We start from the raw sequence: 57,671 nt of genomic DNA on the forward strand, positions 1-57,671 counted from the left end.
ACTTTTTGTCCATCAGGCAATGTACCAGATACATTAATTGTAACTTCTCTACCAGAACCAGGATTCATGTTATATTTACCAACTCCAGAACCTTTACTTAAACCAGGTGCACTAGCAGATACATTGTTATCTGAAATACCTGCGAAAGAAATAGTCATTGGGTTTGTTACACCACGATAAACAACATTCATCTTGTCAGCAGAAATAGTTGCTGAATTTGGTTTTGGCACAACAGCATAAGTCGACTTAACCGGAATAGAAATGATAGAGTCTCCTTCCTTAAATTGGAATTCACCTTCAATTTCACGCTCACCAACAGCTCCAGCAGGGAACTTTAATAATGTTTGACCTGCTTGCATAGCTGTATCAGCTAATGTTTGACCATTAATAATTACTTTGTCAGCTTTTAAGGTTTTATCGTTCTTACCAAGGATAATACGTCCAGTAAAATCTTCACCTGAAAAGAATGCTGTTTTATCTGGTACAACAATTGCATCAAAATTCGTTAAAGATGCTTCCACTTTTAACTTACCAGCTAACATGGATGATAAAACTTCAGATTCCGTAGTTTTAACATCAGCTTGTAATTGAGTCATTTTGGTTAACGATGCCACCAAAGGGAAACCTTTATAATGGTAATCCAACCAATCAATTTTGTTATTATCTCTGTTCGTTACTGGATCGGTAGCAAATTTCTTTTTAACGTCATCAGCAATACTAGCCATATCCGGATTAGTAGCCAATACAGCCACTACACCGTCTCTAAATTTAGCTATTTCGTCAATGAACTTTTGACCTTCAGGCTTTAATTTTTCACCTATGAAAAAATATTCATCCAAGAAATCACCTTTATCCATGATTTCATAATCTTTAGGATCTTCAACAGTAGCAGTCATTTTACCTTTCAAATCCACAATGTAAGAATTGAAATCATTTGCTAATGTTGATATTTGATCCGCTTGCATTTTCAAAGGTTGGTATTTAGCTGGTTGTTCAGATACCTTTTCAGCTAAACCTTGCATAAATGCTTCATTTCTTTGAGTTGCGGCTTCATTTGATTCGCTCAACTTTTCGTTCATCAAACCAAATGCAGAAAGCACCTCTTTAGACATATTAAGTGCTAGCATTGCGATAAACACCAAATACATCAAGTTAATCATTTTCTGTCTTGCAGATAATTTTCCTCCTGCCATTTCTAATTAGTTTTTAAGTTATAGTTATTGTTTAAATAAATATTTAGTTTATAAAAACTAATTAGCTTTTGTGCATTGCAGAAAGCATACCACCATAAACACCATTTAAAGATGATAGATTAGATGCCAATGATTGCATTTGTTCTTTTAGTTTGGTAGCATTTTCAACAGCTTCTTCATTGATGGCTGCTTGACGATTAACGCTTTCTAATTGTACTTTGTAAAGGCTGTTTAAAGATTCCATTTGAGCTGCTGCCAATGATAATTCTTCACCATATTTTTTAGTAGCTGCAATAGAATCTACTGTAGGAGCAATTCCTTTTGCTGCACCTTCAAAGTTTTTGATGCTATTTCCTAATGAACTCATTAGTTCACCATCAATTTTCGCTTCTTTTAATAAATCGTCTAATTTTTTAGACAACATACCTTCAGCGTCTTTTGGTTGCTCTTTCTTTTTTGAAGTACTAGCTCCACCTGCTAATTCAGGGTAAACTAGAGACCAATCTAAATCATCATCAACAGGTTCAAAAGCTGAAAGCGCAAATATAATTGCTTCAGTTACAAGACCTATTGTTAACATAACATTACCTGTTAATGGTCCTATTTCAAAGTGAATGATTTTAAAAAGTGCTCCAACGATAACGATTGATGCTCCTAATCCATAGGCCATTGCCATGAATTTCTTGAATGCTCTTGATTGTCCTGCCATAATTTCTGGTTTTTTAGTTAAGTATAAATACTTAGGTAGTTTAATAAAATTTAGTTATAGTTATTTTAGTTTTTTGCGTTTAAGGTTACATCTGTACCCATATAATCCTGTACAGTTCTAAACCCGATGTAACTTCTAGCTGAATCAGCATATTCGTAATCTCTTGAACTTACTTGCATATAATATGCCACATCTTTCCAAGAACCTCCACGAACAACTTTACGTTCGTTGTTTACATCATTTACACTAGGGTTTACAGATGAAACAAACTCGTAAGAAGATGGATCATAGGATGCATGAACCCACTCTGAAACGTTACCTGCCATATTATATAAGTTATAATCGTTTGGCTCATAAGATTTCGCTTCGACAGTATATAATGCCTGATCCGCAGCATAGTCACCTCTCAAAGGCTTAAAGTTTGCCATAAAACAACCTCTATCATTCTTGGTGTAAGGACCACCCCAAGGATAGGTAGCTGCTTGAAGACCACCTCTCGCCGCATATTCCCATTCAGCTTCTGATGGCAAACGGTATTTAGGCACATTATGCTGTTTCTTCTCTTTTCTATATGCATTGTGGTGTAACCATCTCCATTCACAAAATGCTTTGGCTTGTTTCCAAGACACACCTACTACTGGATACTCATCGTAAGCAGCATGCCAGAAATAGTCATTGTGCATTGGCTCGTTATATGAATAAGCAAAATCACGAATCCAAGCAGTAGTGTCTGGATAGACTTCTACTTCTTCAGTAATGATGAATTCAGAACGCTTTTTGCCTTTGTTTTTGGCTTTAGCAGCCTTTTCAATATCCATATATCTATATTGGAACTTGAACTTGGTTACATCCCAAGTACGTTGCCCGTTATAAGACTCTTCCGCTGGTAGGTACATGGTGTCCATAACTTCTGCATAGTACTCATCGATATAATTAGCCGTATCAAACTCAATATCAATGTCTTTGTTTAATTTTCTGCCTTCGTATCCTGTAGGTCCTAATCCAGCATAATTGTCATACATATACTTTTCGTATACAGACATATTATCTGGGTCTTGATCAACAAAAGCATAATCACCAATAGTTCCTGCATCAGCTTGTGTCATTCCAACTTCATCAGCTAAAATAGCTAGACGAGTTCTAATAGTTGAGTCACGAACCCACTCTACAAACTGCTTGTATTCACTGTTAGTAATTTCGGTAGCATCCATATAAAATGAACGAACCGTAACGGTCTTTGCAGGTGCATCATGAATTCCAGCCAGATCATCGTCTGCCTTACCCATAATAAATGCCCCACCAGGTACTAATTCCATACCATATGGCTTCTCGGGATGCCATTTTTTTCCTTTAACTCCTACTAACTGACCCCTGTCACCAGAGCCACAACTTGTCAGTATAGCTAAAACTGCGGTTAATAAAAATAATTTCTTCATATCCATAGAAAACTCGAGGTTAATAATTGCCTTAAAAAATTTAAGAGCGTAAACATATTTATATATTTTGTAAAAAACAACTTTTTATCAAAAAAATTTACGTTTCATCGTAAAAAAAGTGCATTTTACCGATAAAAACATCGACGAACGGTAATGCATTTACACACAATTCTTTTGAAACGCTTTATACCAACGCTCTGGAACCTTATTGTTACAGGCGTCGAGATAATCTTGATGCATGCAAGGTAATAACGTATGCCTTTTTAATTTATTATTTACTTCTTCTAAAAAAGGTATTTCAATCCACCAACGCTCTGTCTTTTTACTTTTATAGAATACCAATTCTTGTAAATCTGCTAAAGTAATGAATTTTTGATAGTTATCATCATTTAAAAAATCATCATCTTTTACTCTAAAATTCACACCTTCAATAAAATACCACAAAGCTTGTGAAATCAATCCAGCAGTAATTTCATCATCTTGAGAAGGTTTATATTCAAAAAGGCCGAATGAAGAAACCTTATTGCTGATACCCGCATAACGGGCAATAGCACAAATCTCCTTTCCATCCAATCCATTGGGAGACGACTTTTGTTTTAAACTGACCTCTGAAGCCTTAATGGCATTCATATCTACAGTCACTATATTAGCATCTCTCATGACCGGTTCAACAATGGTAATGTTCTTGGAAACTTCACCTAATCGGTAGGACTCAAAATAGAGTTTATCCATGAGGTCAATTTCCTCTTGCGAATTATAATAGGTTTGATAGCCTATGGAAGCGTAGTTAAATAAATTGTATGGCTGATCCAATATAATCTTACCTACAAAACTGTTGTTTTTTATTGGTTTGTTGGAATCTCCTAAATCAAACCTGGAATCAACATTAACAATATTGACCATAGGCTGAATGGAATCATAAGCCCTATATATAGGATAGGTTAAATCTTGACTTCCACCCAATATAATAGGTATAATATTTTTTTGGACCAATAGTGACACTGCAGTCTTTAAAGCAAAATAGGTGTCTTCTACTGTTTCACCTTTATTTATATCACCCAAATCAACTATTCGGGTGTGCCAGTTCCCAGGGTAAAGTTCATAAAGTGCTTTGCGAATTTCATTAAGACTAAACTCCTCACCTAAATAATTGACATCATTTCTGTTTTCTAGAACACCTATGATTGCAATTTGCGCATCATCAAGATCTGGGAAGCCATTTTGTTTGGAGTGAATTGTAATTTTTTTTCCGAGTGATTGCGACGACAACAATTCGTTATGTGCCACAACCGAATCTGAAACTGGAGATAAAAAATTAAAATTCATGTGCCGCTATTTCTTTTTAGTAGTTTTTTTCTTTTTGGGTGCGTTCTTATCCAAGATGTCTTGAGCTTCCTCTAAAGTCATTTCGGAAACATCGACTGTCTTTGCCAATTCGACTTTAGTTTTGCCTTTAATAATATGGTGCCTTCCCCATCTTGCTTTTTCAACACGAATTCCGGCATCTTCCCAATTGTGGATTAATTTATCCTTTTCTTTTTGAATTTTATCCTCAATCAATGTTATGATATCGTTATCAGATAAATTATCCCAATCGTATTGCTTGTTCACATTAATGAACATGTTATTCCACTTAATGAATGGACCAAAACGCCCTTTACCTTTTTGGACAGGCAATCCTTGATACATATATATAGGAGCATCAGCTTTTTGCTTTTCTTTAATCAAAACGACAGCATCATCCAACTCAACACTTAATGGATCGACACCTTGAGGCAGTGACACAAATGATTTCCCAAATTTCACATAAGGACCAAAACGGCCATTATTGACCTCAACCTCTTGACCTTCATAAGTCCCAAGTGCTTTTGGCAACTTAAACAAATCCATAGCCTCTTCATAGGTTATAGTGTTCAATTGTTGGTCTGGTGACAAACTAGCAAACATGGGTTTTTCTTCTTCATCGGCTGTTCCAATTTGGACCATGGGACCAAACTTACCTAATCGAACACTGACTTGGCGACCCGTTTTTGGATCTGTTCCCAAAATGCGTTCCCCAGATTCTCTATCCGCATTTTCTTGAACATCTTCAACTTGAGGATGAAAGTCTTTGTAAAAATCTTTCATCATTTTAGACCAATCTACTTTACCATCAGCAATATCATCAAAATCTTCTTCGACCTTGGCGGTAAAATTGTAATCTAATATTTGCTCAAAATGGTTAACCAGGAAATCGGTTACAATCATACCAATATCGGTTGGTACCAATTTACCTTTATCGGATCCAACTTTTTCAGACAATTGCTTCTCCTGAACCTGACCATTTTCAAGCGTTATTTGCGAATAATTTCTTTCTACACCATCAACCGAACCCTTCTCGACATAATTTCTATTTTGAATAGTTGAGATTGTTGGCGCATAAGTAGATGGTCTACCAATACCCAATTCCTCCAATTTTTTAACCAATGAAGCTTCCGTATATCTTGCTGGTGGCCTTGTGTAACGCTCTGTTGCTGTAATATAATTGTTCAATAAGGTTTCATTAACTCGCATGGCAGGCAACATTCCATCTTGTTCAATATCCTCATCATCTGTTCCTTCCAAATAAACTTTTAAAAAGCCATCAAAAGTGATAACCTCGCCATTTGCAGCAAACAACTCATCGTGCTTACTTGCAGAAATCTTGACATTGGTACGCTCTAATTTAGCATCGGTCATTTGTGATGCAATAGCGCGCTTCCATATTAAATCGTATAATCGGGCTTGATCTCTTTCTACACTTACAGATTGTCTTGAGAAATCCGTAGGTCTGATGGCCTCATGCGCTTCTTGAGCACCTTTAGCCTTACCTTTGTAGTTTCTAGGCTCACTATATTCATTACCATAAGATGATTCTATAGCAGCTTTTGCGCCATTGCGGGCTTCGTCAGATAAATTCACACTATCTGTTCTCATGTAAGTAATCAAACCAGCCTCGTAAAGACGTTGCGCCATTGTCATGGTTTTACTCACTGAAAAATACAACTTACGAGAAGCCTCTTGTTGTAATGTTGACGTAGTAAACGGTGCAGCTGGTGATTTTTTAGCTGGTTTTTTATCTAATTCCGCAACTTTGAAATCTGCAGAAATATTCGCCTTTAGAAAATCTTCAGCTTCTTTTTTAGTATTAAAGTTCTTTGGAAGTTTCGCTTTGAATGTCTGCCCTTCCTCATTTGAAAATTCAGCATCAATTCTAAAGGAGGCTTGTGGCTCAAAATCCTGAATTTCGCGTTCGCGCTCTACAATTAATCTTACGGAAACAGATTGTACACGCCCAGCAGATAGTCCGCCTTTAACTTTTCTCCAAAGCACCGGAGACAACTCGTACCCTACTATTCTATCTAAAACACGTCTTGCCTGTTGCGCATCGACCAAATCATAATCTATTCCTCTAGGATTTTGAATGGCTTTTTGGATGGCCGTTTTCGTAATCTCATGAAAAACAATACGTTTGGTTTTCGCTTTGTCCAAATTTAAAGATTCGGCCAAATGCCATGCAATAGCTTCTCCCTCACGATCCTCATCACTTGCTAACCAAACTATCTCAGCTTTTTTGGCAAGCTCTTTTAATTTTTTTACTACTGCTTTTTTATCTTTAGAAACCTCATACTTCGGTTTGAAATCACCATCAACATCTACACCTAATTCTTTAGAAGGCAAATCGGCAATGTGACCAAAACTGGATTCCACTTTAAAGTCTTTCCCTAAAAATTTCTCGATTGTCTTTGCTTTTGCTGGCGACTCAACAATTACTAAATTCTTTGCCATTTATCATTTTTTAAGGCTACAAATGTATATGAAAAAAAGTTTATGTACCTAATTTTCAATTTTCATAACCTAAAAATTAACACCGGTTACATATAAAAAACCTACATTTTAAATGCATAAAATGTAGGTTTCAAAATATTTTATTTGTTATTATTCAACAATATGATTCACGGGTTTGTCATCATTATTAAACCCGATGACGTTTTTATAAACCAGGTATGTTGGGTGATATACAAACGCAGCTGTAAAGAACACGCCTACTCCGCAAAGTAAGAGACCTACTATTTCGGCCAATAAAGAAGAAACTATAATTAATCCGAATACCAATAACCACTTTTTATTTCCTAATGCAAAACTACCTTTTATGATATCGCTAACAGAGAGTTCGGGATTGAAGGCAAAAAACATGGTAAAAAACGACATAGGAACCATGACATATATAATAGGTATAAAACACAATAATGCGGCTATGATAGAAATAACTAACGACGCCAACATCAAAACAAACAACTTGCTCAAATGATTTCCTTTAACAAAGTAGAAAAAATCCGCAGTTGTAACCTGCTCATCATGGTCGAGCATTTTCATAATTCTATAAAACCCGGATTGAAGTGAGAGAGTAACAACACTCAAAACCAACATGCCAACGAAAATCAAAACAATAAACAACAAAGAAAAACCGGCAAAAACCGCATTAAAGGCTTCCATGGAATCGGGATTTGCACCATCTGCTTGTACTTGAGCAACCATAGCCATAATAAACGGCACATAAATTAAAATTATAAATGGCAGCATAATCAGAACAGAAAATAATTGCAGCAAAAAACCTTGCACCCAAGTTTTTTTAAAAAGCTCAATAGAATTGCTGAAAATTTCACCAAAATCGAGAGAAGGAGCGGTTTTGACGCGCTCTAAAATTGAAGTAATTGTGTTCATACTATTTGAAGTTTGTTAGTGTTTCATACCAAAGTAAGGATTATTTAGGAGCATTCATAAAATAATTTTTATTGTCTGACACTTTGTCACTGTTTTGAAAATAATCGTAACTTTGCAACCGCCCATAATTTCTGGGCATAGAAATTGACAATCCAATATACCATTATTATGGATTTCAGTAAATTTTGAAAATGACTATGGAGAAGGTTATAGACGAATCAAAACAAGGAAAAAGTCTGCATCTGGAAGCTAAAAAAGAAAACAGCAGAAAGCTATTTATCGAAAGCTATGGCTGTCAAATGAATTTTAGTGATAGTGAAATAGTAGCTTCTATTCTTTCAAATGAAGGGTTTAATACAACTCAGAATCTTGAAGATGCCGATTTGGTATTGGTAAATACCTGTTCTATTAGAGATAAGGCTGAACAAACTGTGCGTAAACGTTTGGAAAAATACAATGCCGTAAAAAAGATTAACCCAAAAATGAAAGTTGGTGTTTTAGGTTGTATGGCTGAACGTTTAAAAAGCAAATTTTTAGAAGAAGAAAAAATTGTTGATTTGGTGGTTGGACCAGATGCCTATAAGGATTTACCCAATTTACTCTCTGAAGTTGAGGATGGCCGTGAAGCTATAAATGTCATTCTATCCAAAGAAGAAACCTATGGAGATATTTCACCTGTGAGATTAGATTCCAATGGTGTCACAGCATTTGTTTCCATTACCAGAGGATGTGATAACATGTGCACCTTTTGTGTAGTACCATTCACCAGAGGTCGAGAACGCAGTAGAGACCCTCAAAGCATTATTGAGGAAGTCAATGATTTATGGAATAAAGGTTACAAGGAAATCACCTTATTAGGACAAAATGTAGATAGTTATTTATGGTATGGTGGTGGACTAAAAAAAGATTTTGATAAAGCCAGCGACCTACAAAAAGCAACTGCTGTTAATTTTGCCAAGCTATTGGATATGTGTGCTACAGCACAACCCAAAATGCGTATCCGTTTTTCTACATCCAATCCACAAGATATGACTATGGATGTCATAGAAATTATGGCAAAACATAATAATATCTGTAAATACATTCATTTACCTGTACAAAGCGGTAGTAATCGTATTTTAAAGGAAATGAATCGTCAACATACGCGTGAAGAATATTTCAAACTCATTGACAACATAAAAAACTTAATTCCTGATATTGCTTTCAGTCAGGATATGATTGCTGGTTTCCCAACTGAAACCGAAGCCGATCATCAGGACACTTTGAGTCTTATGGAATACGTAAAATATGATTTTGGATTTATGTTTGCCTATTCCGAAAGACCAGGTACGTTGGCCGAACGCAAGATGGAAGATGATGTTCCAGAAGCCACAAAAAAACGGCGATTACAGGAAATCATAGAGTTGCAGAGACAACATGGACATTACAGAACCCAACAACATGTTGGTAAGATTGAAGAAGTCCTAATTGAAAAAGAATCCAAACGTTCTGACGCTCATTGGTCTGGCAGAAATACCTATAACACGGTAGTGATTTTCCCAAAAGAACATTATCAAGTGGGGGATTTTGTAAACGTCCAAATAACCGATTGTACAACAGCCACACTTTTAGGTGAAGCCGTTGGTTATTCCGAAAACAATTAATTATGGAATCCGTTCAAGCTATAAAACAACGTTTTGGCATTATTGGTAACGACCCAAGTTTAAATCGTGCCATTGAAAAGGCTATACAGGTAGCTCCAACCGATATTTCAGTTTTGGTTACTGGTGAATCTGGTGTAGGTAAAGAAAGTATTCCAAAAATTATCCATCAGCTTTCGCATAGAAAGCATGGTAAATATATTGCGGTAAACTGTGGAGCGATTCCTGAAGGCACCATTGACAGTGAATTGTTCGGTCACGAAAAAGGTTCTTTTACTGGAGCCACGCAAACGCGTTCTGGCTATTTTGAGGTAGCTGATGGCGGAACCATTTTCCTGGATGAAGTTGGTGAATTGCCATTAACAACACAGGTGCGTTTATTGCGTGTTCTTGAGAACGGTGAATTTATAAAAGTTGGTTCCAGTAAGGTTCAAAAAACCAATGTGCGCATTGTGGCTGCAACCAACGTCAATATGTTTGAGGCCATAAAAAAGGAAAAGTTCCGTGAAGATTTATATTATCGTTTAAGTACCGTTGAAATTCACTTACCACCATTACGCGACCGTAAAGAGGACATTCATTTACTTTTTAGAAAATTTGCTAGTGATTTCGCTCTCAAATACAAAATGCCAACCATTAAATTAACGGATGACGCAGTCCATCTATTATTAAAACATCGTTGGAGTGGCAATATTCGTCAATTACGAAATGTAGCCGAGCAAATTTCTGTTTTGGAACAAAATAGAAACATTAATGCTGCTACGCTTCAGGAATATTTACCAAGTGGCTCAAGCAACCTACCTGCTGTCATTAGTACGACCAAGTCAGAAAGTGATTTCAGTAGTGAACGAGAAATTTTGTACAAGGTACTTTTCGATATGAAAAGTGACTTAAATGACTTGAAAAAGCTCACGATGGAACTCATGAAAAGTGGTAATGTTTCCGAAGTACAAAAACAAAATGAGGGACTGATTCAAAAAATTTATGGTGACGACGAAGAAGATGTTACTGTAGAAGACCTTGAGGTTCTTTCTATTCCAGAAAAGTCTTCTTCTGAACCTACTTATCAAGAAGCTGAAGAGATTACAGACAAATACCATTTTGCAGAAGAAATAGAAGAAGAGGAAACCCTATCGTTACATGATAAAGAGTTAGAACTCATTAAAAAATCTTTGGAACGCCACAATGGCAAGCGCAAATTGGCTGCACAAGAATTGGGCATTAGTGAACGCACACTATATAGGAAGATTAAACAATTTGATTTATAACAAATTATCGGTATCTTAACAGATTATTAATCATTCTGTTATGAACCGCTCATCACTAATCATCACCCTCATCTTATTATGTTATTCCTGCAGTAATAATTCTGATGACAGTCAACCACTTACTATCAATGAAAATGAAGCATTAGAAGTTACCAATATCGTTGAAGTCACCACCGACGAAAATAACTTTTTAGGCGTTGGCGATGTTTTGACCTATACCATTTCGGTCAAAAATACAGGCGAGGTAGATTTAACCAATCTTAACTTATCCTACACATTAACTGATAATAATGGTAATGCTTTAACATTAAACGCACCAATAGCCTTTGTTAGTTCTGACGCCGGAAGCAGTAATGGCAATCTATTAGTCAATGAAACCGCTACTTACACTGCCAGCTACACCATAACCCAAACCGATGTTGATGCTGGTGGCCTTTCCAATAGCATATCTGCTGAAGCTACCACGCCAAATGGCAACCAAGTTACCGATGTTAGTGACGATGGCATTGATACCGATGGTAATTTAACCGATGATGCCACAACAACCAATTTAACAGAACCAACCGTGGATTCAACCATAATTTCTCAATTTCATGCACTCAATTCAGATGGTGATCCTTACATAAAATTCTACTTTGATCACTATGGTCAATTATATAAGATCTATTACACGGATACCCGAACGCAACCACACAACATTTACATATACGATTTTGAATTTGATTCTGAACAAAGACTTATTAATTACACTAAAAATGATGAAAATGGCGTGCCTATTTGGTCTAGTGATGTTTCTTATGATTCAGAAAACAGAATCACGAATATTGGTACTAGAGAAATAGAATTCGTTAACGAAGGCAATGGTTATTATATCGATTTAAGCAACTATACCATAGACACATGGACTGATGGCGATATTGAATATACAGAAGGTTATTATTACAAGTATTCTTTAAGTAACACCAACCCCATGTTAAGTGTTTGTGATTATTCATTTGGCAGTGAATATAATACAGTTACTGAAGAAATTTATGAATATGGTGGTTGTGGTGATCTGTTTTGGAATGGTTATAATGGCAATGTCACCAGTGATTGTTCTGATACTGACTGTGTGGCATTTAGTCATGATTCAATTACTAACCCGCTGTACTCTACAACTAATCTAATAAATTTATATCCACTAGTAAGTCCTTTTGGAGGCAACTATAATCTGTTTTTCTTTCTATTTTCCCAGAATAACCTAACCTTAATAAATTATTCTGACCCGAGCATGATAGCTTTTGACTACACGCTTAATGAAAATAATTTACCCGAGTCTTCTACTCGTCAATATATTGATGAACTTGGACCTGGTGCAGTCACTGCTTTTGGCAATTATTATTATCAAGGCGATGAGATTCCCGATTGATATTTTTTGAAAACTTTATGACTTACTTGCGTTTAAAGATTTATTTTTGAAGCCTGACAATCTTATTCATGAAGACATTCTTAAAATATATATTCATTCCTATAATGAGTTTGACACTTTTTGGCTGTGGACACTATTCTTTTACAGGTGCTTCCATATCGTCAGATGTTAAAACTTTTCAGGTAAACTATTTTCAAAATAGTTCGTTATTGGTAGAACCTGGTTTAGATCGGGATTTCACGTTAGCTCTACAGGATTTATTACTCAATCAAACGAATCTAGATTTGGTAAAATCCAACGGTGATTTAGTTTATGAAGGTGAAATCACCGAATATAGAATTGCGCCAACAACGGCAACTGCCAATAATACAGCTGCTCAAAACCGATTAACGATGTCGGTAAGAGTTCGGTTTTTCAACAAAAAGAATGAAGAAGATGATTTTGAACAAAGCTTTTCATTTTTCTATGATTACACCGGAAGTAGTTTATTGACGGGAGCCACTAAAGACGCTGCACATGAAGAGCTTTTTACACGTATAACCCAAGATATTTTTAATGCCTCTTTAGCGAAATGGTAATATGAATCGAACTGAATTTTCACATATTATTCAAAACCCACAAGTTGTTTCCAGTGATCATACAGCATCACTTGAGGGCATTATTGACAAATATCCTTATTTCCAGTCGGCTCGAGCAATCTATTTGAAAGCATTAAAAAATGCCGAGAGTTTTGACTATAATGATGCGCTAAAAACAGCTGCAGCCTATACAACGGACAGAAGCATCTTATTTGATTATATAACCTCCGATAAATTCGTACAAAACGAAATTTCCGAATACATCAAAAAACACACCGACCATATTAAGGACCTGGATGTTTCGGTAGAAGATGTTACAGTGGACAAGAGTGCCGTTATTGATGCAGCTTTGAAACAACAAATTAAGGACACCGAAAAAATTTTGGATCCCGAATTATTTCAACCAAAGGTTAAAAAATCTAAAATTGTCAATTTTCAATTGGATGAAAGTGAACCCATTGAAGAGAATTTTGAGACTTCTAACATTAGTGAAGATTCGCCTGAAGATATCCTAAAAATTGGTAAACCTCTACAATTCGACATTAATGAAAGACATTCCTTTAATGAATGGCTTAAACTAACGCGATTTAAACCTATTGATCGTTCTGAAGAACATGTTAAAATTGACATTCCCAATACAGAAGAAGATACCATCCAAGTTGATGAGCGCAGCAAAAAGTTTGATCTCATTGATAGTTTTTTAAGTAAAAACCCAAAGCTTAAACCAGAAAAAACACAAACCAAAAATGTCAATTTAGCAGAGGAGCAAATGATACAACCCGAAGCTTTGATGACAGAAACATTGGCGCGTATTTATGTTGAGCAAAAGAACTATAAAAAGGCTATTCAATCTTATAAAATTTTAAGTTTGAAATATCCAGAAAAAAGTGGTTTCTTTGCAGACCAAATTAAAGCAATAAAACAATTACAAGAACAAAATAATAAAGAACAATGAGTACGTTTACAATATTTTTAGCCTTAATAGTTGTTGTAGCATTTTTATTAGTTGTAGTAATCATGGTACAAAATCCTAAAGGTGGTGGTTTGTCGTCATCCTTTGGTGGTGGTGGCACACAGCAACTAGGTGGTGTTAAAAAAACAACAGACTTTTTAGACAAAAGTACCTGGACATTAGCAACCTTAATGTTGGTATTGATTTTACTATCAAATGTTGCTATTAACAGAGGATCTGGTACTGCTGAATCAAAAGCTATTGACAATATCAATACTACTGAGCAACCAGTTGTTCCTGCAACAACGCCAGCTCAAACTGAAAATACTGGAGCAGTTAACGATTCTGCACAATAATTTTTATATTGAAAACATTAAAAAGCCGACAGTTCTGTTGGCTTTTTTTATACCCAAGATTTATCTAATGAAAATTTGTCAGTCTCTTTCCATTGGCACATTTTTAGCTTATCATCTACTCGTAAAAACAAGTTTAATTAATCAAAATAATATATAAAATGGCATTAAACATTAAACCATTAGCAGATCGCGTTTTAATAGAGCCTGCTGCTGCTGAAACTAAAACAGCATCTGGAATTATCATTCCTGACAACGCCAAAGAAAAACCGCAACAAGGTAAAGTCATGGCGGTTGGAAAAGGAACCAAGGACGAACCAATGACAGTGAAAGTTGGTGACAATGTGCTTTATGGAAAATATGCTGGAACCGAGTTAAAGCTAGAAGGCAAAGACTATTTAATTATGCGAGAGAGTGACATTCTTGCAATTGTTTAATCATCATTTAAAAAACTAAAAAAATGGCAAAAAACATAAAATTTGATATTGACGCACGTGACGGATTAAAACGTGGTGTAGATGCATTAGCCGATGCAGTAAAAGTAACTTTAGGCCCAAAAGGTAGAAATGTTATTATCAGTAAAAGTTTTGGCGCCCCTCAAGTAACCAAAGACGGTGTTACTGTAGCCAAAGAAATTGAATTAGAAAATGAGCTTGAAAATATGGGCGCTCAAATGGTAAAAGAAGTTGCTTCAAAAACGAATGATTTAGCAGGAGACGGAACAACAACGGCAACCGTTTTAGCCCAAGCAATCGTAAAAGAAGGTTTACGTAACGTTGCCGCTGGTGCCAATCCAATGGACTTAAAACGCGGGATTGACAAAGCGGTTGAGGCCATTACCAAAGACCTTGAAAAGCAATCAAAACAAGTTGGCAATTCATCTGAAAAAATAAAGCAAGTGGCTTCAATTTCAGCTAACAATGACGACACTATTGGTGATTTAATCGCTAAAGCCTTTAGTAAAGTTGGAAAAGAAGGTGTCATTACTGTTGAAGAAGCCAAAGGAACAGATACGTATGTAGATGTTGTAGAGGGTATGCAGTTTGACAGAGGATATTTATCTCCTTATTTTGTGACTGACGCTGATAAAATGATTGCTGATTTAGAAAATCCGTATATTTTATTATTTGATAAAAAGATTTCCAACTTACAGGAAATACTTCCTATCCTAGAACCAGTAGCTCAATCTGGCCGTCCATTATTAATCATTGCTGAAGATGTAGAAGGTCAAGCATTAGCGACTTTAGTTGTAAATAAACTACGTGGTGGTTTAAAAATTGCGGCTGTAAAAGCTCCCGGTTTTGGTGACAGACGCAAAGCGATGTTAGAAGACATTGCGATTTTAACAGGCGGTGTAGTTATTTCAGAAGAACGTGGTTTCTCATTAGAAAATGCTGATTTAAGCATGTTGGGAACTGCTGAAACGGTTACTATTGATAAAGATAACACAACCATAGTTAACGGTTCTGGAAAAGCATCTGAAATTAAAGCTCGAGTGAACCAAATCAAGGCTCAAATTGAGACAACCACTTCTGATTATGATAAAGAAAAACTTCAAGAACGTCTGGCTAAATTGGCTGGTGGTGTTGCAGTATTATATGTAGGTGCAGCTTCAGAAGTTGAAATGAAAGAGAAGAAAGATCGTGTGGATGATGCCTTACATGCTACCAGAGCAGCCGTTGAAGAAGGTATTGTTGCTGGTGGTGGTGTTGCCTTGGTGAGAGCAAAAAAAGTGCTTGAAAAATTAACAACAGAAAACCTTGATGAAGTTACTGGAATTCAAATTGTAGCTCGTGCTATTGAGGCACCTTTAAGAACCATTGTTTCTAATGCTGGCGGTGAAGGTAGTGTCGTTATTTCTAAAGTTATGGAGGGTAAAAAAGACTTTGGTTTTGATGCTAAATCTGAAACCTATGTCGATATGCTTAAAGCCGGAATTATCGATCCTAAAAAAGTAACCCGTATCGCATTGGAAAATGCAGCTTCGGTTGCTGGTATGATTCTGACTACAGAATGTGCCTTAATTGATATTAAAGAAGATGCACCAGCTATGCCTCCTATGGGTGGTGGCATGCCAGGCATGATGTAATGACATACATTAATAGCAAATTTAAAAACGCTTCAAGGTAATTCTTGAAGCGTTTTTTATTTTGGCGATTTAAAATATAAAAGCCATCTTTTCGAGATGGCTATTTGTTTTTATTATCCTTAACTGAAGGGTTATCATTGGTAACCCCAAAAAAACAGACTACTTCTTTTTAGCAGGAGCCTGTGGAGCCTTTTTTACCGCTTGTTTTGGTAAAGCAAACTTGCCTTTTGACTTTGATTGTCCCATAATTTTATTGTTTAAAAGAACATATTAAAAGTAGTAATAAGTTAAATCCATTGTTATTTCCTTGGGAAAAATTTAACTAAAATTCGAAGAAAGTTACATTACAACACCTGATACAACATAATTGATTTTAGGCTATACAAAAAAAGCCACTTTAACAAAGTGGCTTTTTACTTATAAAAGTTAAGTGACTATTTTATTTTGAGCGTATCCCACATGAGCTTAATCATATCGGCACCATCGACGTCCAATTCATCATTCATGTTCATGGTCATAATTAGAATACCTTCATCTTTCTTACCAAAAGCTGATATTTCATAGGTTTCCAATTCACCTTTATACTCTAAAGCCGCCTTAAGCACTCTAATTTTTTCACCTGAAACCAATGTCTTTTCATAATCTTGACGTTCCATTTTATAACCATAACTCACACTTTCTTTGGTCACTTCTTTTAGCATCATTTCCTGAAGCATCGTTGGGTCAAATGAATCGTATTTCTGAACTAAAATTCCCGAGCCAGAAGCTGTCATCATCATGATTTGTTCAATACCCTCATCAATAACAGTTTTTGAAATGCTATGTTTCTTTATATAATTAAAGTCATAGAAGCTATCATTATAAACCAGAGTATCCTTTTCCTTAACCAAAATATTGACTTTCTTGCCATTAACTTCAAATTCATTGTTTTCATCAAGTGAAATTTGATGCGATTCCCCATCAATGGTAATAATAAAGTCATTTTGACCAATTGCATTTACAGAAAGTAAAACAACAACCGCAAAGAAGAAATAGTTTCTCATTTTTAAAAATTAATAATTGAACAACAAAGAAAAGAATATTTTTGAATTAATCTTCATGATCCTTTTTAACTTCTTCATCACGATATCTACAGCAATCATGGACACTGTTGTAAGCTTCATCAGTTGCTTTCATATCTTTTAAATCATGTCCTACTGCCACGATGTTCTTCTTAATATCGTCCAGAGTTGTTTTTTCTTCATTATAAATTAACTTGAGCTCGTGTGTTTCTACATTCCAATTGGCACTTTTAACCCCTTTGGTCTTTATACAAGCTTTCTCTATCCGGTCTTTGCACATCATACACACACCATCTACTTCTAATGAAGCTTTGGCATTTTTGTTCTGTGCGAAGGATATTGTTGCCATTAATAACACGGCGAATACTACTATTTTTTTCATCTTTATATTATTTAAAAATTGTTATTTTATTCTAAATCGTAAACCTGCATAATACATACTCCCAAAGATTGGACCATATACAAACGTGGTATCAAAATTCGCTCCAAAAGGATCATCAGCACCCAATATAGGATTATCCTGACGAACATTGGTAATATTTTCTCCTCCTAAATATACTTCAAATTTTGGAGAGAACACTTTGGTTATTTGAACATTAAGGGTTCCTACTGTTGGAGAATTTTCAGGTAATTGATATTCTACTGGATTACCCAACGTTGAGGCGAAACGCTGTTCACCCAACCAATTAAAAGTTGCATCAAACTTCCATAAACCTCCTTTATCATTTAGATTGGTTTCATAACCCGCATTGGCAAAAAATCGATGCTTTGGTGTTAAAGGTCTGATGTTTTTACCCGATTGATATCTAGTTTTGACATCATAAAATTTATACGCCAATCGCAAATCAAAACGCTCAAAGGCATTGTAGTTTAATTCCGATTGAAAACTATTGGCATAACTTCCGTTTTTCAAATTATAGAAATTAATTTCTCTGGGGTTTTCCCAATCAACCACCACTTGGTTTTGGAAATCAGTTCTATAAAAATCTACCGTTACATCTGCCTTCCTTCCAAAAAGATTGAATCCTTGCAAATAGGACACTCCATAGTTCCAGGCAATCTCTGGATCTAATCCATAAATTTCACCGCCATTGGAATTAAAAATATTTATGTTTCTTGAAGTTGAAAATAGGCTTTGGTTTTCTGCAAATATATTTGCAGAACGTTTTCCGCGGCCAAATGACGCTCGAAATGCCGATTTTTCCCAAGGTGTATAGCGAACGTGAAAACGTGGGGTTATAAAAAACCCAAGTTTATTATGGTTATCTACCCGAATTCCTGCAGTGAGATTTAATTTCTCTAAATTATCAAAATTATACTCAAAAAAAGCACCTACTGAATTCTCTGTACGTTCAAAGTCATTGGACTCCACTAACTCATCATAGTAGTCATAAGTAAAACTAGCACCTGTCTTAATCTTGTGTCTTGAATCGCTTATTATGGAGTTGTATATAACGTTGGAATAAATACTGTTGTGCTCTATATTATATTCACGTAATCCAAAATAGGAATCCTGTTGGTGGTTACTTACTGCAAACTGTACACCTAAACTCTGCCATGGCAACTCCGGATTTACATAACCCATTTTGCCTGAAAAGTCAAATCGCTTGGTATCTATTTCGCTTCCCCAAGCATTAGCAGTCAATTTATCAGTTTCTGGATTAAAATCTAACTCACCCGTTTGCTTTTCATCAATCAAATACCTGATATTAAAAAAGCCTACAAACCCATTCTCTGCATCGGTATATTGCCATCTATTCATGATGTTGATTTGATTATAAAGTGGCATATCTAAAAAACCATCATCATTGACGTCATGCTTTTTTTGATGAGAATTACCATGCAAGTACAGTCCAGTACTCCATCTATCACTAATTTTAGTATTTAAATGGGTATTCAGCTCTAGGCGCTCATTACTGGCTCCGTAAAAATTCACAAAAAGCTTATCATCTTTAGTAGGTTTTTGAAGTTCAGCATTGATTTGTCCTGCAATACTCTCATGACCATTAACCACGCTTCCCATACCCTTCGTTATCTGAATGCTCTCTACCCAAGTTCCTGGTGTAAAAGTTAAACCATAGGCCTGTGACGCTCCTCGTACCGTTGGAATATTCTCGGTAGCGATTAAGATATACGGACTGGTCAACCCCAACATCTTTATTTGGCGTGTCCCAGAAACAGCATCGGCAAAATTCACATCAATTGATGGGTTGGTTTCAAAACTCTCAGACAGGTTGCAGCATGCTGCTTTTAACAATTCGTCACTACTAACTGTCATGATATTTTGAGCTTGTAAATACGATTTCGCCGTAGCTTGTTTTCTAGAGGTAACAGTTACCTCATCAAGGGTACTGGTACTTTGTAAAATATGACGAATTGGTTTTGGTTCCATTATGTTCAAGGTATCTGTTTTATAACCCACATAACTTATTACCAGTTTTTTGTAATCACTTTGGTATGGAATCGTAAATTTTCCATCCAAATTGGTTACATCACCTATCGTTGAGTTAAGCCAGTACACATTGGCTCCTGGCAACGGCACTTCTTTATTTTCAGCATTAACTTCCACTATCTCACCACTGATTTCAGTTTGCGAAAAAGACAAAAAGGGAAGTATTAACATAATGACTATTATCTTTTTCATGAGCTATAAATTTTAATCAGCATGATAACAGCCATAACTATCATAATACTATTTTCAATAAAGGTGGCTTTGGTCATTGGAAGTTTTAGTGCAGTTCCCAAACAAGCACACCGAATGGCCTTTTTGTCTAACAACGTCTTGGTTACTCCAAACGTAGTAATACCTAAAATCACCAATGTAATTATTAATGCAAACGGAATTTGAAAACGCATCAGAAACATGAGTCCCAATACAACTTCTATAAATGGATAAACCCAGCCATAAACAGGAACGGCTTTAGCTAACGGATCATACATTCTAAATGATTCTGGAAATCCTTTTAAATCCAATAGCTTAAAAAAGCTAAAAACAATATAAAACAAGCCCATAAAATCAAGCATAAAATTGCCCCAATCCATTGGATTATTATTTAGCAAAAAGGCTGTTATAATGATATAACCAAAGATTAAAAACAAAGGAAACAATTGTTTTAAGTCTGATTTTTCCTCCGTTTGTTGTGAGGTTGACGTAAAGACGTTACGCTCTTTTTTTTCTGAAATCTGATATTTTTCAGATAAAGCACCTTGCAATGTTTTAGTTGCTATATGTTGTGACATCGTGATTTGTGCTTCTTGAGCTTCTAAATCCACATAAACGTCATCAACATAATCTAAATTTTGCAAAGCACTTTCAACTTTTGCCTTACAATTATTACAGGTCATTCCTGTAACGGTATATGTGTGTATCATTTTTATTTGATTTATTGATTGAACAATTAATTACCCATCCGTTTTTCACGGAGACTGTCCAAAAAAAATCAAATTAAGAAAACTTGATCACGCACCTGAATGTCATAAACCAAGTTGGGAGGAGAATAATCTTTGTGAAGAACTTCTCGTTCTGATAAATCTTCAAAAAGATCAAAATACGTATGTGAAAAAGTTACAAGAAAAACCTGTTGCTCAAACTCAATATCATCAAAAGTTTTCACTGTCAATTCGTCCTGACCTTTTATAACATCAGTGGTGTCTTTACAGCAACTCTTTTTAGTCATGGAAGGCAGTTCAGTAGCATTCATTTCCATACCACATTTTTGGACTTCGGAAAACACTGACATATCTACCAAAACATCACCACAAAAATGCTTTTCTACGGTAAATGACACTGTAGAGAATAGCACCAATAATGCCATTATAACAGAAAAAACTTTATGTATGTATCGCTTTAACACATTACAAATTTACAAAAAATAACTGCAACAGGTCTTACATTTAAAAAAGGCTTAACATTACTGATGTTGCTTATAGTAATAGAAAAGCTGGAATTAACAATAACAGTAACAAAGGCTGAATTAAAAAACGACGAATATTAAAAAACAAATAATAATCTTCTTGCCTTGGATTAATAACAAAGTAGAGATATAGAACTATCAATATTAAAAATGCTATACCATAGAGTATTGTAGAAAATCTAACAATGCCCTTATCTTTGAATAATACATAAAGAATACCCAAAGAAATAACCGTATTCATCACATAGCGTAAACTTGTGAAGACTGTTAGCTTAAAAACTTCACGTCTCGGGGAATCAATGTAGAGGTAATCATTTTTAAAAAACATTAAAAAGGGGTCGTAGAACAAATTGTTTTCAAATACGCGTATGAGTACTAATAATCCAAACAGCAGTAACAACCACACTATTTTTATGCCTGTTTTCATTTGACACGTTTTATATTTGAAAACCTATTGACCCAAAACACCCAAAGCAAACAAACCATCCCATAAATAATACCAGGAAAAATAACCGTGTGTAAAATATCCTTTCGCCAGGGATAGTGATAAAGACCCGCTGCCAATATTACCACACGAAACAAGTTAGCAATATAAATCAACACACTTCCAGCAAGAATATATAAGAACGTTATTTTAAAATCGCCAGAAAACGCAATGATAAAAGAGATGAACAAAATAATAACACTCGCAGAATTACAGCCCTCAATAATGCGGGCAACGTATTTTTCATTGATTATTAATTTAATTGAAGCCTCATCAGGATGCGGAATTACTTGAGCTCTATAATCCAAATCATGAAGCAGATCTGCACTTTGTTGCGCGACAACATACGTCAGATAATCTGGATAAAACCTTTCACCGGCAGACCATTGTAAATAAAATTTGTAAGCAAAAGACAGTACAAAATAAACCAATAAAAATGTCAGGATAAATTTTATAACCGACTGATACTTCGCAAATAATTTCTTCATTGAGCAACAAACTATTTGATGTTAAATTTATATAAAATGGCATATAAAAATCATAGTATTTTAAATACTTTTACCAAAACTTTTGAACAATGACGCTCCAAGAATTAAAACCTAAAATAACACAAATAGTTTCCAACAAAGGCACATCGGTTAACGATAAATTATACGCCATTTGCCAACTTTTAGAAAAGGAAGTTGCTTATTATAATTGGGTAGGATTTTACTTTAAAAATGGTGAAAAAAACGAATTAAAATTAGGTCCTTATATAGGAGAACCGACTGACCATACTATTATTCCTTTTGGGAAAGGTATTTGCGGTCAGGTAGCTGTTAGTAATAAAAATTTTGTAGTGCCCGATGTGTCGGCGCAGGACAATTACATAGCATGTAGCATTACTGTAAAAGCTGAAATTGTAATTCCCATTTTTGTAAATAGTGAAAACATCGGTCAAATAGATATTGACTCCAATACACCAGATCCATTCACCGAAGCTGATGAGCGTTTTTTAGAATTTGTTTGTAAAAAGGTAGCGTCTATATTATAGATCTAAACTATTTTTTTTGTTTCAACTTTAGAAAAATCAATGTAACTACAGCCGACAATAAAAAAATTATAAAAATAAACTCGAATACACCCAACCAAAACATCATGTTGGTAAAATCCCATGTCCAACCAACTGTTTTGTTGATACTAAAAGTTAAATTACCAGAAACAAAAAAACCCCATATATAATACCCATTCGATATAATTAATAGCGATACAAATATTCTAAAGTAATATTTTTTAAACTCTTTGATCAAGATTGTTAATTCTTGCTAAAGCTAAGTCTTTAAACCAAAACATACAACTTTTAGTCACTCTGTTAACAACTTTGCTCTTTAGTTAAAAAAACATGCGTTTTTGAAGCTTTTTTAGGTATTGGTTTTTGATTGAATTAACTACTTTTGCAGTCATATAACAACACTTCTATAATGAGCAACAACAAAACCATTAAATCGGCACTGATTTCTGTATTTAGCAAAGAGGGATTAGAGCCTATCGTTCGTGAATTAAACAATCAAAATGTTACTATTTATTCAACTGGTGGCACCGAAAAATTTATCAAAGATTTAGGAATCAATGTGGTTCCTGTTGAGGATGTCACTTCCTACCCTTCTATTTTAGGAGGCCGTGTTAAAACCTTGCACCCTAAAGTATTTGGCGGCATTTTAAATAGACAAAATAATGATAGCGATGTAGCCGAATTGGTTGATTTTGATATTCCGCAGATTGACTTGGTTATTGTAGACCTTTATCCATTTGAGAAAACTGTAGCTTCAGGCGCCAGCAATCAAGATATCATCGAGAAAATAGATATCGGTGGCATTTCATTAATAAGAGCAGCAGCTAAAAACTATGCTGATGTTGTTTGTGTTTCTTCAGTTGACGATTATGCCGAATTTTTGGAGATTTTACAAACTAAAAAGGGGGAAACTTCGGAAGAGGATAGAAAACGTTTTGCAGCAAAAGCATTTAATGTCTCCTCTCATTACGACTCTGCCATTTTCAACTACTTCAACTCTAATCACGAAATTGCCAGCTTGAAAATCAGTGAAACCAATGGTCAAGTATTGAGATATGGCGAAAACCCTCATCAAAGAGGCTTTTTCTTTGGAAACTTTGATGATATGTTCACCAAACTGCATGGTAAAGAGTTAAGTTATAATAATCTTCTGGATGTCGATGCAGCCGTCACCCTCATGAATGAATTTAAAGGTGAAGAACCGGCGTTTGCCATATTAAAGCATAACAATGCCTGTGGTTTTGCTCAACGCGCAACTATTCACCAGGCTTATGTTGATGCGTTAGCTGGTGATCCCGTTTCGGCGTTTGGTGGTATTTTAATTGCCAATACCGAAATAGATGAGGCAACGGCCAATGAAATTCACTCCCTATTTTGCGAAGTAGTTATTGCGCCTTCTTTTTCGGATGATGCTCTAGAAATTTTAAAAGGTAAAAAGAACCGAATCATTTTAGTTTTAAACGATATCGAACTTCCAAAAACCACTGTTAGAAGTTGTTTAAACGGCGTATTGGTTCAAGATAGAGATAACATTACGGACAATATTGAAAATTTATCTCATGCCACAAACAATAAACCAACAAAAAGTGAGTTAGAGGATTTGATTTTTGCATCTAAAATTTGCAAACACACCAAATCTAATACCGTCGTTTTGGCAAAAAACAAACAATTATGCGCCAGCGGAACTGGACAAACTAGTCGTGTTGACGCACTTAACCAAGCTATTCACAAAGCGCAATCCTTTAATTTTGATTTAAATGGAGCCGTAATGGCCAGTGATGCTTTTTTTCCATTTCCAGATTGTGTAGAAATTGCCAATAACGCAGGAATTAAGGCTGTTATCCAACCTGGTGGCTCTATTAAAGATCAATTAAGTATTGATTATTGTAACGACAATAATATTGCCATGGTATTTACGGGAACACGTCATTTTAAACATTAATTTTATTACATTTACGAGATAGACTTAATTAACCTCAAAAATTTACTTATAGCACATGGGATTTTTTGACTTCCTAACCGAGGAAATAGCAATAGATTTAGGGACCGCCAATACATTGATAATTCATAATGACAAGGTTGTTGTTGATAGCCCTTCTATTGTTGCTCGTGATAGAGTTTCTGGTAAAATTATTGCAGCTGGTAAGGAAGCAAGTATGATGCAGGGAAAAACTCACGAAAACATCAAAACCATCAGACCATTGAAAGATGGTGTAATAGCCGATTTTGATGCTTCAGAGCAAATGATCAGTATGTTCATTAAAAACATTCCTGCTCTCAAGAAGAAATTATTTCCACCTTCGCTTCGTATGGTTATTTGTATCCCTTCTGGTATTACCGAAGTTGAAATGCGTGCTGTTAAGGAAAGTGCTGAACGTGTTAATGGTAAGGAAGTCTATTTGATTCACGAACCTATGGCGGCGGCTATTGGTATTGGTGTAGATATTATGCAGCCCAAAGGAAACATGGTTGTTGATATTGGTGGTGGAACAACAGAAATCGCCGTAATCGCCTTAGGCGGTATTGTTTGTGATAAATCCGTTAAGATTGCTGGTGACGTGTTCACCAATGATATTATTTACTACATGCGAACACAACACAATTTATATGTTGGTGAACGTACTGCCGAAAAAATAAAAATCCAAATTGGGGCTGCAACTGAAGACTTGGAATTACCTCCAGAAGATATGAGCGTTCAAGGGCGTGACTTACTTACTGGAAAACCAAAACAAGTTTCCATTTCCTATCGTGAAATTGCCAAAGCACTGGATAAATCTATACTTAGAATTGAAGATGCTGTTATGGAAACCTTATCGCAAACACCTCCCGAATTAGCGGCCGACATTTATAACACCGGTATTTATTTAGCTGGTGGAGGCTCCATGTTGCGTGGATTGGATAAACGGTTATCTCAAAAAACAGATTTGCCTGTTTATATTGCGGAAGACCCTTTAAGAGCTGTTGTGCGAGGCACGGGAATTACACTAAAAAATCTATCTAAATACAAAAGCGTATTGATTAAATAGCTTTTAAATCATGCAACAAATAATCAACTTCTTTTTAAGAAACAAAACGTTTTTGTTGTATTTGTTTTTGCTCTTTTTATCAATAGTTTTTACCATACAATCCCATTCATATCATAGAAGTCGCTTTATTAATTCTGCCAATTTTTTAACTGGAGGAATTTATAATTCCGTTAATAATATTCAGTCTTTTTTCAGTTTAAGAGAACAAAATCAATTGCTCCAAGAAGAGAATAATTATCTGAAATCTATTTTATATAATGCTGATGGCAATCTTCAAAGTGCCTTTATTGATAGTACGAGGTTTTATGGCAATTATAAGTTTACACCTGCCAGAATTATAAAAAATAGCTATGCATTAAACAACAATGTCTTAACCCTAAATAAAGGGAAAAAGGATAGCATAAAACAAGATTTTGGAGTTATTACTTCCAAAGGTATTTTAGGAATTGTTGACAACACCAGCAACAAATATGCAACGGTACTTTCTATCTTAAACACCAATGTTAAAATTAGTGCACAATTAAAAAACACGAATCATTTTGGTTCGCTTGTGTGGGATACGAAGTCTCCAAATATGGTTCAATTGACCGAAATTCAAAAAATAGCACCTTTAAAAAAGGGTGATACCATTATCACTTCAGGGCGTTCTATTATTTTTCCAAAGGGCATTCAAATTGGTACCATTGAAAGTTTTAAACTTGATGATGCTGAAAATTTTTACACCATAAACGTGAAATTGTTCAATGACATGACCGATATTGAATACGTTTATGTTATAGAAAATATCAACAGAGAAGAAATAAACGAGCTATTGAACAATGAATAATCTAGTTTTTTCATTTAGCATTCGATTTATTGTACTGGTTTTGGTGCAGGTATTGATTTTAAACCATATTAATTTCTTAGGCAATATCAATCCCTATCTCTACGTAATTTTCATTTGCCTCTTTCCTGTAAGTAATAATCGTTTGTTGTTTTTACTATTAAGTTTCTTATTGGGATTGACTGTAGATTTGTTTTCAGATTCGGGTGGTGTCCATGCAGCCGCATCTGTCACGATAGCTTTTATAAGGCCTGTCGTGTTGAAATTCTGTTTTGGATCGGTTTATGAACATCAAACCATTAAGTTTAAAAATGTTGACTTTGGTGCTAAAGCCATTTATTTTACCATTTTGGTTTTGGTTCACCATATTATCTTGTTCTCTCTGGAGATATTTAACTTATCGAAAATACTTTTGATACTTCAAAAAACGTTATTTTCAGGAATATTCACTATTATATTGTGTCTGGTTACATCTATAATTTTTAGTAGAAAAACATAATGCGTCAATTTTTACTGTTTATTTTAATAATATTAGTAGGCTTTACATTCCTTGGTCGTTTGTTTTATCTTCAAATCTATTCCTTTAATACCCAAAGTTTGTATGAGGATAACGCCATTAGAAAAGTATACGATTACCCAAAACGTGGTTTTGTTTACGACAGAAATGGCACGCTGTTGGTTGGAAACCAGCCTTCCTATGATGTCATGGTCATTCCAAGAGAGGTAAAACCATTGGACACTCTTGAATTTTGTTCATTATTAAAAATCAGTAAAGAACAATTCATTAAAACCTATAACAAAGCTTATCATTATTCACCACGATTACCTTATGTTTTCATTCCACATCTTTCTAAAGAAGATTATGCCGTTTTGCAGGAAAAAATGCGAAAATATGAGGGTTTTTATATTCAAAAACGTTTGTTGAGAGATTACCAAACAGATGTAGGCGCTAATGTTTTAGGTTTTATTGCAGAAGTTACACCGAGTCAAATTGATAGATCTCCTTATTACAAAATGGGAGATTTAATAGGAAAGCAAGGTGTAGAATTGTCTTATGAAGAAGAGTTAAGAGGTGTAAAAGGTATTAAATTTATTCAAAAAGACCGATTTAACAGAGATATTGGACCATACAAGGATGGCAAATTTGACACCCTTCCTAAACAAGGAAAAGATATTACCATTTCCATTGATTCCAAATTGCAGGAGTATGGCGAATTACTCATGCAGCACAAACGTGGGGGAATTGTTGCCATTGAACCTGGTTCAGGTGAAATATTAGCCTTGGTTTCTGCTCCTTCGTACAATCCCAATCTATTAGTCGGTAGAAAGCGATCACGTAATTATACCAAGTTGTATAATGATTCCATTAATCTGCCTTTAATCGATAAAAGCTTACTTCGTGTACATGAACCAGGTTCACCTTTTAAATCCTTGGTAGCATTAACAGCATTACAAGAAGGCGTTTTAAATACGCAGACTTCCATAAGGTGTACTGGCGTTTACCGATATGGTCGACGCGGAACCATGGGCTGTCACTGTGGTGGCGGTACAAGAAGTTTAAATCTGGGGATTGCTAAATCCTGTAATTCCTATTTTGCCAATGCTTTCAGAAAAACTATAGATAAATATGACAATGCAAGCCACGCCATGGATATCTGGAGTGGCCATATTAGCAGCTTTGGTTTAGGTCAATTTCTTGGCACTGATTTACCCATTGGTAAAAAAGGAAATATTCCTGATGGTGCCTATTACGACAAATGGTATCCCGATTTCAATTGGGGTGCCACAACCATAATTTCCAATGCCATAGGTCAAGGTGAGGTACAAGTAACACCTATGCATTTAGCAAATATGACTGCTGCAATTGCCAATAGAGGATATTATTACACCCCACATATCATAAAAAATATTGAGGGCCAAGAAATAGATCAAAAGTTCACGACCAAACATGAAACAAGCATAGACCACATTCATTTTGAACCCGTTGTGCAAGGTTTATTTGATGTTTATAATAAAGGAACAGCCCATTTTTTACAAGTTCCTGGAATTGAAATATGTGGAAAAACAGGAACCGCTGAAAACTTTACTGTTATTGATAGTGTTAGAACCCAACTAACTGATCATTCTATCTTCATCGCTTTTGCCCCAAAAGACAATCCAAAAATAGCATTGGCCGTGTTTGTTGAAAATGGTTATTTTGGAGCCAGGTTTGCGGGTAGAATTGCCAGTTTAATGATTGAAAAATATTTACGTGATGAGATTAGCCGTAAAGATCTGGAACATTGGATATTAACACATAGCCTTGAAAATGAATACGCCAAGCCCTATTCCGGTCAACCATTTAAAATCAATGCACAATCACAATACCAAATTATTGATTTACCCAAGAATTCAGAGACAGAAGTCAGTCAATAACCATCCCATCAAATGGAACAAACCGATAGATATTTTAAATTTGATTGGATAACGATTGTTCTTTTCCTATTGCTAGTTGGTTTTGGTTGGATGAACATTTTATCGGCTTCCCATATTGGTGAAAGTATAGACTACTTTGATTTTTCGCAACCTTACGGAAAGCAACTTATTTTTATACTACTAACCTTTTTACTGATAATTTTACTATTGTCCATAGAAGCCAAGTTTTATGAGCGATTTTCAAGTATTATTTACCTGATTGGTTTGTTGTCTTTGGTTGGACTGTTTCTTTTTGGCAAGAATGTCAATGGTGCAACCTCATGGTATGGCATTGGCGGGATGACCATCCAACCCAGCGAGTTTGCCAAAGCTGCAACAGCCTTGGCAGTTGCAAAATACATTAGTGATATGAATACGGACATAAAATCCTTCAAAGATCAAATAAGACTTTGTATCATTATTGCGCTACCTGCCATATTGGTTTTACTTCAAAATGACGCAGGAAGCACCTTGGTTTACGGCTCTTTCTTTTTTGTCCTATACCGAGAGGGATTACCTAGAATTTATTTATCAATTATCGTTATTCTTGGGCTTATTTCAATTGCGGCACTTAAATTTGGCTCATTAATCACCATAGCTTCAGCAAGTGTCTTGATTTTTACTTTTCATTTTTTACGAAAAAAAAGACCTTCCATTATTCAACCTATTGCTATGCTGTTAGCGGCTATGATAATCACTTTTGGAGTCAATTTCTTCTATCAAAAAATATTGCAACCTCATCAACAAGATCGTATAAGCTTATGGCTACGTCTTGAAAAGGATCCCGATAAGATAGAGCAAATGCGTCGCGATATTTTATACAATCTTTATGAATCGGAAAAAGCCATTAGTGCAGGTGGCTTTAAAGGCAAAGGGTTTTTAGAAGGTACTCGGACAACTGGAAAATTTGTACCTGAACAGCATACCGATTATATTTTTAGTACTGTTGGTGAAGAATGGGGCTTTTTGGGTAGTGCCATGGTAGTTGTTGTTTTTGTATTACTACTTTTAAGAATATTGCGGTTAGCCGAATTACAAAAATCACAATTTAGTCGTGTTTATGGCTATAGTGTTGCTTCTATTTTGTTTTTTCATTTTATGATTAATATTGGTATGGTCATGGGTTTAATCCCAACTATTGGTATTCCCCTTCCCTTTTTTAGTTATGGTGGTTCAGGTTTATGGGGATTTACAATCTTATTGTTCATTTTTATAAAACTTGATTCAAACAGAATCAACGAATGGTAATTAAATGAATTTACTTTAAGTATTTTAAGCAAACTATTATAATATTGCTAAATAACCCAATGGAATAATGCCATTCAATTCAATAGATTTTGTAATATTCTTACCTATTGTTTTCCTACTCTACTGTTTTTTTTTACAATCTGTTATAGAAACCTGCTCGGAATCGGAAAATCTATTTTAAAAAACCGTTAATTTTTATAATTGCCTTTATTTGGAAGTTTCTGATTTCAAAGAAATTAACTATCTTTATTTTCTTACAAAGAAAAAATTGACACTTTTCAACCAACCAAATTATGAAAAACTATTTGTTATTATTCTGTTTTCTCTTTTTTACAATTTTCACTTTTTCACAGGTTACAAAAGATCATGATTCAACAGCTATTTTTATTTTAGATAAAATGGCAGATGTTATAGGTGATTTGGAATCCGTTTCATTTGATCTAAATAATTCTACTGATAAGATGAATAGTGACAACGAAATCGAGAAGTATTATTCAAAATCCACTGTGTCGTTTTCTGGACCTGATAAAATGATGGCCAGAATAAATGGCTCTGAAGGAAATAAAGGCTTGTGGTATGACGGGGAATATCTTTCCTATTACAACTTTGATGAAAATAATTATGTAACCCTTGAAGCTCCTGAAACGACGCTTGAAATGATTGATGAAATGCACATCAATTATGATTTTCAATTTCCCGCTGCCGATTTCTTCTATCCCAATTTTACTGATGACATGATGGAGCAGTTTGACACCATTAAATTTCTTGGAAAAAAGATGATCGGTAATGAAGAGTGCTATCATATCATGGCAACCAATTCAGATTTGAATGTTCAATTATGGATTTCCAATAAAACATATATGTTGCCCAAACATTTCGTAATGATTTACAAGAAAAAGTCCAATTTACAATATGAAGCTACCTTTAGTAACTGGAGTTTAAACCCCAATATTCCTGATTCTGTGTTTGATTTTTTGCCGCCTCCCAATGCGAGCCTAATCAGTATTTTAAAAAAATCCTAATTCTAAACTTTTGCTAAACCAACTAAAATGAAAACAAAAAGCCTAAAACAAATTCTCGGTTTAACCCTAGTATTTATTGCATTGATCATGCCGTCCGAATTATTGGCGCAACGTATGGGTCATGGTATGTCTCGTGGCGGTGGCCGAACCATGTCTAGAGGAGGCGGACACTCAATGTCAAGACCTGCTACTAGTAGACCATCTAATAACCGAGCGACAATTAACAGAAGTTCAAGCAGAAATAGGGCAACAACGAGACCAGCAACCACAACCAGAACACCATCTCGATCCATTAATGGTGGCCATAGTAAAGCAAGTAGTCGTGATTTTTCAAAAAACCGTACCACAAATAGAAGTACAAATCGACCTACTACCGGAAATTCTAAAATTGCTGACAGAAAAAATAATAATGCCGCTCCGAAGTTAAATACGCGAGACAAAAAAACTTCCAACATTAAAGACAGAACAGGAAATCGAGGCAATGGGAATAATATCAATAGTGGAAATAGAAGAAATAATATAAATATAGACAACAGTAAAAATATTAATATTAATAGACGGAATACGGTAGTAAGACCAAGTCCCCGCGTTTATGTCAGACCGCCTTATGTTTACGGTGGGTTTCATTACTATTGTCATATGCCTTATTTCTATCACCCATTTGTCCCATTTTATTGGGGACCTTATTATCATCCATGGGGTTATTTTGTCACTTCTCTGGCAACAACAGCTATAATAGTTAGCATTGTTAATGATAATAATGACGATGATGAAGAATATCACTATGAAAACGGCAACTATTATTTAAAAACTGAAGATGGCTTTGTTGCTGTTCAGGCTCCTGTTGGAGCACAGGTATCCGATATTCCTGATGAAGCTGAAAAAGTTGAAGTCAACAATACTACCAATTATTATTACGGTGGAGCCTTTTACGAGCAAAACAAAGATGGCTATATTGTTGTACCTGCTACAGCAGGAACCATCGTACCTGGCTTACCTGAAGGTGGTGAGGAAGTAAAAATTGGTGATGTCACCTATGTACAATTTGGAGAAACATATTATCAGCCAATACAGGTTGATGGTAAGAACATGTACGAAATTGTAGAAGTCAAAAAAGAATAATTTCAGGCTATTTTAAATTACTATTAATCGATAAACTAAACCAAATGAAAAAATTAAACATTCTTTTTCTGTTAGCATTGGTTCCTCTGCTGGCAGTTTCACAAAACAATAAAAAGCCCAATATTTTGGTAATTTGGGGAGACGATATAGGCACATGGAACATTAGCCACAATAACCGTGGGATGATGGGCTATATGACGCCAAACATTGATCGCATCGCAAAAGAAGGTGTTGGCTTCACTGATTATTATGCCCAACAAAGTTGTACAGCAGGACGAGCTGCCTTTATTGGAGGAAGCGTTCCTGTGCGTTCAGGTATGACAAAAGTAGGTATGCCAGGAGCTAAAGAAGGTTGGCAAAAAACCGATGTGACTATGGCAACAGTTCTTAAAAGTCAAGGTTATACCACAGGGCAATTTGGTAAGAATCACCAAGGTGATTTAGATGCACATCTACCTACGATGCATGGTTTTGATGAATTCTTTGGAAATCTATACCACTTAAATGCGGAAGAAGAACCTGAAAACTTTGACTATCCAGGTGATATGGTTTTAAAAGACGGGCAAACTTTCAGAGAAAAATTTGGACCTCGTGGTGTTATTCACAGTTGGGCTGATGGTAAAGGTGGTCAACGAATAGAAGATACAGGACCACTGACCAAAAAACGTATGGAAACAGTTGATTATGAAACTTTGGAAGAAGCTAAACGCTTTATAAGAGAACAACACAAAGCTGGAAAACCGTTCTTTACTTGGTGGAATAGTACACGCATGCATTTTAGAACTCATGTTAAAGATGATATGCGTAATCCAGGTCATGATGAATATACCGATGGTATGATTGAGCATGACATGCATGTAGGAGAATTATTGGATTTATTGGACGAATTGGGTATTGCTGATAATACTATTGTCATGTATTCTACCGATAATGGTCCTCACTATAATACCTGGCCAGATGCCGGCACAACACCATTCCATGGTGAAAAGAACTCGAACTGGGAAGGTGCCTATAGAGTACCTGCATTTGTGCGATGGCCTGGGCATTTTCCTGAAAATGTAACTTTAAATGGGATAGTGGCGCATGAAGATTGGCTACCAACTTTTGCTGCCATTGCTGGTAATCCAAATGTTAAAGAGCAACTAAAGAAAGGCGCAACGCTAAACGGTCGATCATACAAGAATCATATCGATGGTTATAATCAACTGGATTATTTAACAGGCAAGGTAAAAGAATCTCCTAGGGAAGGATTTATTTATGTGAATGATGGCGGTTCAATTGCAGCACTCCGATATGGTGATTGGAAAGCAACATTTTTAGAAAATAGGGCACGTCAATTACAAATTTGGTTGGAGCCTTTTGTGGAGTTAAGAGCACCACTATTAACCAATTTAAGACGTGATCCATTTGAAAAAGCAATTTACGGATCCAACACCTATTATGATTGGTATATTGATAGAGCCTATATCTTAATAGCCATTCAGAGTTATGCCTTTAATTTTCTATCCACCTTTAAGGAATACCCACCCAGCCAAACAGCTGGTGACTGGAGTTTAGGTAAAGTTGAAAAGCAAATTGAAGCTATGGTCACTAAAAGTAATTAACAGAAGCTTTAAAAAAGCTGCGTCTTTATTGGACGTAGCTTTTTGTCTAAAAGAGAGTTCTATGAAGAAATATTTAGTTCTTACAGTTATTGCCTTAATAATAGTTGGATGCAAGGAGGCAGAAAAAACTGCTTCAGATTCTGAAACAGTTGTTGAAACAAGTGACGTGATAGATCCATTACCCTCATGGAATGAGGGAAACACCAAAACAGCCATTCTTGATTTTGTTGAATTGACAACCACTGAAGTTGGTGAAGGTTTTATCCCTAAAGCTGATAGAATTGCAGTCTTTGATAATGATGGTAATCTTTGGTCTGAACAACCCATGTATTTTCAATTGTTTTATATCATCGATGAAATTAAACGAATGGCCCCTGAACATCCAGAATGGCTAAACGAGCAACCCTTCAAGGCTATTTTGGAAGACGATTTAAAAACAGCTTTAGCAGGAGGTGAACATGCCCTTTTGGAAATGGCAATGGGAACACATGGAGGTATGACAACAGATGAATTCAACAACAATGTCAAAAAATGGTTAGCTTCAGCAACCCATCCGAAAACAGGCTTACATTATAACGAGATGATATACCAGCCAATGGTAGAGTTATTAAACTATTTACGTGATAACGGCTACAAAACCTTTATTGTTTCTGGCGGTGGTGTTGATTTTATGCGTGTTTGGGTTGAAGAAGCTTATGGCATTCCACCAGATCAAGTAGTAGGAAGTTCTAATAAGGTGAAATTTGAAATAGGAGAAAATGGTCAACCTATATTAGTAAAGCAATCAGAACTTAATTTTATAGACGATAAAGAAGGAAAGCCTGTTGGTATTCATCAATACATTGGAAAGCGACCCGTTTTTGCATCCGGAAATTCCGATGGTGATTATCAAATGCTGCAATGGACAACTGCCGCAAGTGGTTATCCGAGATTCGGTCTTTACTTGCATCATACCGACTCAATCAGGGAATGGGCCTACGATAGAGAATCCCATATCGGTAGGTTGAACAAAGGTTTGGATGACGCGAGTAAGAACGGCTGGACGGTGATTGACATGAAAAATGATTGGAAAGTTGTTTACCCTTTCGAATTAAAATAAACACTTAATTATGACGCTTTCAAAATCAGAGATAAAACATCTGGTTAAAACATTTTACCCCTATTTAAAAAACAAAGAAGTCGATATCTTTCTTAAAATGTCCAATTATAACATTTATAAAAACAAGGAAATAATTCAAAAAAGTGGGCGAACAGACAAAAATGTTTTTTTAATACTCGAAGGATCCTCTCGAGCTTACAGCATCGATGAAAATGGTCAAGAACGTATTTACCATATTAGATCGAAAGGATACATTTTTGGAGACCCCAGGGTATTTAGTAATCAAGTTCAAATATTAAACACGGAAGCTATTGGAGAAACTCATGTTTTGAAATTCGACATTGAAAAATTGGAATCTATGGGTTATGAAAACCCGGAAATCATGAACATGTATTTGAATATTCTAAAAGAAATCATTCAAGCATTTTCACATAGAATTCACACATTTGTTTCCATGAATTCTGAAGAGCGTTATTTAGATTTAGTTGATATTAATCCGTTATATCTTGAATCGACTTTTGACAAACACATTGCTAGTTTTTTGGGTATAAAACCACTGACTCTACATCGCATCAAAAAAAAACTAAAAGCTATCAAATGATATTTTTTTAAAAAAGCCTTTACACTAATTTTACACAGCTTAAATTAATCACATTAATAACCAAAAATGAAAAATCAAAAACAAACAAAGTTTAATGTTTTCTATACGTTACTCTTGACATTTTGCTTAACACTTATTGTTTCTTGCAATACAAAGCAAGAAACTACTGAAACCAAAACCACAACAACAGATGATGGTTTTAAAGGAAAGATTGCTCTGGACATTCGTGATTCAGAATCCGATTGGTCTGCATATACACCTAAATCAGCACCAGAAGGCGCACCAAATATCTTATTTGTTCTTTATGATGATACTGGTTTAGGAGCGTGGTCTCCTTATGGAGGTCGCATTAACATGCCAACTATGGATCGTCTGGCAGCTAATGGATTAACGTATACCCAATGGCATACTACCGCATTATGTTCACCAACCCGTTCTACCATACTAACAGGTAGAAACCACCACTTAAATGGAATGGCTTCTATTACAGAAACTGCCGATGGTTTCCCAGGTTCCAATGGTCGTGTTCCAGATGATTGTGCACCATTCGCTCAAATTTTGAGAGATAACGGTTGGAGTACATTTTGGATTGGTAAAAACCATAATGTCCCTGAACAGGACGTAGCACCTGGTGGTAGTCGAGCTGAATGGCCTACCCAAATTGGGTTTGACCGTTTTTATGGATTCCTAGGAGGAGAAACCAATAACTGGTATCCAGATTTGGTCATGGATAATCATTTTATTGAAGCTCCTGCAACTCCTGAAGAAGGCTATCACTTGTCAAAAGATTTAGCAGATCAAGCTATTTCTATGTTGCGTGATAAAAATGCTACGAATCCATCAAAACCATTCTATATGTGGTTTAACCCTGGTGCCAACCACGCACCACACCACTCTCCTGCGGAATACACGGCCAAGTACAAAGGGATGTTTGATGATGGTTACGATGCTTACCGTGATTGGGTTGTAAAACGAATGAAAGACAAAGGTGTTCTTCCTGAAAATACAGGTATGGCTGATTTCAACCCTATGCCTGAAGATATGGCTAATCCGGGAGATTATGTGCGCCCTTGGGATGAACTAAATGCCGATGAGAAAAAACTGTTCTCAAGAATGGCCGAAGTTTATGCTGGATTTTCAGAATACACAGACGCCCAAGTTGGCAGAATCATTGATTATTTAGAAGAAACTGGACAATTGGAAAATACCATAGTACTTTATGCTGCTGACAATGGCGCATCTGGAGAAGGAAGTCCAAACGGTTCTGTAAATGAAAATAAATTCTTTAATGGCTATCCAGATGAATTAGAGGAAAACATGAAATATTTAGATGTTCTCGGAGGGCCAGATACTTATAACCACTTCCCTACTGGCTGGGCTGCAGCATTTTCAGCGCCTTTTAAAATGTTTAAGCGTTATTCGCAATATGCTGGTGGTACCAATGACCCATTAGTAATTTCTTGGCCAAAAGGTATAAAAGCCAAAGGTGAAATTCGTCATCAATATCATCATTCAACCGATATTGTACCAACATTATTAGAAGCCTGCGGTATTGAAATGCCAAAGGTATACAATGGTGTAGAGCAAACGCCACTTTCTGGCGTTTCTATGGTTTACTCGTTTGATGCAGAACCAGATGCTCCAACTCAAAAAGAAGTGCAGTACTATTGCATGTTGGGAACCAGAGGTATTTGGAAAGATGGCTGGAAAGCAGCAGCAGTTCACGCGCCTATTTCTGGAAAAGGAAATTTTGATAAAGACGTTTGGGAATTATATCATGTAGCTGAAGATCGTTCTGAAACAAATAATCTTGCCGAAGAAAACCCTGAAAAATTACAAGAATTGATAGACGAATGGTTCAAGCAAGCCGAAATCAACAAAGTATTACCTCTAGATGATAGAGGACCAGCTGAATTATTAACCATTGAAAGACCATCTCAAGAAGCTAAAAAAGATCGATATGTTTACTATCCACATACAGCTCCAGTTCCTGAAGGTGTAGCTGCAAACATTAGAGGTAGAAACTACAAAATCTTGGCTAATGTTGAAATAAGCGATCCAGATGCTTCAGGTGTTATTTTTGCTCATGGTTCTCGCTTTGGAGGGCATGCACTTTTCATAAAAGACAAAAAATTATATTATGTGTATAATTTCTTGGGCATTAAACCAGAACAGGTATTTGTTTCCAATACAACCTTAAAACCTGGAAAATATACTTTAGGAATGGAATTCGTAAAGGAAAACCAAGGTGAATATGGTGAGTCATTAGGGCAAACCAAATTATACATTAATGAAGAAGTTGTTGCTGAAGGTGCTATGAGAACGCAACCAGCAAAATTCACCTTATCAGGTGACGGTCTGTGTGTGGGTTATGATAGTGGTGATAATGTGAGTAATTTATACAAATCTCCTGGTGAGTTTGAAGGTGGAACCATACAAGCAGTTGGAGTTACAGTTGAAGGGACACCATATATGGACCTAGAAGCAGAAGCCAAACGCTTAATGATGAGTCAATAGTTTGTGTTAATTAATTATTGATCATAAAAGGGAACACTTGTACTAACATGGTGTTCCCTTTATAATTTTATACTATCTTTAATCACACTTTTTACTTTATGAAACACTACTTCCTTCCTATAGTTATATTAAGCTTGTTTCTATTGAATTGCAACGACAACAATACGAAGACCATTGAAATAAAAGAAACCGCTATTAATCCTGAAACTAAAGCAGTACCAAAAGGGATGGTCTATATTCCTGGCGGAACATTTACTATGGGTAGCAGTGAAGCCTATGCTGAAAAAGACGAAGGCCCCGAAGTATTGGTAAAAGTAGATCCATTTTTTATGGATGAAACCGAAGTAACCAATGCTCAATTTACAAAGTTTGTTGATGAAACAGGTTACGTGACTGTTTCAGAAAGACCTGTGGATTGGGAGCAAATAAAAAAAGACCTGCCTGCTGGCACTCCAAAACCTCATGACTCGCTATTGCAACCCGGATCACTCGGTTTTTTCCCCGCCTTCTGATGCCGTTAATTTAAACGATTATAGTCAATGGTGGCGATGGATTAATGGTGCCGACTGGAAACACCCTCAGGGCCCTAATAGCTCTATTGAAGGTAAAGACAATCATCCTGTGGTTCACATTGCCTATGAAGATGCCCAAGCTTATGCTGCATGGGCTGGAAAACGTTTACCAACCGAGGCTGAATGGGAATTTGCCTCGAGAGGTTCAGACAATAACAATCAATTTGTTTGGGGCAAGGAACTAACACCACAAGGAACCTATTTAGCAAATTTTTTTCAAGGAGATTTCCCTCATAATAACACACAGAAAGATGGTTTTGAAACTTCTGCTCCTGTAAAAACTTATCCAGCTAATATTTTTGGGCTTTATGACATGATTGGAAATGTTTGGGAATGGACCAGTGATTGGTATCGACCAGACACCAAAAAACTATACTTATCCAATGGAACAAAATTATGTTATAATCCAACAGGTCCAGAAAGTAGCTTTGACCCAAATGATCCTTATGTGACTCAAAAACGCGTAATTAAAGGTGGTTCCTTTTTGTGTAGTGAGCAATATTGTTCCAATTACCGTTCAACATCGCGAATGGCTACTTCAACAGATTCCGGACAAAACCATTTAGGTTTTCGTTGTGTCAAAAACATAGAGTAAATAACACCTACAGTAAATAAGCCTCTCATTTTAAGTTGTTTAATAATTAAAAATAAACTAATTTTAAGTGACATCATTTAAAAATTGGTGTCATAACTATAAACTAATTAAACAATTAAATTATGAAAAAACTTTTAGCAGAATTTATTGGAACCCTTTGGCTTGTCCTTGGTGGCTGTGGCAGTGCTGTTTTAGCTGCAGGAATACCTGATTTAGGTATTGGATTTGCAGGTGTAGCATTGGCTTTTGGCTTAACTGTTTTAACAGGAGCCTATGCCTTAGGACACATTTCTGGAGCTCATTTTAATCCAGCTGTTTCCATCGGTCTATGGATGGGTGGCAGATTTGATGGGAAAGAATTACCGGGTTACATTGTATCGCAAGTATTAGGTGGTCTTGCAGGTGCTGGTATTTTGTATCTAATGGCAAGTGGTATCGATTCATTCAGCCTATCTGATGGTTTTGCCGCCAACGGCTATGGTGAACATTCACCAATGGGATACGATATGACATCAGCACTCGTCACAGAAATAGTTATGACTTTTATGTTCTTAATCGTGATTCTAGGAGCAACCCATAAAAATGCCTCTCCTGGATTTGCCGGGTTAGCCATTGGTTTAGCATTGACTTTAATACATCTTATCAGTATTCCTGTAACCAATACATCCGTGAATCCTGCTAGAAGTACCAGTCAAGCATTATTTGTAGGCGATTGGGCAACAGGTCAGTTATGGTTATTCTGGGTAGCCCCTATCGTTGGAGCTATTCTCGCTGGTATCGTTTATAAATATTTGGCTCCAAATAAAGACTAACAAATTTTTTCTCAATAAAAAAGGCTGGAAATATCCAGCCTTTTTTATTTTTTTAGTTCTAACTTTTCAGCAAAATAATCGCAAAAGTCCTTCATGGTTGCCGTCATTTTTTCGTCTTGCGTGGCTCTGTTAAACGTATCACTCATCGCCACTAGCGTCTGGTGAAAAAACACCTTCATTTCATCAACAGGCATATCTTTGGTCCATAGGTCTATTCGCAGTGTTTCTTGAGATTTGTGATCCCAAACAGACAACAGCATCGCTTTGGCTTCTTCATTATTGATCCCACCATCTTCTGCAGTCCAACTTAAATTTTCAGGAACACGATTCTCATCCAATTCTACTGTTAGTTCAATAGTCGATTTTATATTTGCCATTATTTTTGTGGTTTGTATTTTGAATTATTAAAAATTTCTATGGGTTCTTTTGTCATCATATCCTTTAAGCCAACATCGTTATTGGCCATATATGATTTTACAATCTGCCAACCAATAAATTGCCCTATCCTACCGGGAGATTCTCTGTCAATCACCTCCAAATAAAACTTTGAAAAAGGTGCTGGGTTTATAAATCGAGATGGTAATTTGGAATCAGTGCTATACAATAATTCCTTGTCAATAAAATGATTCCAAATAAAAAACTCATTAGATTTTGCCCACTCCATTTGCTCATCAGTATAACCTATTTTTTGAGCATCTGACTTAAATGGAATCATGATATCCTTAAAATAAAGGAGTTTCCCAAAATAAACCATCTCATCTAACAATGTTTTTCGATTAACCTGAAATGCATATTTTTCAGCATAGGCATTTGCCATATCAACAACCATTTGTTCCCTTTCAAAATTTTGTCGTAAATAATGCTGAATCCCTTTATAAAACTCATGATCCTTTCCTAGATACGTATCAATAGAAATCAATACTATCGTATCGGTAGCAATGACTTTATTTCTGTAATCAACAGATGATGTTGTGGTGATTACTCTAGGTGTACTAAATTCTGGGAAATAGTACTTCAAGTGCTGAAACAATTTCGTAATATCGTCTTCTTCATCAATAAAATCATCAAAGGCTTTTGTTGACTCTGTTATCAGTTCTTGTTGCAAGGTATCTTGCATTCTCGCAATCCAAAATTCATCGTCATAGCGATCTGGAAACATGAAAGGATAAGCCTCTTTTAGCCTTGGCAAATCTTTGGCTTCGGCTTCATGCATTGCCATATCAAATCGTTCAACAACGAAATCAACATCAATCTTGGATATTTCAGCCTCAACTTTAGATTCTTGATTACAGGAAACCAGCATTCCGAAAGAAAATAGTATAATTATAAACCTCATGTTACTGTTCAAACTATTAATTTTTATAACTAATCTTATTGATTTACTTTTGTGAAGCAAAGGTACATTACTTTGCTTAAAAACCTCTACAAAATGCACACAGAAAAAGTCATAGACCATATTGTAAATTGGCTCAAAGATTATGCTAATAACGCAAAAGTTAACGGATTTGTTATAGGGATATCAGGTGGAATTGATTCAGCTGTTACATCAACCCTTTGTGCTAAAACGGGCCTAGAACTGCTATGTGTAGAAATGCCTATTCACCAAGCAAAATCGCAAGTTACCAGAGCCATGAACCACATTGATTGGTTGCAATCAAATTTTGATACTGTCAAAAAAGTTGAAGTTAATTTAACGCCTGTTTTTGACAATCTTATTGATGTACTACCAAGTGTTGAGAAAGAAGAAGATCGTTTTATGTCTTTAGCTAATACACGAGCCAGACTTCGTATGACAACTTTGTATTATTTTGCTGCACTAAATAAACTATTAGTTGCAGGCACTGGCAATAAAGTGGAAGATTTCGGGGTAGGCTTTTACACAAAATATGGTGATGGCGGTGTTGATTTAAGCCCTATTGCTGACTTGATGAAGTCTGAAGTTTATGAAATTGGTAAGTTTTTAAACATTAATCAAGAAATCATTGATGCTGCTCCTACAGATGGTTTATGGGGAGATGATAGAACCGACGAGGACCAAATAGGTGCCTCTTACCCAGAGCTTGAGTGGGCCATGCTCATGGATGATCAGGGCAAAACGGTTGATGATTTTACTGGACGCAGTAAAGATGTGTTCAAAATCTATAAACGTTTCAATACGGCCAACAAGCACAAAATGATACCGATACCCATTTGCGAAATTCCAAAGAATTTAAAATAAATTCTACAAATCGTAATGATTTTTATATCTTTACTGTAGTGTATATGCTAATACATCATTGCCTCAACAGTGTTAATGTCTAAAACTTTTAAGTAATGATTAAACTGTTGGTTGCTGATAGCCACCCAATTATTAGGAAAGGTCTTGAACTACTTTTCGTCACGTCACCACAAATACAAGTTGTTGGTGGTGTAGAAAATGGTGAGGCCATTTTTGACTTTTTAAAAGAACATCGTATAGATATCATTTTAAGTGAAATTGATCTCCCCAAACTCAATGGTATTACGGCATTGAGACGTTTAAAACGAGAATATCCTGAAGTAAAAACCATCATGTTTTCTTCTCAACCTGAAGAAATTTATGCCATTAATACTATTAAGGCTGGTGCTGAAGGCTATCTCAATAAAACAGCTAATATTATTACCTTGAAAGAAGCTATCATCAAAGTTTATGAAGGCGGCACCTATTTGAGTAATGATATCGCACAACAGATGACCATGGGCCGACGGGTTACCAGATCTGGATCCGTTTATAAAAAGCTTTCAACCAGAGAGATTGAAGTATTAAAATTATTGTCCTCTGGAAGAAAAAACAAAGAAGTTGCCAATGAACTCAACATTAATGAGAAAACTGTGAGTACCTATAAAGCGCGCTTGATGAAAAAATTGAACGTGAATAATATTGTGGACTTAATTAGCCGTGCAAAACTTCTGGAATTATAAGACCCTATTTAATTTTCGCGATAACAACATTTTTAAGCTGGAATAGTCTTTAACTTCTTCTAGAATATTTTTATTCACTTGATTTTTAGCATCTAATGTTTCTTGCTTAAATTCGGTGACTTTTTGTTCAATTAAATAACACCGTAAACTCAAAATTGTTTCGCTAACAAGCTGTGAAATAGTATGTTGTTTTTCCTTTGGAAATATGTTTTTTCGTTCCCAATTAGACAGCACATAACGTTCATCTTCCATTAAAATAGTAGTAATTTCATTGGCAATTTCCGGAGTGACCGTATGAATAAAACTTTCAATAGCAAAATCTGGATTTTGATTCAACGTATCGATAATGGTATAATATAACTCCCTGAAATTTTCATTTGAGAATTGCATCTCATCATCCTGCAAATCCAGGTATATCTTTTCAAATACTTTAGCCTCATGTTTAACAGGCTCCAAAACCAACTCATTGTGGTCATTTTCTTTTAAAATCAGATCTTCAAATTCCTCTTTTTCATTACCATACAATAACAATATTTGAATGATTTTTCGCTCCAATTCATACTGGATATCAACCTTTTTTACGGGCTGTTTATGTTTAATAACTTCAAATGCCTTTTGTTCCTGCTGATATTGTTTATTGGTATCTTGAAATTGTTTTTTATTGATTTGTGCCAGTGTACTGAATAAGACTTCTTCACTGATATCCATAATTCGGGCACATTCCTGAATGTAAATCTCTTTTTTTATACGATCGGGAATTTTGGATATACTATTGACAATGTCACGAACCGTTTCTGCTTTTTTTATAGGATCGTTTTTTGATACCTCAAACAATAAAGAAGCTTTAAATTGGATAAAATCTTGAGCATGTTCCGACAGATATAAGGTAATTTCTTCCAGTGTATTGTTTTTAGCAAAACTATCCGGATCATCCCCTTCAGGAAAGGTACATACTTTCACATTCATGCCTTGTTCCAAAATCAAATCAATGCCACGTAAGGATGCTCGTAATCCAGCCGCATCACCATCAAATAAAACAGTGATGTTTTTGGTCAATCGGTTAATAAGCCTGATTTGTTCTGGAGTTAATGCCGTACCCGAGGATGACACCACATTTTTTATTCCTGATTGGTGTAATTGTATGACGTCGGTATACCCTTCAACCAAATAACAATTATCTTCTTTGGCAATACTTTGCTTTGCATGATAAATACCATAAAGCACTTTACTTTTATGATAGATATCGCTTTCAGGCGAGTTTAAATATTTAGCCGCTTTTTTATCATTGGTTAAAATTCTGCCTCCAAAACCTAGAACTCGACCACTCATACTTTGAATAGGAAACATAACGCGTCCTTTAAATCTGTCGAAACGCTTCTCTTCCTTAACAATCGTTAATCCCGTTTTTTCAAGATATTCCAGCTTATAACCTTTTTTAATAGCCTCGTTGGTAAAGGCCTCCCATTCATCAAGCGAATATCCAAGATCAAATTTCTTAATGGTCTCCTCTGCAAAACCTCTTTCTTTGAAATAGCTTAAGCCAATGGCTTTGCCAGGATCTGTTTTATGAAGGGTTTTCTGAAAATAGTTATTGGCAAACTCGTTTACCAAATAGAGGCTTTCTCGCTCATTGGCTTTTTCCTTGTCCTCATTGGTTTGCTCAGTTTCTTCAATTTCAATATTGTATTTTTTTGCTAAATACTTAATAGCTTCAGGATAAGTAAAATGCTCATGCTCCATTAAAAAAGCTACCACATTGCCACCTTTACCACTTGAAAAATCCTTCCAGATTTGCTTAACAGGAGACACCATAAAACTTGGTGTTCGTTCATCACTAAAAGGACTCAATCCTTTATAATTGCTTCCAGACTTCTTTAATTGAACAAAATCACCAATAACCTCTTCTACTCGGGCGGTTTCAAACACTTGGTCTATGGTGGTTTTGGCTATCAATTTCAGTTAAATTCTTGTTACCGTAAAAGTAACATAATCTTATTGTTTTTAAAATTAATAGTTACATGAAAAAAGGCTCCAAGAAAAACTTGCAGCCTTTTTTTAACTAATTCATATTTAGATTCCCGTTTTCACGTGAATGACAGTTTAGAAAGAAATCTCGATACTTTGTATCGAGATTTCTTTTCAATTAACACTAGTCCATATCAAAACGAATACCTAATGATATGTTATTTTGATCAATTGCCTGATCCTTGAATATAGTAGACAAATCGTATTTAGCATAGATTCCAACATTTCCCCATGAAATATAACCACTGACTCCATAGACAAAATTGTTGGTGTTGTAATCCTTGAATTTATCCTTTTGTTTTTGCCCATCTTCAGTATATTTCAATTTTTGAAGTGATTGTAATACCAGTCCACCATAGCCTCCAACACCAACTTTAAATTTTCGATATGTTGAATACCTAAAGTAATCTTCACGTTCAATCTTTTTAGAAGGCCCGAACTCGAAATGGATTGGCACAACCAAATTGGTCGTCCTGAATTTAGATTTTTTCAGATTTAGAGGGTATTCTTCCAATGTAACCACATCATTGGTTTCCGTGAAATAGAGATTGTCTTTAATATCCAGTTTATTCCACTGGAATGACAAACCATATTTTATCCTCATGGCATTGGTATTTTTAAATACACGTGTTTTCCATGCCCAACCTAATTCCACGAAACCAGAACCACCTATTTTATAAGGTGAATCATTTAATGATTGCCCTTCAATTATAGCATTGTTGAAACCTATGGCAAAAACCAAATCACTGGTCGTTCTACGGTCATAAACTCGAGGTTTGCGCTTTTTGTGAGGACCTATGTATATACTACCGATATCATATTCGTCTGAATCTTCATTTTTTCCAATCTCTAGAATATAACCTTCTAGATTGGCTCCCGTATCATAATCCACATGCTCATTGCGTTCCAATAAAGCAATGCGATTATCAATAATTGCCAATCTGTTTTCAATATTTAGAGCATGTTTTTCAGCGAGTTCTTTTTTAAGCTGTGTTGCTTCTTCAAGTGATATTTCGTCATTATCCAGTCGTTCATTGATTGCTTCAACCTCGCGCTTCAAAGCATCTTTTTCACTGTTTTGAACATACTCTCTTTGTGCCTTTAGCTGTTCAATTTGATCGCCATTATCTGGTTCTTGTGCAGCCATTTGTTGAACTGCAATTACTAGTGCGATGACTACTAGAAATTTTGTAAAATTTTGCATAACTGTTTGTTTTTTAATTGATGATTTTAATTATTACGGTCTGCAACAGCCGTTTTTACTTTCTTGAAATTTGTTTTTATAGTTTCAAATACTTTATCTCTGAAGGATTGTTCCAAATCGTCCTCAACATCCTGCAATAAACTATTGGCATCAACCGATCGCTTGACGTTTTCTGATTCTATCTGTAATTGCGCTTCACTTAATAAGGTTTCGATTTCAGAATCCAAAATTGTCGCGTCAATGACATTCTGTTGATTATTAATAGCTATGCGCTCTTCTATGACTTCTTCCTCAAACCCATTACTTTCAATATTACTTAATGGTTTCTTGTGGCCATTTTTTAAAACCTCCACTTTGTTATTTTGATTAATTGTTTGATTACTTTTCGCGCTAACAGAAGGATTCTCTTGCCTATTAGTCGTTGCAGTATGTTGCGAAACAAGTTTACTATTGGCTTCTGGTGTTGATTTAAAATTCTCATCAGCAACCGTTTTTTGTTGCTTCTGTAAATTTTCATTGGTTTCTCCAGCTACCGTTTCAACTGTATTTTTAGAGTTTAGTTCTTCTGTGTCGACAACGTTAGGTATGTTTTCTATTGGAATTGTGGGATTAAAAAACAATCCATTTACTAAAATTAAAATTCCCACAATACTCGCCGCAACACCCACATACCAAAAAATTTTGTTGCTATTTTTGTTTTCATGGCTATCCAGTCTATTTGAAAGGGTATCCCATGATTTTGAAGATGGTGTAATGGTACGCTTCTCCAATCTTTCTTTTATATTGTCTTCAAACTTAATTGGTGCCATAATTTTGATTATTTAATTCTTTAACTTGTTGTTGTAGGATTTGTCGCGCCTTGTACAACTGTGATTTTGAAGTTCCTTCGGAAATATCCAGTAGCTCGGCAATTTCATGGTGTTTATAACCTTCTACAGCATACATTACAAATACCATTCTATAACCTGAAGGCAGATTGTCTATTAGTTGCTGAATGGCAGCTACTTCAAGATTACTTTGAATGTTGCTTTCATAGCTATTTTGGGAGGCCATATCTTCTTCAAAAAACTCAACATTTTTTTGACTTCTTAAAAATGAGATAGACTCTCTGACCATAATTTTTCGTAACCAACCTTCAAAACTTCCTTTATCTTCAAACTTTTTGAGATTTATAAACGCTTTATAAAATCCATTGAGCATAGCCTCTTCAGCATGTTGCACATCACTGATGTAATAACGGCAAACGCTCAACATTTTGGGAGCATGGATACTGTAAAGTCTGTTTTGGGCTTCGCGATTGCCTTTGGCAGCTTTATTGATTAGCTCATTATTATTTTTATAAAGTTGAATAACCTTCAAAATAGCTTTCATTGAAACTTCTATTTATAAAGACGCAATTATGATGCAAATGGTTGCCTGACTATGAAAAAAATTATTTTTTACGTTCGATCACGTAATTGACCATTAATTCTAAAGATGACCTGTAAGTAGATTCTGGGTAGGTCTTGAGTATATTTAATGCTTCAGCCTGAAACGCTTTCATTTTGTTTATTGCATACTCTAGTCCGTCATTTTCCTTAACAAATGCAATAACTTCCTTAACTCGCGTTTTGTTCTTATTATGATTTTTAATCGAGTTAATAAGCCAGCTTTTATCTTTTTTAGACACATTATTCAGAACATAAATTAAAGGCAATGTCATTTTCTGCTCCTTAATATCAATCCCTGTAGGCTTTCCAATTTTTTCTTCACCATAATCAAATAGATCATCCTTGATTTGAAATGCCATACCTATGAGTTCACCAAATCGCCTCATTTTTTCAATATCCTGCGAATCTGGTTTTACAGAAGCCGCCCCCAAACTACAGCAAGCAGCAATTAAGGTAGCCGTTTTTTGACGAATAATTTCGTAATAGACCGCTTCAGTAATGTCTAGCTTTCTGGCTTTTTCTATTTGTAGCAACTCCCCTTCACTCATCTCTCTCACCGCAATTGAAATAATCTTTAACAAATCAAAATCATTATTATCGATTGAGAGTAACAGCCCTTTTGACAGTAAATAGTCACCAACCAATACAGCAATTTTATTTTTCCACAGCGCATTAATGGAAAAAAATCCACGACGTCTGTTACTATCATCAACTACATCGTCATGAACCAGTGTAGCGGTGTGAATAAGCTCAATTACTGATGCCCCACGATATGTGCGCTCTCTAACTTCACCATTAGCAACCATTTTAGCGACCAAAAAAACAAACATAGGTCGCATTTGTTTGCCTTTTCTATTAACTATGTAATGGGTAATTCGATTGAGCAAAGCAACTTTTGAAGACATTGACAATTGAAATTTCTGCTCGAAGAGCTCCATCTCATAGGCAACTGGTTGCTTTATTTGTTCTACAATTTTCAAAGAAATGAAAGACTATAATTGGTTTAACAAACCTACTAAAAAAGCCATTTAAAAACTAACATTAAAATTAAGTGCCTGTTTGGTTTTTTACATACATATGTTAAATAAGTGGAAATCAGCATATTTTTTCGTAATTTGATGCTTCATAATCTTAAACTTCACCACTATGAAAAAAATTACTTTACTATCCTTTTTATTCATTTCTTTCATCTCTTTTTCCCAAACGACATTGTTTGAAGATGATTTTGAAAGTTATACTGATTTTATAATAACAGGTATTGGCGATTGGATCACATTGGATATAGATGGCCTACCAACTTACACAGGCGGTGTAGACGCCCCAACATATCCAAATGCCAATGCGGCAATGGCTTATCAAATATTTAATCCATCAACAACCACACCTAGTCCTGTTACCAATTCAGATGGCAGCGATGGCGAAACAAGGGATTTCGACCCAAGAAGTGGTGCCAAGTATGCTGGCGCATGGGCTTCAGTCCCTGGGGGAGGCATCAATGCCAATGATGACTGGTTAATCTCACCAGTGATATCACTCGCCGAATCAGGAAATTCTGTGACCTTTTATGTTAAGGCTTTATCAAACACTTACGGTCCAGAAAACTATCAGGTTGGTGTTTATGTTGGAGCTGGAACACCCATGTCATCTAGTGATTTCACCTTAATATCTGGTGCTTCTGAAACGGCTCCTTTTGGTGTTTGGACAGAAGACACTTATAGTTTATCTGATTACGATGGTCAAGATGTTAGAATAGGTATTCATTGTATATCAGCTGACAGATATATGTTTATGGTTGATGACTTCTCGGTTCAAACAACATTAAGCGTTGATGACTTTGCATTGAATAAAGCCATCAATATTGCCTGCAGAGATAGAATTGTTACCATTTCCAATATTAATGGAGAGGCAGAATATCGTGTTTTATCTATGACCGGAAAACAATTAATACAAGGCCATACTAGACTTGAGTCTCAAGAAATTGATGTTAAAAACATTACCGCTGGCATCTATATTGTTGAAGTTTCGGACCCTGCTTCCAATGCCATTAAACGGAAAAAGATAATTATTCAATAATTTCAAAGAAAAAAGCGACTATGATTAGTCGCTTTTTTTTTTAACTTTTATTCGCCAGTTGACCACAGGCAGCATCTATATCCTTACCTCGCGACCGTCTGACAGTAACGGTTATATTATTTCGTTCTAAAACGGAAACGTAGCGATCAATAGCTTCTGAACTAGCCTGCTGAAAAACACCGTCATCAATAGGGTTGTACTCAATTAAATTCACCTTACTAGGTGCAAACTTGCAAAAATCCACTAATGCCTTGATATCTTTTTCTTGGTCATTGATGCCTTTCCAAACCACATATTCATAGGTAATTCTATTTTTGGTTTTGGCATACCAATACTCTAAAGCTTCCCTTAAATCCTTGAGTGGAAAGGTTTCATTAAAGGGCATAATAGATGTTCTGACCTCATCAATTGCAGAGTGAAGCGATACGGCCAGTTTGAATTTAACCTCATCATCTGCCATTTTTTTTATCATTTTTGGTACTCCTGAAGTTGAAACGACAATACGTTTTGGTGACATCCCTAAACCTTCAGGGGATGTAATCTTATCAATGGCTTTTAAAACATTATTATAATTCATGAGCGGTTCACCCATTCCCATAAATACAATATTGCTCAATGGTCTGTTATGATATAATCGGCTTTCCTTATCGATGGCTACAACCTGATCCACAATTTCGTCAGGGTTTAAGTTTCTCATACGTTTTAACCTAGCCGTGGCGCAAAACTTACAGTCCAAACTACAGCCCACTTGACTTGATACACAGGCTGTTGTTCTACTTTTTGTAGGAATCAAAACAGATTCAACAATCAGACCATCATGCAATTTAACTGCATTCTTAATGGTTCCATCACTACTTTTTTGCATTGAATCAACCTTAATGTGATTGATCACAAAGTTTGCTTCCAACATGGCTCTCGTTTCTTTTGATATATTGGTCATATCATCAAAAGAATGCGCGGACTTTTGCCAAAGCCATTCATAAACTTGGTTACCACGAAAGGCCTTGTCGCCTTCCTTAACAAAGAAATCCCTTAATTGCTCTTTAGTCAGTGCTCGTATATCTCTTTTTTGAATCTGCATGTAGTTTCAAAAATATTAGTATCATTAAAAAAGCCTTGTAAAAACAAGGCCTTATATAATTTATAAAATTAACATGGCATCACCATAACTGTAAAACTTGTACTTTTCCTTTACAGCTTCTTCATAGGCCCTTTTAATAAAATCGTGTCCTGCAAAAGCAGATGCCATCATTAGTAATGTAGATTTTGGTGTATGGAAATTGGTAATCATACAATTGGCAATACTAAAATCATAAGGTGGGAAGATAAACTTATTGGACCAACCTTCAAATTCATTTAAAGTACCACTGGATGACACAGAACTTTCAACCGCTCGCATAACCGTAGTTCCAACCGCGCAAACACGCTTCTTATTTTTGATAGCCTTGTTTATAGTATCAACGGCAGGTTTATTAATAATAATCTCCTCACTGTCCATTTTATGTTTAGATAGATCCTCTACCTCAACAGGATTAAAAGTCCCCAAACCAACATGCAACGTGATTTCAGCAAAATTTATGCCCTTAATTTCCAAACGTTTTAATAAATGTTTTGAAAAATGCAGACCAGCTGTAGGTGCCGCAACTGCACCTTCAGTTTTAGCAAAGATGGTTTGATAGCGCTCTTCATCTTCTGGCTCTACATTACGTTTTATGTATTTTGGCAGAGGTGTTTCACCTAACTCGTTTAATTTCATTCTGAAATCCCTGTAGGATCCATCATATAAAAAACGAAGTGTACGACCTCTGGATGTTGTATTGTCTATAACTTCAGCTACTAACGTTTCATCATCTCCAAAGTATAATTTGTTACCAATTCTAATCTTTCTAGCTGGATCAACTAAAACATCCCATAGACGCTGTTCCTCATTTAATTCGCGTAACAAAAACACCTCAATTCTAGCACCCGTTTTTTCCTTATTACCATAAAGTCTGGCAGGAAATACTTTGGTATTGTTTAAAATCATCACATCATCTTCATCAAAATAATCAATTAAATCTTTGAAGTATTTGTGCTCGATAGTTTCATCTTTTCTATTAAGAACCATTAATCGTGCTTCATCCCTGTTTTCAGAAGGATATTCGGCCAACAATTCATCTGGTAGATTAAAATTAAAGTGTGATAATTTCATTTGCTGTTATTAAATTAAAATTTGTGTTTGTTTTTTGTAAAGGGTGCAAATATACAACCTGAAAGTAGGGGTTGTCAAGTATTTAACGAATTATTATTGAGATACTTTGATTCCAAGAGCTTTTAGATCATCCCAAAAACCTGGGTATGATTTGGAAACCACTTCAAAATCGTTAATCACGATGTTTGTTTTGAGACAAAGTGGCGCAAAGGCCATGGCCATTCTATGGTCATTGTAGGTGTCTATAGAAACACCTCTGGTTATAGTATTACTGGCTTCTAAATTTAAACTATCATGAGTAATATGGACAGTGCCTCCTAACTTTTCGAGTTCGGTTTTGAGAGCCTGTAATCTATCTGTCTCCTTTATTTTAAGGGTATGCAATCCTGTAAGCTCACAAGACAATCCAAGTCCAAAACAAGTAACGGCTAAGGTTTGCGCAATATCAGGTGCGCTTACCAAATGACACTCGAAATGCGTTTTTAAAGGTTCTTTACTTTTTTGCAGAGTCAAACTTCCATTCTTAAAAATTGAAGTTACCCCAAAATCCTTATAGATTTCCTTTAAAATAGCATCACCTTGAATACTTTGTTCATTAAATGAGGCTAGCGTAACCTTTGTACCTATAGGACTTAACGCCACTAAACTATAAAAATATGAAGCCGAAGACCAATCGCTCTCCACCACAATAGTTTGATTGAGTATTTTATCTTGATGCCCTACTTGAATAACCTGTCCTTCAAAACTGGTTTCAATTCCTACTTGATTTAATAAACTCAATGTCATGTTTATGTAGGGCTTGGAAGTGATGTTACCTTCCAAAATCAATTTTAAGCCATTTTGTAGTTTCGGGGCAATAAGCAACAATGCCGATATATATTGGCTGCTGACATCTGCTTTTAAAACCACTTCAGATTTTGAAAGTATTTTTCCTTTGATTCTCAATGGCGGATATCCCTTATCTCCCAAATAATCAATATCGGCTCCTAAATCCTTTAAAGCATCTACTAAAATCTCTATGGGTCGTTCCAGCATTCTTGAAGATCCCGTTAGGATAATTTCCTTTCCTTTTTGAACAGCAAAATACGCTGTAAGAAAGCGCATGGCTGTTCCGGCATGATGAACATCTACAATCTCGAGTTCATTTTGAACTGCTTTTTGCATCACCATTGAATCATCAGAATTGGATAGATTGGTAATTTGCAGGTTTGGATAAAGTGCCTGTAGTAACAGCAATCTATTAGATTCGCTTTTAGAACCTGTAATGACAATTGGAGATGATTGATTTGATAATGCCGATTGATGGAGTGTAATATCCATTATTTTTTTAGCTTATCATTATTATGATGTCTATCGTGATCACGTTTGGTTTTTTTTGCCATCTTTTTGTCAAAAGCCGCTTGCAGATCAATACCTGTCTGATTGGCCAAACACAATACAACAAAAACAACATCAGCTAATTCTTCGCCAAGGTCCTTATCCTTATCACTTTCCTTTTCACTTTGCTCTCCATAACGCCTTGCAATAATACGTGCTACTTCACCGACTTCCTCTGTAAGTTGCGCCATATTAGTCAGTTCATTGAAATAACGAACACCATGTTCTTGTATCCAATTGTCAACTATTTTCTGTGCGTTTTGTAAATCCATGCTAAACTTTTTTTAACACCACTTTTTCAGTTTCCTTTTCTATCATAAGGTCGAAAAATTTCTTAAACTGTTTGTATTCATTGGGTGATATCAATGATTTGTTTAAATCTAAACTTATAGTAAACTGCAACATACTGCCATTTTGCCTTGCCAAATAGGAAAACATTCCTTCATTGCCATTAAACTCTATTTTTGAGTTTTCAGGAATACTTTCAACTGAATATCCCTCTGGCAACATAATATTTATTGTGTACTTTTCCGTAATAGGGAACATGAAATCAATGGGATATAGTCTTTTATCTTGTTTAAAAACATTCTCTTTTGGTGCTAAAAATAACAGGGGTGAAAAATATAGCTTATCACCTATCTCTTCTATTTCATTTTCTAAATGATAGTCATAGGAATAGGTTATTGGCTTTTCTAATTCTTTTTGATTATTGACTTCTAAATTTGAAATTTCAATATCTCCTTTGTCCTTTTCCAAAAGTGCGATATGTGATTCACTACTCAACCCATTAAATTCATCCCTGAAATTATAGGCCAAATAATCTGAATGCAATGCTCTCACCTTACCATCAACTGATAAATCATTGTTTAAGTTAGCATTAATTGAGATAACCTCCTTGGAGTTTGTAAATGGAAGTAAATTAACCCAAGTAGAACTACCATGCTCTCTTACTATGCGGCCCTGCCAATTAAGAGCTCGTTTAGGAATAATGTTTGGTGCAGCATTAATTTCAGTTGCATCTAACAGAATGATTCCATCTTGGATTTCAATAGCTGCCACAACGTAATTAAATCCATTTTGGGTTGCAACAATAGGAATACCGTTACTTCGTGTACTAATTAATACTGGGTTAGCATTCAATCCTACATGTCGTAGCATGGAAACCAACATCAAATTAATATCTGCCACATTACCCGCTTTTTCTCTATAAGCTTTTTTCACTCCTTCTAAAGTACTGTAACCAACAAAGCCATTCCATCTAACTTTAGTTTTTATAAAATTATAAATCAAGCTTGCTTTCTCAAAGGGTTCTTCAACACCCTGAATTAAGTTATCTATATCCTCCTCAAAATAATTGGTTTTTTGAAGCTGTCCTCCAAAACTTTCACTTTCATAAATTCTTTTAACAACATCTTCCCATGTTGTAGAAAAATACTCGATATTACTATTTGGGAATTTTATAAATGTACATTCCCATACTAATTTTGCTCTATAATTATCTATGTTGTCCACTAAAGGCTCCACTTGCAGAGCTGGAATGTTTATTTCATTTACTTCAGTGATGCTCTCATTGAAACGCAATTCAGTTGTTCCTGTAGCGGATACTAAACTTGTATTGTTTTGTGATAGTCCTGTTTGTCTAGAATAAATAGATTCAATTCTTTCCTGTATATTTTCAGTAACTTCAGGGTAAAACGAAGATTTTGGATTTAAAAGTTTATTGAAATTAAAATATTCAGGTATTTTAACTTGAATATCCAGTTTATTTATTGGAATGTTTTCTTGTAATTCTATATCATCTATCCTGATAAAGGGGGACTCAATTCTATATTCATACTCTATTACAACTCCATCATTAATAGTAGGCATTGTAAATTTTTTAAGTGTCCAATAATCATTGACTTTTTCATCAAAAATATTTTCATTTTTTAATTTATCTTTTTCAACTTTCCCACCTTCCAAATAATAGGTATATCCCATTAAGCCCTTTAACTCCTGCTTATTTGTCGAAGATTCATCATATAATCTTACTTGCTTGGTAGCATATTTATATCCTTCTTTATCATATATCTTTATCCGTTCTATAATTTCATTAACCTGTATGAGTCCTTCTCCCTGCTTGTAATTATAATAAACTTTCTGACTTTTATAAAGCACCGCAGCATGAGCAGATGAATCCCTTGGGTGCGTTTTCTCCAAAAGTTCTTCTTTACTGACTTTTCCAAACTTAAAATTTTGAGAAAAACCCCAGTTGATTGTAATTAATAAAAGGATGGTTAGTGTGTGTTTCATTCTTATTTTTTCTATCATTATTCTTATGTTAGTTTAGAATTGTCATTTTAATAATTTGTATCAAAAATATTTAAATTCCTACTACACTCTCTTTAATACAACTTTTTCAGTTTCTTTTTCAATAACCAGTTTAAAAAATCTTTTAAACTCTTCATAGTTCTTCGGAAGAATTAAAGTCCTATTCTTATCTAAAGTTATAGTAAATTGAAGCAAATTTCCATTCGCTTTTGCCGCGTAGGTAAACTCTGTTTCTCCTTTATTATAGAGAATACCCAAATTGCTAGGTAAAGTTTCAACCACATACCCGTCAGGTAAAATCAAGTTAATAACATACTTTTCTGAACTTGGATAAATTAAATCAATAGGATAGTTTCTAGAATCTATTTTAAAGGGGTTTTCTTTTGGTGCAAGAAATAGCATTGGTGTTATATAAAGTTTTTCTCCAATCTCTTCAACCATATTCTCAATATGATAGTCATAAGAATACATGATTGGCTCACTTAATAATTCACTACCATTTATCTCCAAATCAGCTATTTCAATTTCTCCTTTACCTTCTTCAATAATTTGAGTATGTAATTCTAAATTTAAGTTATTATACTTTTCTCTAAACTCCAATGCTAGATGATTTGTTAAATGATTTCTTACCTTACCATCAATAGACAAATCATTATTTACTTTTATGTTTAAGGAAACTGTTTCCTTGGATAAAACATTGCTATTTAAGCTAATCCATGATGAATTACCGTTTTCTTTAATAATTCTTCCCTGCCAATTAATAACATGATCAGGCAAAACATTAGCAGTAGAATAAGGATGTGTAGCATCCAACAAAATAAAAGAATCTTGAAATTCAATGGCAGAAATTACATAATTAAATCCTTCTCTTGTCGGAAGAAAAGGAATACCGTTATCTCTGGTACTGACTAAAACAGGGTTTGCTTTCAACCCAGCATATCTTAGCATTGCCGTTAACATGAGGTTTATTTCTGCCACATTGCCATCACCTGTTTTAAAGGCATCTCTAACTCCATCATTAGTATAAATGGAAACAAAGCCATCCCATTTAACTTTAGACTTTACATAATCAAAAACCAAGGCAGCTTTTTGTATTTTGTCATCTACGCCATTCAATATAGAGTTTAGCTCTTCTTTGAAGTAAGATGATTTAGCAAGTTGACTTCCAAAGTTATCACTATTATAAATGGTTTCTACAACTTTATCCCATGTAGTAGAATAACTCTTATACTCGCCATCAGGTCCCTTAAAATAGGCATACTCCCATGATATTTTTGCTTGGTAGTTTCTCAAGTTATCCACAAAAGGCTCACTGACCATAGCGGGAACATTATCTTCATTTACTACATATAAACGCTCCTTAAACCTCCAAGTTGCAGTTTCTGTTTTGAATTGTTGATTAATTTGACCCGTGTTTCTTTTATAAAAAGCATTCTCTACTCTTTCATGCTCTGTTTCCTGAATCTTTGGATAGTATATTGACTTCGGATTAATTGTCTTATTAAAATTAAAATATTCAGGTATTCTAACTTCTAAATTCAATTTTTTGATAGGAATTACCTCCTGTAGAACGATATCATGAATTGATATGTAAGGTGAATGTATTTCATATTCAAACTCAATTATGACACCATCATTAATGTTAGGCATTGTAAACTTTTTTTCAGCCCAAAATTCATTAATTTTTTCATCAAAAATACTTTCATTCTTTAGTTTAGTCTTTTCTATTTCACCATTTTCCAAATAA

At 35.3% G+C, this 57,671-nt stretch carries 53 protein-coding genes (2 of these 53 only partly in view); 27 read left to right on the forward strand and 26 right to left on the reverse strand.

The features are described 5' to 3' along the window. From porM to ACKXGU_RS05890, 6 genes are all read right to left on the reverse strand, one after another. Positions 1–1,193, reverse strand: the 5' portion of a protein-coding gene (porM, locus tag ACKXGU_RS05865) for a type IX secretion system motor protein PorM/GldM (protein WP_463467122.1). 361 nt of this gene lie to the left of the window's left edge; the window shows 1,193 of its 1,554 coding nt (coding positions 1–1,193); it begins with the start codon at positions 1,191–1,193; the stop codon falls past the left edge of the window. A 61-nt stretch (positions 1,194–1,254) separates the two neighbouring features. After that, the gene (gene porL, locus ACKXGU_RS05870; RefSeq protein ID WP_463467123.1) at positions 1,255–1,902 is read right to left on the reverse strand and encodes a type IX secretion system motor protein PorL/GldL; all 648 of its coding nucleotides are present in this window, start codon (positions 1,900–1,902) and stop codon (positions 1,255–1,257) included. Positions 1,903–1,967: 65 nt separating this feature from the next. Beyond that, on the reverse strand, positions 1,968–3,338 hold the full coding sequence (gene porK / locus ACKXGU_RS05875; protein ID WP_463467124.1) for a T9SS ring complex lipoprotein PorK/GldK: 1,371 nt from the start codon (positions 3,336–3,338) through the stop codon (positions 1,968–1,970). 159 nt (positions 3,339–3,497) lie between these two features. After that, positions 3,498–4,664, reverse strand: a complete 1,167-nt coding sequence (locus ACKXGU_RS05880) for a formimidoylglutamase (RefSeq protein ID WP_463467125.1) — start codon at positions 4,662–4,664, stop codon at positions 3,498–3,500. Between the two features lie 6 nt (positions 4,665–4,670). Beyond that, complete coding sequence (topA, locus tag ACKXGU_RS05885; RefSeq protein WP_463467126.1) at positions 4,671–7,145, reverse strand: type I DNA topoisomerase; 2,475 nt, start codon at positions 7,143–7,145, stop codon at positions 4,671–4,673. Positions 7,146–7,295: 150 nt separating this feature from the next. Beyond that, positions 7,296–8,081: a hypothetical protein gene (locus ACKXGU_RS05890; protein ID WP_463467127.1), complete on the reverse strand. Its 786-nt coding sequence runs from the start codon at positions 8,079–8,081 to the stop codon at positions 7,296–7,298. A 197-nt stretch (positions 8,082–8,278) separates the two neighbouring features. On the opposite strand from ACKXGU_RS05890, the gene miaB reads away from it, so the two are divergent. The 8 genes from miaB (at position 8,279) to groL (ending at position 16,369) form a co-directional block, all read left to right on the forward strand. Then, on the forward strand, positions 8,279–9,724 hold the full coding sequence (gene miaB / locus ACKXGU_RS05895) for a tRNA (N6-isopentenyl adenosine(37)-C2)-methylthiotransferase MiaB (protein ID WP_463467128.1): 1,446 nt from the start codon (positions 8,279–8,281) through the stop codon (positions 9,722–9,724). Positions 9,725–9,726: 2 nt separating this feature from the next. Continuing rightward, a complete protein-coding gene (locus tag ACKXGU_RS05900; protein ID WP_463467129.1) occupies positions 9,727–10,989 on the forward strand; it encodes a sigma-54 interaction domain-containing protein in 1,263 nt (420 codons plus the stop codon). Positions 10,990–11,029: 40 nt separating this feature from the next. Further along, positions 11,030–12,397 (forward strand): DUF7507 domain-containing protein, encoded by a 1,368-nt coding sequence (locus tag ACKXGU_RS05905; protein ID WP_463467130.1) that lies wholly within the window; start codon positions 11,030–11,032, stop codon positions 12,395–12,397. A gap of 68 nt (positions 12,398–12,465) precedes the next feature. Continuing rightward, a complete protein-coding gene (locus ACKXGU_RS05910; protein ID WP_463467131.1) occupies positions 12,466–12,975 on the forward strand; it encodes an LptE family protein in 510 nt (169 codons plus the stop codon). 1 nt (position 12,976) lies between these two features. Continuing rightward, positions 12,977–13,930 (forward strand): hypothetical protein, encoded by a 954-nt coding sequence (locus ACKXGU_RS05915; protein ID WP_463467132.1) that lies wholly within the window; start codon positions 12,977–12,979, stop codon positions 13,928–13,930. Then, entirely contained in the window at positions 13,927–14,283 is a 357-nt protein-coding gene (gene secG, locus ACKXGU_RS05920; protein ID WP_463467133.1) for a preprotein translocase subunit SecG, read from the forward strand. Before ACKXGU_RS05915 ends, secG begins: the two co-directional genes overlap by 4 nt. Positions 14,284–14,441: 158 nt before the next feature. Then, a complete protein-coding gene (locus ACKXGU_RS05925; protein ID WP_103051569.1) occupies positions 14,442–14,717 on the forward strand; it encodes a co-chaperone GroES in 276 nt (91 codons plus the stop codon). Positions 14,718–14,740: 23 nt separating this feature from the next. Next, positions 14,741–16,369 (forward strand): chaperonin GroEL, encoded by a 1,629-nt coding sequence (groL, locus tag ACKXGU_RS05930; RefSeq protein WP_463467134.1) that lies wholly within the window; start codon positions 14,741–14,743, stop codon positions 16,367–16,369. Between the two features lie 434 nt (positions 16,370–16,803). On the opposite strand, the gene ACKXGU_RS05935 is transcribed toward groL, so the two are convergent. From ACKXGU_RS05935 to xrtF, 7 genes are all read right to left on the reverse strand, one after another. After that, positions 16,804–17,412: a hypothetical protein gene (locus tag ACKXGU_RS05935; protein WP_463467135.1), complete on the reverse strand. Its 609-nt coding sequence runs from the start codon at positions 17,410–17,412 to the stop codon at positions 16,804–16,806. 46 nt (positions 17,413–17,458) lie between these two features. Continuing rightward, positions 17,459–17,812, reverse strand: a complete 354-nt coding sequence (locus tag ACKXGU_RS05940) for a heavy-metal-associated domain-containing protein (protein ID WP_463467136.1) — start codon at positions 17,810–17,812, stop codon at positions 17,459–17,461. Positions 17,813–17,833: 21 nt separating this feature from the next. After that, a complete protein-coding gene (locus tag ACKXGU_RS05945; protein ID WP_463467137.1) occupies positions 17,834–20,074 on the reverse strand; it encodes a TonB-dependent receptor in 2,241 nt (746 codons plus the stop codon). Then, positions 20,071–20,802, reverse strand: coding sequence for a heavy-metal-associated domain-containing protein (locus ACKXGU_RS05950; RefSeq protein WP_463467138.1), 732 nt, complete (start codon positions 20,800–20,802; stop codon positions 20,071–20,073). Before ACKXGU_RS05950 ends, ACKXGU_RS05945 begins: the two co-directional genes overlap by 4 nt. A 68-nt stretch (positions 20,803–20,870) precedes the next feature. Next, positions 20,871–21,284: an HYC_CC_PP family protein gene (locus ACKXGU_RS05955; RefSeq protein ID WP_463467139.1), complete on the reverse strand. Its 414-nt coding sequence runs from the start codon at positions 21,282–21,284 to the stop codon at positions 20,871–20,873. 70 nt (positions 21,285–21,354) lie between these two features. Continuing rightward, complete coding sequence (locus tag ACKXGU_RS05960) at positions 21,355–21,771, reverse strand: exosortase F system-associated membrane protein (protein ID WP_463467140.1); 417 nt, start codon at positions 21,769–21,771, stop codon at positions 21,355–21,357. Continuing rightward, on the reverse strand, positions 21,768–22,316 hold the full coding sequence (gene xrtF, locus ACKXGU_RS05965; RefSeq protein ID WP_463467141.1) for an exosortase family protein XrtF: 549 nt from the start codon (positions 22,314–22,316) through the stop codon (positions 21,768–21,770). The genes ACKXGU_RS05960 and xrtF overlap by 4 nt, the downstream gene beginning before the upstream one ends. A gap of 89 nt (positions 22,317–22,405) precedes the next feature. On the opposite strand from xrtF, the gene ACKXGU_RS05970 reads away from it, so the two are divergent. The 16 genes from ACKXGU_RS05970 (at position 22,406) to aqpZ (ending at position 40,374) form a co-directional block, all read left to right on the forward strand. Beyond that, the gene (locus ACKXGU_RS05970) at positions 22,406–22,861 is read left to right on the forward strand and encodes a GAF domain-containing protein (RefSeq protein WP_463467142.1); all 456 of its coding nucleotides are present in this window, start codon (positions 22,406–22,408) and stop codon (positions 22,859–22,861) included. 427 nt (positions 22,862–23,288) lie between these two features. Further along, entirely contained in the window at positions 23,289–24,821 is a 1,533-nt protein-coding gene (purH, locus tag ACKXGU_RS05975; protein ID WP_463467143.1) for a bifunctional phosphoribosylaminoimidazolecarboxamide formyltransferase/IMP cyclohydrolase, read from the forward strand. A 55-nt stretch (positions 24,822–24,876) separates the two neighbouring features. Further along, positions 24,877–25,905, forward strand: a complete 1,029-nt coding sequence (locus ACKXGU_RS05980) for a rod shape-determining protein (RefSeq protein ID WP_103051580.1) — start codon at positions 24,877–24,879, stop codon at positions 25,903–25,905. Positions 25,906–25,915: 10 nt separating this feature from the next. Then, entirely contained in the window at positions 25,916–26,731 is an 816-nt protein-coding gene (gene mreC / locus ACKXGU_RS05985) for a rod shape-determining protein MreC (RefSeq protein WP_463467144.1), read from the forward strand. Continuing rightward, positions 26,724–27,227 (forward strand): rod shape-determining protein MreD, encoded by a 504-nt coding sequence (locus tag ACKXGU_RS05990; RefSeq protein ID WP_463467145.1) that lies wholly within the window; start codon positions 26,724–26,726, stop codon positions 27,225–27,227. Before mreC ends, ACKXGU_RS05990 begins: the two co-directional genes overlap by 8 nt. Continuing rightward, positions 27,227–29,143 carry a peptidoglycan D,D-transpeptidase FtsI family protein gene (locus tag ACKXGU_RS05995; RefSeq protein WP_463467146.1) on the forward strand — a complete coding sequence of 639 codons (1,917 nt, stop codon included), beginning with the start codon at positions 27,227–27,229 and terminating at the stop codon, positions 29,141–29,143. The genes ACKXGU_RS05990 and ACKXGU_RS05995 overlap by 1 nt, the downstream gene beginning before the upstream one ends. A 12-nt stretch (positions 29,144–29,155) precedes the next feature. Then, positions 29,156–30,430 carry a rod shape-determining protein RodA gene (gene rodA / locus ACKXGU_RS06000; protein ID WP_463467147.1) on the forward strand — a complete coding sequence of 425 codons (1,275 nt, stop codon included), beginning with the start codon at positions 29,156–29,158 and terminating at the stop codon, positions 30,428–30,430. 293 nt (positions 30,431–30,723) lie between these two features. After that, positions 30,724–31,452 carry a DUF2092 domain-containing protein gene (locus ACKXGU_RS06005; RefSeq protein ID WP_463467148.1) on the forward strand — a complete coding sequence of 243 codons (729 nt, stop codon included), beginning with the start codon at positions 30,724–30,726 and terminating at the stop codon, positions 31,450–31,452. 27 nt (positions 31,453–31,479) lie between these two features. Then, a complete protein-coding gene (locus ACKXGU_RS06010) occupies positions 31,480–32,574 on the forward strand; it encodes a DUF6515 family protein (RefSeq protein WP_463467149.1) in 1,095 nt (364 codons plus the stop codon). A 44-nt stretch (positions 32,575–32,618) separates the two neighbouring features. Then, positions 32,619–34,178 (forward strand): arylsulfatase, encoded by a 1,560-nt coding sequence (locus ACKXGU_RS06015; protein ID WP_463467150.1) that lies wholly within the window; start codon positions 32,619–32,621, stop codon positions 34,176–34,178. 61 nt (positions 34,179–34,239) lie between these two features. After that, on the forward strand, positions 34,240–35,277 hold the full coding sequence (locus ACKXGU_RS06020; RefSeq protein ID WP_463467151.1) for an HAD family hydrolase: 1,038 nt from the start codon (positions 34,240–34,242) through the stop codon (positions 35,275–35,277). Between the two features lie 10 nt (positions 35,278–35,287). Continuing rightward, positions 35,288–35,878 carry a Crp/Fnr family transcriptional regulator gene (locus tag ACKXGU_RS06025; protein ID WP_463467152.1) on the forward strand — a complete coding sequence of 197 codons (591 nt, stop codon included), beginning with the start codon at positions 35,288–35,290 and terminating at the stop codon, positions 35,876–35,878. Positions 35,879–35,944: 66 nt separating this feature from the next. Continuing rightward, entirely contained in the window at positions 35,945–38,395 is a 2,451-nt protein-coding gene (locus ACKXGU_RS06030) for an arylsulfatase (protein WP_463467153.1), read from the forward strand. Positions 38,396–38,493: 98 nt separating this feature from the next. Next, the gene (locus tag ACKXGU_RS06035; RefSeq protein WP_463467154.1) at positions 38,494–38,907 is read left to right on the forward strand and encodes a formylglycine-generating enzyme family protein; all 414 of its coding nucleotides are present in this window, start codon (positions 38,494–38,496) and stop codon (positions 38,905–38,907) included. Continuing rightward, positions 38,858–39,562: a formylglycine-generating enzyme family protein gene (locus tag ACKXGU_RS06040; RefSeq protein WP_463467155.1), complete on the forward strand. Its 705-nt coding sequence runs from the start codon at positions 38,858–38,860 to the stop codon at positions 39,560–39,562. The genes ACKXGU_RS06035 and ACKXGU_RS06040 overlap by 50 nt, the downstream gene beginning before the upstream one ends. A gap of 122 nt (positions 39,563–39,684) precedes the next feature. Further along, on the forward strand, positions 39,685–40,374 hold the full coding sequence (gene aqpZ, locus ACKXGU_RS06045) for an aquaporin Z (RefSeq protein ID WP_463467156.1): 690 nt from the start codon (positions 39,685–39,687) through the stop codon (positions 40,372–40,374). Positions 40,375–40,418: 44 nt separating this feature from the next. Here aqpZ and gldC read toward each other — a convergent pair whose 3' ends face one another. Next, positions 40,419–40,751, reverse strand: coding sequence for a gliding motility protein GldC (gldC, locus tag ACKXGU_RS06050; protein WP_463467157.1), 333 nt, complete (start codon positions 40,749–40,751; stop codon positions 40,419–40,421). After that, entirely contained in the window at positions 40,751–41,710 is a 960-nt protein-coding gene (gldB, locus tag ACKXGU_RS06055; protein WP_463467158.1) for a gliding motility lipoprotein GldB, read from the reverse strand. The genes gldC and gldB overlap by 1 nt, the downstream gene beginning before the upstream one ends. 93 nt (positions 41,711–41,803) lie before the next feature. Here gldB and nadE point away from each other — a divergent pair, with 93 nt between their 5' ends. Continuing rightward, positions 41,804–42,592 carry an NAD(+) synthase gene (gene nadE / locus ACKXGU_RS06060; protein ID WP_463467159.1) on the forward strand — a complete coding sequence of 263 codons (789 nt, stop codon included), beginning with the start codon at positions 41,804–41,806 and terminating at the stop codon, positions 42,590–42,592. Between the two features lie 95 nt (positions 42,593–42,687). Then, the gene (locus tag ACKXGU_RS06065; RefSeq protein WP_463467160.1) at positions 42,688–43,314 is read left to right on the forward strand and encodes a response regulator; all 627 of its coding nucleotides are present in this window, start codon (positions 42,688–42,690) and stop codon (positions 43,312–43,314) included. Here the strand turns inward: ACKXGU_RS06065 and dnaG are convergent. From dnaG to ACKXGU_RS06090, 5 genes are all read right to left on the reverse strand, one after another. Continuing rightward, positions 43,309–45,267 (reverse strand): DNA primase, encoded by a 1,959-nt coding sequence (gene dnaG, locus ACKXGU_RS06070; RefSeq protein ID WP_463467161.1) that lies wholly within the window; start codon positions 45,265–45,267, stop codon positions 43,309–43,311. The two genes, ACKXGU_RS06065 and dnaG, sit on opposite strands and share 6 nt — an antisense overlap. Before the next feature lie 196 nt (positions 45,268–45,463). Continuing rightward, positions 45,464–46,543 carry a hypothetical protein gene (locus tag ACKXGU_RS06075; protein ID WP_463467162.1) on the reverse strand — a complete coding sequence of 360 codons (1,080 nt, stop codon included), beginning with the start codon at positions 46,541–46,543 and terminating at the stop codon, positions 45,464–45,466. 26 nt (positions 46,544–46,569) lie between these two features. Then, positions 46,570–47,352, reverse strand: coding sequence for a hypothetical protein (locus ACKXGU_RS06080; protein WP_463467163.1), 783 nt, complete (start codon positions 47,350–47,352; stop codon positions 46,570–46,572). Further along, positions 47,339–47,914, reverse strand: coding sequence for an RNA polymerase sigma factor (locus tag ACKXGU_RS06085; protein WP_463467164.1), 576 nt, complete (start codon positions 47,912–47,914; stop codon positions 47,339–47,341). Before ACKXGU_RS06085 ends, ACKXGU_RS06080 begins: the two co-directional genes overlap by 14 nt. Positions 47,915–47,975: 61 nt before the next feature. Then, a complete protein-coding gene (locus ACKXGU_RS06090) occupies positions 47,976–48,953 on the reverse strand; it encodes a polyprenyl synthetase family protein (protein WP_463467165.1) in 978 nt (325 codons plus the stop codon). Between the two features lie 166 nt (positions 48,954–49,119). Between ACKXGU_RS06090 and ACKXGU_RS06095 the strand changes: the two genes are divergently transcribed. Further along, positions 49,120–50,046, forward strand: coding sequence for a choice-of-anchor J domain-containing protein (locus ACKXGU_RS06095; RefSeq protein ID WP_463467166.1), 927 nt, complete (start codon positions 49,120–49,122; stop codon positions 50,044–50,046). Positions 50,047–50,086: 40 nt separating this feature from the next. On the opposite strand, the gene rlmN is transcribed toward ACKXGU_RS06095, so the two are convergent. The 6 genes from rlmN to ACKXGU_RS06125 form a co-directional block, all read right to left on the reverse strand. Further along, positions 50,087–51,127, reverse strand: coding sequence for a dual-specificity RNA methyltransferase RlmN (gene rlmN, locus ACKXGU_RS06100; protein WP_463467167.1), 1,041 nt, complete (start codon positions 51,125–51,127; stop codon positions 50,087–50,089). Between the two features lie 60 nt (positions 51,128–51,187). Continuing rightward, a complete protein-coding gene (gene queA, locus ACKXGU_RS06105; protein WP_463467168.1) occupies positions 51,188–52,237 on the reverse strand; it encodes a tRNA preQ1(34) S-adenosylmethionine ribosyltransferase-isomerase QueA in 1,050 nt (349 codons plus the stop codon). A gap of 93 nt (positions 52,238–52,330) precedes the next feature. Further along, positions 52,331–53,557, reverse strand: coding sequence for a 3-phosphoshikimate 1-carboxyvinyltransferase (locus ACKXGU_RS06110; protein ID WP_463467169.1), 1,227 nt, complete (start codon positions 53,555–53,557; stop codon positions 52,331–52,333). After that, the gene (locus ACKXGU_RS06115; RefSeq protein WP_463467170.1) at positions 53,557–53,886 is read right to left on the reverse strand and encodes a nucleotide pyrophosphohydrolase; all 330 of its coding nucleotides are present in this window, start codon (positions 53,884–53,886) and stop codon (positions 53,557–53,559) included. The genes ACKXGU_RS06110 and ACKXGU_RS06115 overlap by 1 nt, the downstream gene beginning before the upstream one ends. A 1-nt stretch (position 53,887) precedes the next feature. Then, positions 53,888–55,906, reverse strand: a complete 2,019-nt coding sequence (locus tag ACKXGU_RS06120; protein WP_463467171.1) for a DUF3858 domain-containing protein — start codon at positions 55,904–55,906, stop codon at positions 53,888–53,890. Positions 55,907–55,987: 81 nt separating this feature from the next. Next, positions 55,988–57,671 carry the 3' portion of a DUF3857 domain-containing protein gene (locus ACKXGU_RS06125; RefSeq protein WP_463467172.1) on the reverse strand. 326 nt of this gene lie beyond the right edge of the window, so only the last 1,684 of its 2,010 coding nucleotides appear in the window; the start codon falls outside the window, past its right edge — the gene reads right to left on this strand; it ends in the stop codon at positions 55,988–55,990.

This window comes from Hanstruepera sp. CR43, from assembly GCF_055227665.1.

Excerpts from the sequence above, each read along its gene's own strand:
- porL (WP_463467123.1), bottom strand. The coding sequence starts at position 1,902 with ATGGCAGGACAATCAAGAGCATTCAAGAAATTCATGGCAATGGCCTAT.
- porK (WP_463467124.1), bottom strand. The coding sequence starts at position 3,338 with ATGAAGAAATTATTTTTATTAACCGCAGTTTTAGCTATACTGACAAGT.
- ACKXGU_RS05880 (WP_463467125.1), bottom strand. The coding sequence starts at position 4,664 with ATGAATTTTAATTTTTTATCTCCAGTTTCAGATTCGGTTGTGGCACAT.
- topA (WP_463467126.1), bottom strand. The coding sequence starts at position 7,145 with ATGGCAAAGAATTTAGTAATTGTTGAGTCGCCAGCAAAAGCAAAGACA.
- ACKXGU_RS05890 (WP_463467127.1), bottom strand. The coding sequence starts at position 8,081 with ATGAACACAATTACTTCAATTTTAGAGCGCGTCAAAACCGCTCCTTCT.
- miaB (WP_463467128.1), top strand. The coding sequence starts at position 8,279 with ATGGAGAAGGTTATAGACGAATCAAAACAAGGAAAAAGTCTGCATCTG.
- ACKXGU_RS05900 (WP_463467129.1), top strand. The coding sequence starts at position 9,727 with ATGGAATCCGTTCAAGCTATAAAACAACGTTTTGGCATTATTGGTAAC.
- ACKXGU_RS05905 (WP_463467130.1), top strand. The coding sequence starts at position 11,030 with ATGAACCGCTCATCACTAATCATCACCCTCATCTTATTATGTTATTCC.
- ACKXGU_RS05910 (WP_463467131.1), top strand. The coding sequence starts at position 12,466 with ATGAAGACATTCTTAAAATATATATTCATTCCTATAATGAGTTTGACA.
- ACKXGU_RS05915 (WP_463467132.1), top strand. The coding sequence starts at position 12,977 with ATGAATCGAACTGAATTTTCACATATTATTCAAAACCCACAAGTTGTT.
- secG (WP_463467133.1), top strand. The coding sequence starts at position 13,927 with ATGAGTACGTTTACAATATTTTTAGCCTTAATAGTTGTTGTAGCATTT.
- ACKXGU_RS05925 (WP_103051569.1), top strand. The coding sequence starts at position 14,442 with ATGGCATTAAACATTAAACCATTAGCAGATCGCGTTTTAATAGAGCCT.
- groL (WP_463467134.1), top strand. The coding sequence starts at position 14,741 with ATGGCAAAAAACATAAAATTTGATATTGACGCACGTGACGGATTAAAA.
- ACKXGU_RS05935 (WP_463467135.1), bottom strand. The coding sequence starts at position 17,412 with ATGAGAAACTATTTCTTCTTTGCGGTTGTTGTTTTACTTTCTGTAAAT.
- ACKXGU_RS05940 (WP_463467136.1), bottom strand. The coding sequence starts at position 17,812 with ATGAAAAAAATAGTAGTATTCGCCGTGTTATTAATGGCAACAATATCC.
- ACKXGU_RS05945 (WP_463467137.1), bottom strand. The coding sequence starts at position 20,074 with ATGAAAAAGATAATAGTCATTATGTTAATACTTCCCTTTTTGTCTTTT.
- ACKXGU_RS05950 (WP_463467138.1), bottom strand. The coding sequence starts at position 20,802 with ATGATACACACATATACCGTTACAGGAATGACCTGTAATAATTGTAAG.
- ACKXGU_RS05960 (WP_463467140.1), bottom strand. The coding sequence starts at position 21,771 with ATGAAAACAGGCATAAAAATAGTGTGGTTGTTACTGCTGTTTGGATTA.
- xrtF (WP_463467141.1), bottom strand. The coding sequence starts at position 22,316 with ATGAAGAAATTATTTGCGAAGTATCAGTCGGTTATAAAATTTATCCTG.
- ACKXGU_RS05970 (WP_463467142.1), top strand. The coding sequence starts at position 22,406 with ATGACGCTCCAAGAATTAAAACCTAAAATAACACAAATAGTTTCCAAC.
- purH (WP_463467143.1), top strand. The coding sequence starts at position 23,289 with ATGAGCAACAACAAAACCATTAAATCGGCACTGATTTCTGTATTTAGC.
- ACKXGU_RS05980 (WP_103051580.1), top strand. The coding sequence starts at position 24,877 with ATGGGATTTTTTGACTTCCTAACCGAGGAAATAGCAATAGATTTAGGG.
- mreC (WP_463467144.1), top strand. The coding sequence starts at position 25,916 with ATGCAACAAATAATCAACTTCTTTTTAAGAAACAAAACGTTTTTGTTG.
- ACKXGU_RS05990 (WP_463467145.1), top strand. The coding sequence starts at position 26,724 with ATGAATAATCTAGTTTTTTCATTTAGCATTCGATTTATTGTACTGGTT.
- ACKXGU_RS05995 (WP_463467146.1), top strand. The coding sequence starts at position 27,227 with ATGCGTCAATTTTTACTGTTTATTTTAATAATATTAGTAGGCTTTACA.
- rodA (WP_463467147.1), top strand. The coding sequence starts at position 29,156 with ATGGAACAAACCGATAGATATTTTAAATTTGATTGGATAACGATTGTT.
- ACKXGU_RS06005 (WP_463467148.1), top strand. The coding sequence starts at position 30,724 with ATGAAAAACTATTTGTTATTATTCTGTTTTCTCTTTTTTACAATTTTC.
- ACKXGU_RS06010 (WP_463467149.1), top strand. The coding sequence starts at position 31,480 with ATGAAAACAAAAAGCCTAAAACAAATTCTCGGTTTAACCCTAGTATTT.
- ACKXGU_RS06015 (WP_463467150.1), top strand. The coding sequence starts at position 32,619 with ATGAAAAAATTAAACATTCTTTTTCTGTTAGCATTGGTTCCTCTGCTG.
- ACKXGU_RS06020 (WP_463467151.1), top strand. The coding sequence starts at position 34,240 with ATGAAGAAATATTTAGTTCTTACAGTTATTGCCTTAATAATAGTTGGA.
- ACKXGU_RS06025 (WP_463467152.1), top strand. The coding sequence starts at position 35,288 with ATGACGCTTTCAAAATCAGAGATAAAACATCTGGTTAAAACATTTTAC.
- ACKXGU_RS06030 (WP_463467153.1), top strand. The coding sequence starts at position 35,945 with ATGAAAAATCAAAAACAAACAAAGTTTAATGTTTTCTATACGTTACTC.
- ACKXGU_RS06035 (WP_463467154.1), top strand. The coding sequence starts at position 38,494 with ATGAAACACTACTTCCTTCCTATAGTTATATTAAGCTTGTTTCTATTG.
- ACKXGU_RS06040 (WP_463467155.1), top strand. The coding sequence starts at position 38,858 with ATGACTCGCTATTGCAACCCGGATCACTCGGTTTTTTCCCCGCCTTCT.
- aqpZ (WP_463467156.1), top strand. The coding sequence starts at position 39,685 with ATGAAAAAACTTTTAGCAGAATTTATTGGAACCCTTTGGCTTGTCCTT.
- gldC (WP_463467157.1), bottom strand. The coding sequence starts at position 40,751 with ATGGCAAATATAAAATCGACTATTGAACTAACAGTAGAATTGGATGAG.
- gldB (WP_463467158.1), bottom strand. The coding sequence starts at position 41,710 with ATGAGGTTTATAATTATACTATTTTCTTTCGGAATGCTGGTTTCCTGT.
- nadE (WP_463467159.1), top strand. The coding sequence starts at position 41,804 with ATGCACACAGAAAAAGTCATAGACCATATTGTAAATTGGCTCAAAGAT.
- ACKXGU_RS06065 (WP_463467160.1), top strand. The coding sequence starts at position 42,688 with ATGATTAAACTGTTGGTTGCTGATAGCCACCCAATTATTAGGAAAGGT.
- ACKXGU_RS06075 (WP_463467162.1), bottom strand. The coding sequence starts at position 46,543 with ATGCAAAATTTTACAAAATTTCTAGTAGTCATCGCACTAGTAATTGCA.
- ACKXGU_RS06080 (WP_463467163.1), bottom strand. The coding sequence starts at position 47,352 with ATGGCACCAATTAAGTTTGAAGACAATATAAAAGAAAGATTGGAGAAG.
- ACKXGU_RS06085 (WP_463467164.1), bottom strand. The coding sequence starts at position 47,914 with ATGAAAGCTATTTTGAAGGTTATTCAACTTTATAAAAATAATAATGAG.
- ACKXGU_RS06095 (WP_463467166.1), top strand. The coding sequence starts at position 49,120 with ATGAAAAAAATTACTTTACTATCCTTTTTATTCATTTCTTTCATCTCT.
- rlmN (WP_463467167.1), bottom strand. The coding sequence starts at position 51,127 with ATGCAGATTCAAAAAAGAGATATACGAGCACTGACTAAAGAGCAATTA.
- queA (WP_463467168.1), bottom strand. The coding sequence starts at position 52,237 with ATGAAATTATCACACTTTAATTTTAATCTACCAGATGAATTGTTGGCC.
- ACKXGU_RS06110 (WP_463467169.1), bottom strand. The coding sequence starts at position 53,557 with ATGGATATTACACTCCATCAATCGGCATTATCAAATCAATCATCTCCA.
- ACKXGU_RS06115 (WP_463467170.1), bottom strand. The coding sequence starts at position 53,886 with ATGGATTTACAAAACGCACAGAAAATAGTTGACAATTGGATACAAGAA.
- ACKXGU_RS06120 (WP_463467171.1), bottom strand. The coding sequence starts at position 55,906 with ATGAAACACACACTAACCATCCTTTTATTAATTACAATCAACTGGGGT.